Origin of the sequence: Leptolyngbya sp. PCC 6406 (genome assembly GCF_000332095.2) — a bacterium.
GTDB lineage: Bacteria > Cyanobacteriota > Cyanobacteriia > Phormidesmidales > Phormidesmidaceae > PCC-6406.
The window spans coordinates 1-43,320 of the sequence record NZ_KI913949.1 but is presented as its reverse complement, the minus strand read 5'-3'; the positions used below and the strand labels follow the sequence as shown (position 1 = coordinate 43,320).

Annotated in this window: 42 protein-coding genes and 1 riboswitch; of the genes, 23 read left to right on the top strand and 19 right to left on the bottom strand. The window is 57.4% G+C overall.

Annotated elements, in window-relative coordinates; translation table 11 throughout:
- On the top strand, positions 1 to 908 hold a 908-nt coding region (locus LEP6406_RS26015), incomplete at its 5' end, for a WD40 repeat domain-containing protein (RefSeq protein ID WP_036028064.1).
- 135 nt (positions 909 to 1,043) lie between these two features.
- Positions 1,044 to 1,796 carry a chitin deacetylase family protein gene (locus LEP6406_RS0200225; RefSeq protein WP_008310439.1) on the top strand — a complete coding sequence of 251 codons (753 nt, stop codon included), beginning with the start codon at positions 1,044 to 1,046 and terminating at the stop codon, positions 1,794 to 1,796.
- A gap of 31 nt (positions 1,797 to 1,827) precedes the next feature.
- Here the strand turns inward: LEP6406_RS0200225 and era are convergent, their stop codons facing one another.
- Positions 1,828 to 2,766, bottom strand: a complete 939-nt coding sequence (gene era / locus LEP6406_RS0200220; RefSeq protein WP_008310440.1) for a GTPase Era — start codon at positions 2,764 to 2,766, stop codon at positions 1,828 to 1,830.
- A gap of 23 nt (positions 2,767 to 2,789) precedes the next feature.
- Positions 2,790 to 3,269, bottom strand: coding sequence for a secondary thiamine-phosphate synthase enzyme YjbQ (locus tag LEP6406_RS0200215; protein WP_317133804.1), 480 nt, complete (start codon positions 3,267 to 3,269; stop codon positions 2,790 to 2,792).
- 197 nt (positions 3,270 to 3,466) lie between these two features.
- On the opposite strand from LEP6406_RS0200215, the gene LEP6406_RS26010 reads away from it, so the two are divergent.
- A complete protein-coding gene (locus LEP6406_RS26010; protein ID WP_051463581.1) occupies positions 3,467 to 4,513 on the top strand; it encodes a pentapeptide repeat-containing protein in 1,047 nt (348 codons plus the stop codon).
- Here LEP6406_RS26010 and LEP6406_RS0200205 read toward each other — a convergent pair.
- Positions 4,510 to 5,061 carry a 1,2-dihydroxy-3-keto-5-methylthiopentene dioxygenase gene (locus LEP6406_RS0200205; RefSeq protein WP_008310446.1) on the bottom strand — a complete coding sequence of 184 codons (552 nt, stop codon included), beginning with the start codon at positions 5,059 to 5,061 and terminating at the stop codon, positions 4,510 to 4,512. The genes LEP6406_RS26010 and LEP6406_RS0200205 overlap by 4 nt on opposite strands.
- Positions 5,062 to 5,529: 468 nt before the next feature.
- On the opposite strand from LEP6406_RS0200205, the gene LEP6406_RS0200195 reads away from it, so the two are divergent.
- Positions 5,530 to 6,156, top strand: a complete 627-nt coding sequence (locus LEP6406_RS0200195) for a hypothetical protein (protein ID WP_008310448.1) — start codon at positions 5,530 to 5,532, stop codon at positions 6,154 to 6,156.
- Positions 6,157 to 6,496: 340 nt separating this feature from the next.
- Here LEP6406_RS0200195 and LEP6406_RS0200190 read toward each other — a convergent pair whose 3' ends face one another.
- Positions 6,497 to 7,606 carry a 3-deoxy-7-phosphoheptulonate synthase gene (locus LEP6406_RS0200190; RefSeq protein ID WP_008315717.1) on the bottom strand — a complete coding sequence of 370 codons (1,110 nt, stop codon included), beginning with the start codon at positions 7,604 to 7,606 and terminating at the stop codon, positions 6,497 to 6,499.
- 336 nt (positions 7,607 to 7,942) lie between these two features.
- On the opposite strand from LEP6406_RS0200190, the gene LEP6406_RS0200180 reads away from it, so the two are divergent.
- Positions 7,943 to 8,800, top strand: a complete 858-nt coding sequence (locus LEP6406_RS0200180; protein WP_317133803.1) for a phosphatidate cytidylyltransferase — start codon at positions 7,943 to 7,945, stop codon at positions 8,798 to 8,800.
- A gap of 84 nt (positions 8,801 to 8,884) precedes the next feature.
- Here LEP6406_RS0200180 and LEP6406_RS0200175 read toward each other — a convergent pair whose 3' ends face one another.
- Positions 8,885 to 9,790, bottom strand: coding sequence for a transposase family protein (locus LEP6406_RS0200175; protein WP_027268700.1), 906 nt, complete (start codon positions 9,788 to 9,790; stop codon positions 8,885 to 8,887).
- A gap of 314 nt (positions 9,791 to 10,104) precedes the next feature.
- Positions 10,105 to 10,872: an LmeA family phospholipid-binding protein gene (locus tag LEP6406_RS26005; RefSeq protein ID WP_008315947.1), complete on the bottom strand. Its 768-nt coding sequence runs from the start codon at positions 10,870 to 10,872 to the stop codon at positions 10,105 to 10,107.
- Positions 10,873 to 11,045: 173 nt separating this feature from the next.
- Between LEP6406_RS26005 and LEP6406_RS0200165 the strand changes: the two genes are divergently transcribed.
- Both LEP6406_RS0200165 and LEP6406_RS26000 read left to right on the top strand, forming a co-directional pair.
- A complete protein-coding gene (locus LEP6406_RS0200165) occupies positions 11,046 to 11,255 on the top strand; it encodes a hypothetical protein (RefSeq protein ID WP_008315944.1) in 210 nt (69 codons plus the stop codon).
- A 3-nt stretch (positions 11,256 to 11,258) separates the two neighbouring features.
- Complete coding sequence (locus LEP6406_RS26000) at positions 11,259 to 11,465, top strand: helix-turn-helix domain-containing transcriptional regulator (protein WP_008315942.1); 207 nt, start codon at positions 11,259 to 11,261, stop codon at positions 11,463 to 11,465.
- A gap of 28 nt (positions 11,466 to 11,493) precedes the next feature.
- Here the strand turns inward: LEP6406_RS26000 and LEP6406_RS0200155 are convergent, their stop codons facing one another.
- Complete coding sequence (locus tag LEP6406_RS0200155; protein WP_008315941.1) at positions 11,494 to 11,733, bottom strand: ribbon-helix-helix domain-containing protein; 240 nt, start codon at positions 11,731 to 11,733, stop codon at positions 11,494 to 11,496.
- 315 nt (positions 11,734 to 12,048) lie between these two features.
- On the opposite strand from LEP6406_RS0200155, the gene LEP6406_RS0200150 reads away from it, so the two are divergent.
- From LEP6406_RS0200150 to LEP6406_RS0200140, 3 genes are read left to right on the top strand one after another with little or no spacing between them, the layout of a single operon-like run.
- Positions 12,049 to 12,396, top strand: a complete 348-nt coding sequence (locus LEP6406_RS0200150; RefSeq protein WP_027268699.1) for a type II toxin-antitoxin system RelE/ParE family toxin — start codon at positions 12,049 to 12,051, stop codon at positions 12,394 to 12,396.
- Complete coding sequence (locus tag LEP6406_RS0200145; RefSeq protein WP_008315937.1) at positions 12,396 to 12,686, top strand: XRE family transcriptional regulator; 291 nt, start codon at positions 12,396 to 12,398, stop codon at positions 12,684 to 12,686. Before LEP6406_RS0200150 ends, LEP6406_RS0200145 begins: the two co-directional genes overlap by 1 nt.
- A 53-nt stretch (positions 12,687 to 12,739) precedes the next feature.
- The gene (locus LEP6406_RS0200140; RefSeq protein ID WP_027268698.1) at positions 12,740 to 13,012 is read left to right on the top strand and encodes a helix-turn-helix domain-containing transcriptional regulator; all 273 of its coding nucleotides are present in this window, start codon (positions 12,740 to 12,742) and stop codon (positions 13,010 to 13,012) included.
- A gap of 77 nt (positions 13,013 to 13,089) precedes the next feature.
- On the opposite strand, the gene LEP6406_RS0200135 is transcribed toward LEP6406_RS0200140, so the two are convergent.
- A complete protein-coding gene (locus LEP6406_RS0200135; protein WP_027268697.1) occupies positions 13,090 to 13,398 on the bottom strand; it encodes a DUF2442 domain-containing protein in 309 nt (102 codons plus the stop codon).
- Entirely contained in the window at positions 13,379 to 13,564 is a 186-nt protein-coding gene (locus LEP6406_RS0200130) for a DUF4160 domain-containing protein (RefSeq protein WP_225886374.1), read from the bottom strand. Before LEP6406_RS0200130 ends, LEP6406_RS0200135 begins: the two co-directional genes overlap by 20 nt.
- Before the next feature lie 379 nt (positions 13,565 to 13,943).
- Here LEP6406_RS0200130 and LEP6406_RS33945 point away from each other — a divergent pair, with 379 nt between their 5' ends.
- From LEP6406_RS33945 to LEP6406_RS32490, 4 genes are all read left to right on the top strand, one after another.
- Entirely contained in the window at positions 13,944 to 18,146 is a 4,203-nt protein-coding gene (locus LEP6406_RS33945) for a tetratricopeptide repeat protein (protein ID WP_081747994.1), read from the top strand.
- A 514-nt stretch (positions 18,147 to 18,660) separates the two neighbouring features.
- Positions 18,661 to 19,884, top strand: a complete 1,224-nt coding sequence (locus LEP6406_RS0200110; RefSeq protein WP_008312990.1) for a DUF4912 domain-containing protein — start codon at positions 18,661 to 18,663, stop codon at positions 19,882 to 19,884.
- Positions 19,885 to 20,217: 333 nt separating this feature from the next.
- Positions 20,218 to 21,168, top strand: coding sequence for a DUF6208 family protein (locus LEP6406_RS0200105; RefSeq protein WP_036028059.1), 951 nt, complete (start codon positions 20,218 to 20,220; stop codon positions 21,166 to 21,168).
- A 133-nt stretch (positions 21,169 to 21,301) separates the two neighbouring features.
- Complete coding sequence (locus LEP6406_RS32490; protein ID WP_155834595.1) at positions 21,302 to 21,454, top strand: hypothetical protein; 153 nt, start codon at positions 21,302 to 21,304, stop codon at positions 21,452 to 21,454.
- A gap of 377 nt (positions 21,455 to 21,831) precedes the next feature.
- Here the strand turns inward: LEP6406_RS32490 and LEP6406_RS0200100 are convergent, their stop codons facing one another.
- Entirely contained in the window at positions 21,832 to 22,263 is a 432-nt protein-coding gene (locus LEP6406_RS0200100; protein WP_008316379.1) for a DUF29 domain-containing protein, read from the bottom strand.
- 117 nt (positions 22,264 to 22,380) lie between these two features.
- On the opposite strand from LEP6406_RS0200100, the gene LEP6406_RS0200095 reads away from it, so the two are divergent.
- From LEP6406_RS0200095 to LEP6406_RS25990, 3 genes are all read left to right on the top strand, one after another.
- Entirely contained in the window at positions 22,381 to 22,926 is a 546-nt protein-coding gene (locus LEP6406_RS0200095) for a Uma2 family endonuclease (protein ID WP_008316378.1), read from the top strand.
- 22 nt (positions 22,927 to 22,948) lie between these two features.
- On the top strand, positions 22,949 to 23,764 hold the full coding sequence (locus tag LEP6406_RS0200090; RefSeq protein WP_263971104.1) for a carbohydrate ABC transporter permease: 816 nt from the start codon (positions 22,949 to 22,951) through the stop codon (positions 23,762 to 23,764).
- A 160-nt stretch (positions 23,765 to 23,924) separates the two neighbouring features.
- Entirely contained in the window at positions 23,925 to 24,404 is a 480-nt protein-coding gene (locus LEP6406_RS25990) for a Uma2 family endonuclease (protein WP_008316376.1), read from the top strand.
- Positions 24,405 to 24,410: 6 nt separating this feature from the next.
- Here LEP6406_RS25990 and LEP6406_RS0200080 read toward each other — a convergent pair whose 3' ends face one another.
- Positions 24,411 to 24,821, bottom strand: a complete 411-nt coding sequence (locus tag LEP6406_RS0200080; protein WP_008316375.1) for an arginine synthesis PII-interacting regulator PirA — start codon at positions 24,819 to 24,821, stop codon at positions 24,411 to 24,413.
- Positions 24,822 to 24,866: 45 nt separating this feature from the next.
- Positions 24,867 to 24,955, bottom strand: a riboswitch (Glutamine riboswitch).
- 321 nt (positions 24,956 to 25,276) lie between these two features.
- Between LEP6406_RS0200080 and LEP6406_RS0200075 the strand changes: the two genes are divergently transcribed.
- On the top strand, positions 25,277 to 26,143 hold the full coding sequence (locus tag LEP6406_RS0200075) for a 6-carboxytetrahydropterin synthase (RefSeq protein WP_008316374.1): 867 nt from the start codon (positions 25,277 to 25,279) through the stop codon (positions 26,141 to 26,143).
- 516 nt (positions 26,144 to 26,659) lie between these two features.
- Here LEP6406_RS0200075 and LEP6406_RS0200070 read toward each other — a convergent pair.
- The 3 genes from LEP6406_RS0200070 to LEP6406_RS0200060 all read right to left on the bottom strand — a co-directional run bounded on the left by LEP6406_RS0200070 (position 26,660) and on the right by LEP6406_RS0200060 (position 29,983).
- Complete coding sequence (locus LEP6406_RS0200070; RefSeq protein ID WP_008316432.1) at positions 26,660 to 28,144, bottom strand: M16 family metallopeptidase; 1,485 nt, start codon at positions 28,142 to 28,144, stop codon at positions 26,660 to 26,662.
- A 395-nt stretch (positions 28,145 to 28,539) separates the two neighbouring features.
- Positions 28,540 to 29,112, bottom strand: coding sequence for an SMC-Scp complex subunit ScpB (gene scpB, locus LEP6406_RS25985; RefSeq protein ID WP_008316430.1), 573 nt, complete (start codon positions 29,110 to 29,112; stop codon positions 28,540 to 28,542).
- A 19-nt stretch (positions 29,113 to 29,131) separates the two neighbouring features.
- On the bottom strand, positions 29,132 to 29,983 hold the full coding sequence (locus LEP6406_RS0200060; RefSeq protein WP_008316427.1) for a daunorubicin resistance protein DrrA family ABC transporter ATP-binding protein: 852 nt from the start codon (positions 29,981 to 29,983) through the stop codon (positions 29,132 to 29,134).
- Between the two features lie 129 nt (positions 29,984 to 30,112).
- Here LEP6406_RS0200060 and LEP6406_RS0200055 point away from each other — a divergent pair, with 129 nt between their 5' ends.
- From LEP6406_RS0200055 to LEP6406_RS0200045, 3 genes are all read left to right on the top strand, one after another.
- On the top strand, positions 30,113 to 30,424 hold the full coding sequence (locus LEP6406_RS0200055) for a hypothetical protein (protein ID WP_008316425.1): 312 nt from the start codon (positions 30,113 to 30,115) through the stop codon (positions 30,422 to 30,424).
- A gap of 227 nt (positions 30,425 to 30,651) precedes the next feature.
- A complete protein-coding gene (locus LEP6406_RS0200050) occupies positions 30,652 to 31,188 on the top strand; it encodes an Npun_F5560 family protein (RefSeq protein ID WP_008316423.1) in 537 nt (178 codons plus the stop codon).
- A 423-nt stretch (positions 31,189 to 31,611) separates the two neighbouring features.
- On the top strand, positions 31,612 to 32,610 hold the full coding sequence (locus LEP6406_RS0200045) for an IS110 family RNA-guided transposase (RefSeq protein WP_027268693.1): 999 nt from the start codon (positions 31,612 to 31,614) through the stop codon (positions 32,608 to 32,610).
- Between the two features lie 57 nt (positions 32,611 to 32,667).
- On the opposite strand, the gene LEP6406_RS29850 is transcribed toward LEP6406_RS0200045, so the two are convergent.
- Entirely contained in the window at positions 32,668 to 33,729 is a 1,062-nt protein-coding gene (locus tag LEP6406_RS29850; RefSeq protein WP_008308485.1) for an S-layer homology domain-containing protein, read from the bottom strand.
- A gap of 170 nt (positions 33,730 to 33,899) precedes the next feature.
- On the opposite strand from LEP6406_RS29850, the gene LEP6406_RS25975 reads away from it, so the two are divergent.
- Positions 33,900 to 34,604 (top strand): hypothetical protein, encoded by a 705-nt coding sequence (locus LEP6406_RS25975; RefSeq protein WP_008308486.1) that lies wholly within the window; start codon positions 33,900 to 33,902, stop codon positions 34,602 to 34,604.
- Positions 34,605 to 34,875: 271 nt separating this feature from the next.
- A complete protein-coding gene (locus LEP6406_RS0200030) occupies positions 34,876 to 37,083 on the top strand; it encodes a thioredoxin domain-containing protein (RefSeq protein WP_008308489.1) in 2,208 nt (735 codons plus the stop codon).
- Here LEP6406_RS0200030 and LEP6406_RS0200025 read toward each other — a convergent pair.
- From LEP6406_RS0200025 to LEP6406_RS0200010, 4 genes are all read right to left on the bottom strand, one after another.
- Positions 37,055 to 37,618 carry a plasmid pRiA4b ORF-3 family protein gene (locus tag LEP6406_RS0200025; protein WP_008308491.1) on the bottom strand — a complete coding sequence of 188 codons (564 nt, stop codon included), beginning with the start codon at positions 37,616 to 37,618 and terminating at the stop codon, positions 37,055 to 37,057. The two genes, LEP6406_RS0200030 and LEP6406_RS0200025, sit on opposite strands and share 29 nt — an antisense overlap.
- Before the next feature lie 6 nt (positions 37,619 to 37,624).
- Complete coding sequence (locus tag LEP6406_RS25970) at positions 37,625 to 39,034, bottom strand: LCP family protein (RefSeq protein WP_008308493.1); 1,410 nt, start codon at positions 39,032 to 39,034, stop codon at positions 37,625 to 37,627.
- 211 nt (positions 39,035 to 39,245) lie between these two features.
- Positions 39,246 to 41,459, bottom strand: a complete 2,214-nt coding sequence (locus LEP6406_RS0200015) for a hypothetical protein (protein WP_155834594.1) — start codon at positions 41,457 to 41,459, stop codon at positions 39,246 to 39,248.
- 251 nt (positions 41,460 to 41,710) lie between these two features.
- Positions 41,711 to 42,925, bottom strand: a complete 1,215-nt coding sequence (locus LEP6406_RS0200010; protein ID WP_008308499.1) for a glycosyltransferase family 4 protein — start codon at positions 42,923 to 42,925, stop codon at positions 41,711 to 41,713.
- Positions 42,926 to 43,320: the final 395 nt, after the last annotated feature.

The window sequence follows — 43,320 nt, the reverse complement described above, 5'->3', positions numbered from 1 at the left end:
ACTCCCCAATACCCCAATACCCCAATACCCACACCCTCCCCACCCCCGGCATCATCGCCAACGCCCTAGCCATCAGCCCCAACGGACGCACCCTGGCCACAGCAAACCGCGATCGCACCATTCAGCTTTGGGATTTAGCCTCCGGTACCCTGATCCGCAGTTGGCGGAAACGATGGGGTCTGTTGGGTGGGGGCCATGGGGATGAGGTGACTGCGATCGCGTGGTGCCCCGATGGCCAGACCCTCTGGAGCGGTAGTCAAGACAGCACCCTGAAGCAATGGTCGCCGGACCAGACACAACCCCTAACCACACTGTCCAATCCGGGCTGGCGGGTTACGGCCCTGGCACTGACGCCCTCACACCTGATCAGTGCCGCCGCCGATGGCCATATTGCCCTCTGGCCCTGGCCCGATCTCCACCCTGTCATAGCCCTAAGCCGCCATAACACCGGGGTGAATGCCCTAGCCGTGGCCGCCGACAGCCAGTCCTTTGCCAGTGGGGGAGAGGACGGTAAGCTACATTTGCAGCAGTTGCCCTCAGGCCAACTGCTCCACAGTTGGTCCGGGAACGCCCCCTTAGGTGCCCTCGCTTTTCATCCCCTGGCCCCCTGGTTAGTAGTGGGCGATGCCAAGGGAACCGTGACCGTTCATTCCCTGACGGATTTTAGTCACCGCTATCCCCTAGATCACCATCGAGATGGCGTCAGTGCGATCGCCTTTAGCCCCGATGGTCAGTGGCTGGCAACGGGGGCAGCCGATGGAGCCCTGCATCTGTGGGATTTCGCCGCCAAGCGCCGCACGGCTGCCCTACGCCATGATTGGGGTATTATGGCCCTCACCTTTACCCCCGATGGACAAACCCTGATTAGCAGTGGTGGCGATGAAACCCTCCGCCTGTGGCAACTCTAAGATTACCTATCGTTGCTGGCTTTCTCCCTTCGGGAGACGCTGCACGAACGACTCCGCTCAGCCAGCGTCAACGGACTTGGTTCTCTGTAACCTTCCAAGTCGTGACCGAAAACCATTTCTGAATTCTGAATGAGGATGAAACTGGCCTTACTGCTATTCTGCGCGGGCTTAATGGGATTGGGGCTGACCTTAATTCTCTGGACTCAACCGCGTTTTTTGCTCTCCATTCCTGACCATTGGATTCCGGGAGTCCTCTATTTTGCAGAAACCGAAGAAAAGCTGGTAGCCCTCACGATTGATGATGGTCCCGATGCCGTCACCACACCGAAAATCCTGACAGTGTTAGACCGTTATGATGCCCACGCCACCTTTTTTGTCATTAGTGGCCATATTCCAGGCAATGAAGCCCTCGTCGAAACGATGGTTCGAGAGGGTCATGAATTGGGCAATCACCTCACCGAAGATCGGCCCAGTATCCTCCTCTCTCCGGCAGAATTTGAGGCGGCGGTGCTAGAAGCCGATGATCTGATTTCCCAATTTGGGGAATGGCGATGGCTGCGTCCCGCCGCTGGTTGGTACAACAGCGCCATGGTATCCATTGCCCAGCGCCACAACTATCAAGTTGTGCTAGGTGACCTATTCCCCTTTGACACCCATATTGCCTCCAGTAGATTTGCGGCGCGGCATATTTTGCAAAACCTGGCACCGGGTTCCATTGTGGTGTTGCATGATAGGGGCGAGCGGGGGGAGAGAACAGCCGCCACCCTAGAGCAGGTGCTGCCCCAGATTTCGGCCCAGGGGTACCGCGTGGTGACCCTCACAGAACTTTTTAGGGACTCGCAGGAAAGCTCCGCTGATCGGGCTTTCTCCCTTCGGGAGAAAACCTAGCCACTGGGTACACTATTAACCCGCAGATCCCTTACTGATCTCGCTGATACCCCAGTTCCGCTAGGCGGGTGCGGGACTGTCGCCATTTGGGCTGCACTTTGACAAAAAGTTCTAGGTAGACTTTGCCCGTGATTAGCTTTTGCATCTGGAGGCGGGCGCTGCTACCAATGGTTTTGAGCATTGAGCCCCCCTTGCCGATGAGAATGCCCTTTTGGGAATCGCGCTCCACATGGATGGTGGCGAGAACATGGGTGATGGATTTGGCCTCTTCGACGCGATCAATTGCGATCGCAACCGAATGGGGCACTTCTTCCCGTGTGTGGTGGAGAATCTGTTCTCGAATCAACTCCCCCATGATGAAGCGCTCCGGCTGGTCTGTCACCAAGTCGGGGGGATAGTAATAGGGACCGGGCTCTAGCGCCATGATCAACTGCTGTTGGAGGTCCGGCAGACCCGCCGCCGTCGTGGCAGAAAACTGACAAATCGGCCAGGGATGATCCGCCGCTAGGGCTTCATAGCTGGCGATCGTCGCCGCGAGGTCAGCCTCAGGGCAAAGGTCCATTTTGTTCATCCCCAGAAATACCGGGGTCTGGGCTGGAGTCAGCAGCTCGGCAATGAACTGATCCCCTCGGCCCGCCGCCGTAGATCCATCCACGACAAACAGCACCACATCCACCGCACCGATAGCGGTGCGGGCATTGTGGACCAGTACCTTACCCAGTTCGTGGTGGGGCTTGTGGATGCCGGGAGTGTCCACAAAGATGATTTGGGCCTCGTCGGTGGTGAGGATGCCCCGCAGCCGATTGCGTGTTGTCTGGGCCACGGGTGACGTAATGGCAATTTTTTGCCCGATGAGTTGATTCATCAGGGTGGATTTACCCACATTGGGGCGACCCACAATGGCGATAAAGCCGGAGCGAAAGCCCTCTGGAGACGGGGGAATCGTAGAGAAAAGGTCGGCGTCAGTCATAGGTGCAGTTGGGCTCATGGGGGCTAATGGCCAGAGATGTGGACCACCACTTCCCGTCGAGTTCCCCGCTGGCGATGCTCCCACAGATAGAGACCCTGCCAAGTTCCCAGGACGAGACGGCCCTGCATGACGGGAATATTTTCTGAGGTGTGGGTGAGGACGGAGCGAATATGGGCGGGCATGTCATCCGGCCCCTCCGTACTGTGGACATAGCTGCGATCCTCAGGCACCAAGCGAGAGAGAAAGGTCTCCAGATCCACCAGGACATCGGGATCGGCATTTTCTTGAATGATCAAACTGGCGGAGGTGTGGCGAATAAACACCGTACAGAGCCCGGTTTGAATACCAGAAGCCGCCACTACTCCCTGAACTTGGTGGGTGAAGCGCAGCAGGGACTTCCCTCGGGTGGGGATATCCAGCACGTCTTGGTGGTGGCGGGTGGTCGCGATCGCAGTCATGACAAGGACAATTAACGGAGAGGAAATCAGACAAAATGGAGCCAACCTTTAGCAGGCCCAACCTCTAGGGTATCGCCCCCATGACGAATAGGGCAGAAGCCCTAGGGGAAGTAGAGGCAGAATTCGCCCGCGATCGCTTCTATATCTTCAAGGTATTGTGTCCACACTGGAGGGTATTCTTAACACAAATAGGTCTGGGTTGCGTAGGGGCTGCATCTAGCCTGAGAGGATCACACAAGGCCATGTCAAATGCAGAACCACGGGCCTTGTTGGCAAGGGGTGTTGACGCCTGGAATCAATGGCGTCAGGAAGCAGAATCTCGGGCAGAGGCAAGTTGGAAAGCCAGTGATCGCATTAACCTACGGGAAGCACGACTGCGACAGGCCCAACTAAGCCAAATTAACCTATCTTCCGTAGACTGCTGCATGGCCGACCTGCGCCATGCCGACCTGCGCCATAGCAACTTGCGGGAGGCACTCCTCTACACCGCCGACCTCAGCTATGCCGACCTCGGGTCAGCGATTTTGACCGGGGCGGATCTGCGAGAAGCTCTGCTCCACGACGCCAACCTAGAGGGAGCAATTCTGAATGCGGCGGTACTCACCACCGCTGACCTTACCCGCACGGTGTTGCGGGAGGCTAGCCTCTGCCATGCCGATCTGCGCCAGGTCCGTATGGGGCAAGCAGATGCCTGTATGGCCCAGTTTCAGGAGGCTAATCTCTCGGGGACAGATTTGCGCGGGGCGACCCTCTACACCGCCAATTTCAGCAAGGCCAACCTCAAGGAGGCCGTGCTTAACCAAGCAGACCTGCGAGAAGCGAATCTGGCCATGGCCAGCCTGCAAGATGCGCTGCTGCACGGAGCCAATCTCACCGCTGCCGTTTGTAGTGTCACCAATCTGATCGGCACGGCCTTTCACGGGGCAACGCTGGATATTGCCAACCTCAGTCTTGCCAATCTCTGCATGGCTAACCTCACCGGGACTCAAATGCGCGGCACGATACTGATTGGGGCCAATATGATCGGCGCTAATCTCCATCGAGCCGACCTGCGAGGGGCCAATTTAGAAAGCACAGATCTGCGAGAGGCTATTCTCCGGCAAGCGAACCTGCGGCAGGCGAACTTTCGCTACGCCAATATGCGCATGGCCCATCTGGCGGAGGCCGACCTGCGGGGGGCCGACCTGCGGGGGGCCGACCTCACCCATGCCAACCTCTGGGGCACACAACTAGAGGGAGCCTGTCTCGTGGATGCCACCATGCCCAATGGCTCGGTGTATGACGGCTAACTAGTGACAAAGGCAGGACCAAAGCACAGGGGTTGGTACCCTTTTTCCTTACCTGTCTCTGTGTAGTGGGGGGTCCAACCTGCCGGATCTTGGAATAGGCGAATGGCCTGAATTCTGCGATCGCGGCAGAGATCAAACCAGTGGTGCGTTCCCCCAGGCACCACCAGTAAATCCCCCGGCCCCACCTCAATGGCCACCACCGGACCCGACTGAGGATTAATGTGAAATAGCCCATGGCCAGAGATGATGAAGCGCACCTCATCCTCATCATGCCAGTGTTCTTGGTTGAACTTCTTCAGCAACATCTCCAAGTTGGGGGTTTCCGGCGTGATGTTGATGACATCAGCAGTCACATAGCCCCCCGCCGCCTTGAGACGATCGACCTCCCCTTGGTAGGCGGTCAGAATATCCTCGGCGGTAGCCTCCGGAGATAGGGGATGGGCGGGTTCCCACTGTTCATAATCGAGGTCGATACTCTGAAGGTAGGCCCAGATGGCCTCTAGTTCAGTAATCTGACGGTTTTCTTTAGCAATGCTGAGGACAGCCATCGGCGGTAAAGAGAGAGAGAGAACAGGTTTCGTATCGATTTCTCAATTGTAGGCAATTTAGCCCACCCCATGAACGGACGTAAGGTTCCAAAATCCTTTCTCTGCCTTCGTTGTAGTCGTAATTGGAGTGCGCCCTAGGTAATCTTCCCCCAGTTGCACTAGCACCTCAATTGGGAATTTTAAGACTGTAGACCTCGACCCCCCGAGTCACCCTAGGGGCATTGTGGCGTTAGCGTAGTCAGGCCCGCAGGGCTATGAATCCAAAACACCATTTTCCGAAGCTGCGGTGTGTTCCGAAAGGCAATGGCACACTTACCCAACCCTAGACTCTTCTGGGTAACGGGCATCAGTAGAACAGCTTCACCCCCTACGGATGAGGGCCAGTGATGAAGGCCAGTGACGAGGGCCAGATCCTGAATCCGAATCCTGAACTCGACAATCCTAAATCCATCCCTGAAAGGCGACACCATGATATTCGATCGCATCCTTGAAGATAGTCTCAGCTTTATTCGCCGCATGTTGTGGGCTCGTAGCGAAAAGACAGGCACTAGCCGTCCGCCCTTCCAGTCTATGCACACCATTGAAGGCGATAACGGTGTGATCTCTCTGCTAGAAGGTCGGGACACCCCTCGGGCGGTACGCACCTGGATGTATTCCCCCAAGCGACGAGACATGAACTCGGCCCAGATGGTGGCCAGCACCTCATCAATGGATCTCCACATCTACTGTGACTTTCTAGGGCCACTGCCCACGGCCCACACCCCCAAGGCAGAAGAGGAACGGGAAGCGGCCAAAGCCCGCCGCCAACGGGGAGAAATTGTCCCCACCCATCGGCTTCAGATTTTCAAGGCCAGCCATTTTCTCAATAAGGATGGGTTTTATACCTATGAGCTGGTGTTCTGGCAAGACTATGACTTTTTTGTTGCCAATGGTCCTAAACCCGATCAAATGGCCCGAGCAACGGTCGATTACCTTGTTAAGCAGTGTCTACGCCTGGGAGAACCCCTGAAGTATAAAGCTGAGGATTGGGAGCCCATTGTGGAGAAGGTTAGGAACGAGGTCAAAACCGCGATTTTAGCCAAGCAGGCTAGCTAGGTGTTGGGGGGGTGATATGAATTTTGAGTTTTGAGTTTTGAGTTTTGAATTAAATTTCCCGGTAGGGGCGCGGTTTCCGCGCCCAACGCAGGATGTCGCCGTCGGGACGGGGTACCCGTGCCCAATACGGAATTTCCCGGTAGGGGAACGGTTTCCGCGCCCAATGCAGGGGGTGACAGGTTGCAACTTAGCGGAACTATTCCTGCCATCGTCGCGCAAGCGTCCCGATTGCCGCAAGCGGGACAAAATAGGTGCAGGAACCCTTGTGGGGCATGGATTTCCCCTTCTGCCCCTTCTGCCCCTTCTGCCCCTTCTGCCTTCTGCCTTCCGCCTTGCAGTACTAGGTGGTGGACGTCTGGAGGGAGGGTTCTACGGCGGCGGCCAGGGTGCGTAGCATGGTAGCAGTGGTGTCCATATTGACACAGGCATCGGTGATGCTTTGCCCGTAGACCAACTGGCTGAGATTACTGGGAATCGACTGCTTGCCCGCCACCAGATGGCTCTCGACCATCACCCCAAGGATGCTTCGGGAGCCGGACCGCACCTGATCCACGACACTTTCTAGCACCGCAACCTGACGATTGTGGTCCTTGTCAGCATTGGCATGGCTGCAATCCACCATCATCCGGGGATTCAACCCCGCCTTGGTGAGTTCTGCGGTGGCCTGTTGTACATGGGTGCGATCGTAATTGGGGCCATGCTTGCCCCCCCGCAGCACCAGATGGCCATCGGGGTTACCTGTGGTGGTGACAATGCTGGCGAGACCATGGTGGTTGATGCCCAGGAAATGGTGGGGCTGACTGGCGGCCAGCATGGCGTTAGTCGCCGCTTGGAGACTGCCATCGGTGTTGTTTTTGAAGCCAATGGGCATGGATAGACCAGAGGCCATTTCCCGGTGGGTTTGGCTTTCTGTGGTCCGTGCCCCAATGGCGGTCCAGGTGATTATGTCAGCGATGTATTGGGGGGTAATGGGATCTAGCAGCTCCGTCGCGGCGGGGAGCCCCATGGCGGCGAGGTCCAGCAGCAGTTTACGGGCAAGGCGTAGCCCGGTGTTGATGTCGTAGCTGTTGTCTAGGTGGGGGTCATTGATCAACCCTTTCCAGCCGATGCTGGTGCGGGGCTTCTCGAAGTACACCCGCATGACGATCTCTAGCCGATCGGAAAGTTCTTCGCGCAGTTTCACCAGTTGACGGCCATAGTCGCAGGCGGCATCCACGTCATGGACGGAGCAGGGGCCAACAATCACCAACAAGCGCCGATCTTCGTTGTAGAGAATGTTGCGGATGCGATCGCGGGTCTGGGCCACTAAAGCTGTCGCCTGCTCGGTCATGGGGAGTTCGTGGTGCAGCAAGGCAGGGCTCACCAGTGGGCGCGTTTCAACAACGTGGAGATCCTGGGTCTTAAACATGAAGGGAATACAGCTAGCGACAGAGCAAAGGGCCTTTTCCATTGTGGGGCGTTTCTGGTGGATTGGGATGGGAGGTTTGGAAAAAGTGTTGGAAGCGTAAAGAGGGTGGTGGTGGGGTGATTTACGGGGAAAGTCGAGATCCATTGGCGGCGAAGCAACGCCAAACAGGTGAAACTATAGGGATTAAGGGAGGATTAACTTACACGGCAGCGTTGGCATCCCTGGTGGAGATGGCCTGAAGTCGTACCTTGAAATTCTCGCTTGACTATGATTAGCCTGACTTCAGACCCGATGTGACCATGAGGGTCAATTCTCTGGGGTCGATTCCCACTCACCTTATTTATGAAGGACTTCGCCTCAGTGCCTCCCCCCATTCCTATGGCTCGTACTATCAGCGCCGTTGTGGCTATTACCTTGGCGCTGGCGATTGTGGTATTGGGGGGCTGGTATTTCACCCTAGCCTTTGGGGTCATTGTGTTTCTGGGGCAGCGGGAAATCTTTCAACTGGTCCAGGCCAAGGGCATTTTCCCGGCGGCGAAGACTACGTTTGTCGTGAGCCAACTGTTACTACTGGTGGCCCACCTGTCTCCCGCCTTGGCCAATGCGGTGCTGCCGTTGGGGGGAACCTTCATTTGTTTTTATCTGCTGTTTCAGCCTAAGCGGGCCACGATCGCTGATGTAGCAGCCTCGATTCTCGGACTGTTCTATGGGGGATATCTGCCTAGCTACTGGATTCGCCTGCGGGATTTAGGGGCGGCGGGCACCTTGCCCCTTCAGGGGTTTTGGCCTCAGTGGCCCCTCGCGATCGACACCCTCCCCCTGGGGTTGACCCTGACCGTGACTGCCTTTGCCTGTATTTGGGCGGCAGATATTGGCGCGTATCTGGTGGGTCGCTCTTTTGGTCGTACACCCCTGTCGGATATCAGCCCTAAGAAAACAGTAGAAGGGGCGGTATTTGGGGTTATTGGCAGTATTACGGTGGGAGCCCTCAGTTCTGCTGGACTGGGCTGGCCCTATCCCCTGCTTTCGGGGGCGGCTCTGGGGGCCTTGATTGGGGTCTCTAGCTTGCTGGGGGATCTAACGGAATCCTTGATGAAGCGGGATGCAGGGGTTAAGGATTCGGGCCAACTCATTCCCGGCCATGGGGGGATTTTGGACCGGGCCGACAGCTATGTGTTTACGGCTCCGATTGTCTATTACTTTGCGACGCTGCTGCTGCCGATTTTGCCGGGTTAGAGACGTGCGTCTAAATAAAAGACTTGTTGTGAAATAGTGCTCAGTCAAAACCTTCAAGGGCGACTTCCTTCCTCTCTCCCTCGGTTAAGCGGCCATCAGATAAAAGTTCCAGAGTCCTGCCGCTGTGAAGATGGAGCGGTCATCAAAGTTCGCTTTGCGATTGCGATAGACCTGGGCGGCAATCCCATAGCGTTTTAGGCCAGCAAAGGCATGCTCCCCGACGACCCGTTCTCGGGCGAGGGCTTGATTCTCAGCTTTCTGCTCATCGGTGAGTTGTCCGCCCTTAGGTTTCTTGTGTGGAATCTCTACGTTGACATACTCGTTTTGCAGCCCCTGAAAGCCTGAATCACCCTGGATTTTGACGTCATCAGGAATCCACTCGGCCCATCCCTCGCTATTGAGAATGCCTTTGTCGTGCGCCTTACCGGGATAGGCGGTGCTGAATACGAGAATCTGGCGGTCTGGGGCGACACCAGCCAGGTGGGTGCGGGTATGGCGCTTCTTTTTGCCTGAGTAATCTTCCTTCTGTTGGTCCCGGTCTTTGGCCCGCTGAATGGGGCGTTCAGTCCCGTCAAGAATCACCCGTTCCACCTCGGGAAAGGCTTCGATAAATTCTTCAAGACTGGTCAATTTGCGTTTCGGCAACGCCATTTTTTCACCCAGGGCTTCCTCCAGCAGTGGTTGGAGGCGATGCATCCAACGATTCGCCTGAGCGCGATCCAGGTCAAACAGGACACCGGCCAAATCAAAGGTCGGATACACCTTGAAGTAGAACAAGATGAAGAACAGTTTGGTCTCGACCGTTGCTAAATTGGGTTTTCGTCCGGCTCCGGTGGCCCGTTGACGGGGTAAGGGACTCCGACGGGGAACCTCTGCATGGGCCAACACCTGAGCGAAGGTGGATTCCAGTTCCTCAAAGGCTTTCCGGTTCAAACCGGTCAAAGCCCGCAGGAGGCGGTCACTCTTGAGGGCGCGTTGGAGGTTCAGCACGGCACAACCGGGTTAACTAGCTCTAGAGGCTATTATCCCCTATTTCACAACAGGTCTAAAGTACCGGAACCGTTGAGCACTGGTAGGGTGCATTCGCGAAGCCACGCCTTAGCGTTATGCACCCTACGGAACTCAGGGCGGTTAAAACTGCTGCTATACTGCTGCCGATTTTGCCGAGGTGAATCCTGCTGAGATATAGCGGTCCTCACTCGGGTTAGGTCCAGCCAAGGGGCTTGAGCCCCTTGTTCGCCAGTCAGGTTAAGTCCAGGCAAGGGGCTTAAGCCCCTTGTTCGCCGAATAGAGGGGTGCCGTGCCTAGGGCAAGACCTGGAGGCCACCTGCTAGCACCAGTTGGCCGGGGCTGATGGTGCATTCCGAGAGGGCTACTTCGGGGCCGAGGTCTAGGGAAAACCCCTGGAGACCGGGCAATTCCTGACGGTCACTGGACTCTGAGGGGGAGAGCCAGCGCGGCTCTTGCAGGCTCAGATACCGCCCGTCGGTAATGGCAAGGCCCGTCTCAATCGAGATGGCGGGGACAGCTTGTCCGGGTCGAGGGACGAGCTTCAGGACAATAACCCCCTCCCCCAGTGTCGCTTGGGGCTCGTAGTAGGGCTGCACCGTTTTGTCGGAGCAGGCGGCTAGTACCGTTTGTAGATCCCCAGTTTCCGTCTGGGCCGCTGCCAATTGGGTGAGGAAATCGTAGAGTCCTTCCCCCAGGAGTTCGGAGGTGAGGGAAGCGTTCAAATCGGCTTCAGTTAAGCAAACCCGCCCCGTGACAGGGAAAGCCGCCAGCAACTTTAGGGGTTTACCCCGCAGAATTTGCCCCAAATTGACGCGGATTTCTCTGGCCTGAACCGCTATTTGGCTCAGGTGCATCCCTTGGTAAATGGCTTTTTCTGCCGAGAGGGTGACGCCCGGTAGGTAACCGCGTAGAATTTCGCGATCGCGCCCCTGGATGTCAAACACCAGGTTTTCGATGTGCTCTGCCTGGGAATGGAGCCAAAGTCGAACAGCGGCGGGCAGCAGCCGACTAATCCAACGGCTTCCCGTTGCTGAGTCTGGGGTGGGATCAATCTCTGTCACGGCAATACTCCTTGTGATAGCTCCCTCAGGAATCCTCCGTCATTCAACCATGACAGTGCCTAAGACGCGATCTGAATTCAATACCCCCTGCAAATCAGAGCAGCGGCAGTAAATTAGGGCAAGTGTCTACACTGATAGACATTGAGGTCGTTGTACAGAAGCGGTCTGTAAACATGGTTGACACCATCGAAATTCCTCTCGCGCTGACACAGTTTCACCTGCCTGATGCAGTTCAGGCACGCCTTCAATACTTGCTGGATCGTCAAGATCAGGGGCAAGTATTATCGCCACTAGAGCGATCGGAGGCCGAGGGCTTAGTGGAGTTAGCGGAGTTTCTATCCCTACTGAAGTTGCGATCAACTCGGGTTGTGCAACAGGGATAAAAAATGACGATTCCTGAAAATTATGACGACCTGTTAATTGAGGAATTACAGGATGTAGAGGTGGCGGCGGAATATCTCTCGACCGCGATCGCGGGGGGCTCGGTTGAGGAGTTTTTGACGGCACTGCGCTATGTGACGGCTGCCCATGGTGACATTGGGGTACTGGCTGAGATTACCCATCTCAATCTTCGCCATCCAAAATGCTGCTGATATCCTGGGCAGCATAGAGAATCTGAGGTTAAGATTGCTCAACCAGTCGAGCCCGCTTTTGGTCCCACCAATCGTCGGTGGCTTCTACCCCATCGCCACTGTCCAAACCCTCTAGCAGCAGGGCTTCTACCCGTGCTTGCTGAGCAACCCTTGCCTGTTCTCGCAAAATCAATTGACAGATATACTCGCTAGTCGAGCCCATCCCCGCAGATCTAGCTTGCGCTTCGATAAAAGCTTGCAGTTGCTCTGGCAGAGAAATGTTCAACATTCGCAGCTCACTTCACGATATTGGACGACCTAGTCCTAGGGTAGCGAACGGGTAGTAACCCAGCATCCCGCCGCTGTAATGATTCACTCCCCCCGGCTAAACTGCTACAACCCTTGATCTCTCGTTCGACTGATCTCACGGCTTTGCTACAGGAACTCTATGTCCAACCGTCGATTGAAGATGTCAGCGATGATGACATCCTGGCTGAGGTCAATGCAGTTCGACACTAACCCCGATAGTAACCGTCCTCTGCCAGCCAGCGTAGTTCTTGGGATAGTTAGCTAGGTCGAACCAAAAAAGGTACAATGTCCATCAATGGAAGCAAAGCGTTTACCTGCCAGGTTTTATCAGTCAGAGGGAGGAAATGAGCCAGTCAGAGAATGGCTCAAGTCGCTTGAGCCATCTGAACGAAAAGTTGTCGGGGTTGATATTAAAACTGTTGAGTATGGGTGGCCCATTGGGATGCCAATCTGTCGCCCAATGGGCAAAGGGCTTTACGAAGTTCGGTCAAACCTCCCCAATGGCAAAATCGCCCGTGTGCTCTTCTGTATCTATGGAGAAAATATGATTTTGCTACATGGATTTATTAAAAAAACGCAAAAGACCCCAGCCTCAGACTTGAATCTGGCACTGAAGCGCAAAAGCATTCTGGAGGCAAAGTAATGATGAATAGTCCCTGTATTGGCTCTTCTTTAGATGATTGGCTAGAGGAGGAGGGAATCTTGGCAGAGGTAAATGCAATCGCACTCAAGCGCGTTTTGGCATGGCAAATCTTGCAAGAAATGAACCGTAAAGGGTTGAGCAAGTCCCAAATGGCCACTTCCATGAATACCAGTCGTTCTTCTCTAAATCGGTTACTAGATCCTGTCAATACGTCCGTGACACTGAAAACCCTGGAGCGGGCCGCAACTATTTTGGGTAAACGCCTGCAAATAGAATTAGTTGATATTTAGAGCATTTCATAACACCTCAGGATGCTGGAGTGACAATGCCCTAGCCATCAGCAATTGAGGAATTACAGGATGTAGAGGTGGCGGCGGAATATCTCTCGACCGCGATCGCGGGCGGCTCCATTGAGGAGTTTTTGACGGCACTGCGCTATGTGACGGCTGCCCATGGGGGCATTGGGGTACTGGCTGAGATTACCCAACTCAATCGCCAGAGTCTTTACAAGATGTTGTCGGATCAGGGGAACCCGACGCTGGTTAATTTGATGGCTGTGCTGAAGTCGGTGAGGCTGACCCTCACGGTTAAGCCGATTGAGTCGGATGCGGCTTAGGGTGAGGTGGAGCTATAAGGCATGGAAATGATCACACGGCATCACCTTCTGCCAAGTGGCGCAGGGCTTGCTATTTCTCAGTTTGCTGCTTGACGTTGACTCAGCCATCGCTGAAATGATGGTTGGCTCTCTCCTGAGGGCTGACCCAGAATCAGATTTTTGACACTGATGTCTTCATCAAGCTGATTCCAATGAATTCCTGCGCCATGACCAATAAATCGCCAATCCTGGCGCTCTTTGGGAGACCCCTGCAACAGCCGTGGATACCACGCGATCGGCACAGAAATCGTCCAGCCATCTACAAGATCAACGGATAAGGTGTCATCAGTGATCTCGACTGACTGAATGGTGGGAATGTCCTTTAAGTCAACCATTAAAGAAGTCATGCCAGCCCTCCAATAATTGCTCTTGATTCTCTTCGACTTGCTTCTGAATACGGTTGATTTCTTTGCGACTAAACCCCTTATTGCTGTGGAGTCGAACTGGAGTTAGCCAAAACTTGGCCTCCGCTTGGTCACGCTCAGAGGATGTTTGAGAAGTATCCAATGTCATGCTGAATGGAGCGATAGCGTAGTGAAGCATCTCGGTGTAGCGGCCCAAAGCCTAGATTCCTCGTTCCGCTTCGCTACTCTCGGAATGACAAATGTGACTTTTAAAACATCCTCTCAACATGGACGTGGGGGGGTTCGTCACGATCTCCGGCGTAGCAAAAGAACCGATATGGCCCAATGATCAACAGTGTAGGCATTTGGGCAGTGCTGGCAGCGATTCATCCTGAGCATAGCGGGTTTCAGCCCCTTGATCTGCTGGGTCTCACTTCGTTTGACCCAGTCTACGGGGTGGCTGGCGGGAAATCTAAAGAGACGGGTGGTGAATAGGTGGGCGGGGCGGGGAAATAGGTACTTTACGGAGAGGACCTAGGGGGAAACCAATGGCACGACAACGGCAATGGGCGGCATGGATGATGGCAGGTCTGCTGTGGGCACCGGGAGCCGCAGCCCTGCCCCCGCAAGCAGCACCCGTCACCCTAGCCCAGGCCAACCCCACTACCATCACTGGGCAACTGGATGAGAATAGCACCACCCTGGAGAGTGGTCGCCGCGTTAATTACCATACGATTCAGGGCAATGCGGGTGACACCCTCACCATTGAACTCACGACCGATGGCTTCGCGGCGCTGTTGGTGCTTTTTGACCCTGAAACCAGGGAAATTCTGGAGCAGGCGTCAGGAGCTACTGCTCGCCTTCAAGCCACACTTCCCCGCACGGGCAGCTATGCCATTGGTGTTGCAGGGACTGGTACGAATGAGATCAACTCCTATCGCCTCCAGTGGCAGGGCAGTAGCTCTACCACTGAACAAAGTGATGCTCTAGATCGAGCCACCACCCTGAACCAGGGAGCTATTGAACTCTACCGAGCAGGGCGATATATGGAGGCCGAACCCCTCTACCAAGAATCCCTCGACATCCGCCGTGAGCAGTTGGGGGATCGCCATCCCGCTGTGGCCACCAGCCTTAACAACCTGGCCGAGCTGTACCGTGCCCAAGGGCGCTATGGGGAGGTGGAACCCCTCCACCAAGAATCCCTCGACATCCGTCGTGAGCAGTTGGGGGATCGCCATCCCGATGTGGCCACCAGCCTTAACAACCTGGCCTTGCTGTACCTTAACCAAGGGCGCTATGGGGAGGCCGAACCCCTCTTCCAAGAATCCCTGGCCATCCGCCATGAGCAGTTGGGAGAGCGCCATCCCTCTGTGGCCACCAGCCTCAACAACCTAGCGGGGCTGTACCAAGACCAGGGGCGCTATGGGGAGGCCGAACCCCTCTTCCAAGAAGCCCTCGACATATACCGTGAGCAGTTGGGGGATCGCCATCCCGATATGGCCGCCAGCCTCAACAACCTAGCGGGGCTGTACCAAGACCAGGGGCGCTATGGGGAGGCCGAACCCCTCTTCCAAGAAGCCCTCGACATATACCGTGAGCAGTGGGGGAATCGCCATCCCTCTGTGGCCACCAGCCTCATCGGTCTGGCAAACCTGTACCAAGCCCAGGGACGCTATGGGGAGGCCGAACCCCTCTTCCAAGAAGCCCTCGACATATACCGTGAGCAGTTAGGGGATCGCCATCCCAACGTGGCCGCCAGCCTCAACAACCTAGCGGGGCTGTACCAAGCCCAGGGGCGCTATGGGGAGGCCGAACTCCTCTTCCAAGAAGCCCTCGACATCCGCCATGAGCAGTTGGGGAATCGCCATCCCGATGTGGCCACCAGCCTCAACAACCTGGCCTTGCTGTACCAAGACCAGGGGCGCTATGGGGAGGCCGAACTCCTCTTCCAAGAAGCCCTCGACATCCGCCATGAGCAGTTGGGGAATCGCCATCCCGATGTGGCCACCAGCCTCAACAACCTGGCCTTGCTGTACCAAGACCAGGGGCGCTATGGGGAGGTTGAACCCCTCTTCCAAGAATCCCTCGCCATCCTTCGTGAGCAGTGGGGGAATCGCCATCCCGATGTGGCCACCAGCCTCAACAACCTAGCGGGGCTGTACCGTGCCCAGGGACGCTATGGGGAGGCCGAACCCCTCTATCAAGAAGCCCTCGACATCCGCCGTGAGCAGTTGGGAGAGCGCCATCCCAATGTGGCCACCAGCCTCAACAACTTGGCCTCGCTGTACCGTGCCCAGGGACGCTATGGGGAGGCCGAACCCCTCTACCAAGAAGCCCTCGACATATACCGCGAGCAGTGGGGGAATCGCCATCCCGATGTGGCCACCAGCCTCAACAACCTAGCGGGGCTGTACCGTGCCCAGGGACGCTATGGGGAGGCCGAACCCCTCTATCAAGAAGCCCTCGACATCCGCCGTGAGCAGTGGGGGAATCGCCATCCCGATGTGGCCACCAGCCTCAACAACCTAGCCTCGCTGTACCAAGCCCAGGGGCGCTATGGGGAGGCCGAACCCCTCTATCAAGAATCCCTGGCTATCCTTCGTGAGCAATTAGGAGAAAGCCATCCCGATGTAGCCAGCAGCCTCAACAACTTGGCAAGCCTGTACCAAGCCCAGAGGCGCTATGGGGAGGCCGAACCCCTCTACCAAGAATCCCTCGCCATCCGCCGTGAGCAGTTGGGGAATCGCCATCCCGATGTGGCCACCAGCCTCAACAACCTGGCGGGGCTGTACCGTGCCCAGGGGCGCTATGGGGAGGCCGAACCCCTCTACCAAGAATCTCTCGCCACCTTTCGTGAGCAGTTGGGGAATCGCCATCCCGATGTGGCCACCAGCCTCAACAACCTGGCCGCGCTGTACCAAGCCCAGGGTCTCGATGGAGAGGCGGTGATGTTTCTCAGTCAGGGGCTTGACATTGAAGAGTGGCACCTGGATCTGAACCTGACGACGTTGCCCGAGACCCAGCGCCAAGCCTATGTGGCCACGATATCGGGTACTGGCCAGCAACCCATTTCCCTCAACATCCAATCAGCTCCCGACTCCCCCGAAGCAGCAGAACTGGCCCTGACCACCCTGCTACGGCGCAAAGGCCGCATCCTCGATGCCGGTACCGATAGCCTGCAACGGCTGCGGCAAAACCTCACCCCCGATGACCAAGCCACCCTAGCCCAACTCACAGACACCCAGCGACAACTGGCCAATCTCACCTTCAATCCCCCCGAAAACCTCCCCCCTGAGCAATACCGGGCTCGGTTGGCGGAGCTAGAAGCCCAGGCCACCCAACTCGAAGCCACCCTGGCCCGCCGCAGCGCCACCTTCCGCGTCGAAACTACCCCCGTTGATATCGCCGCCGTTCAGGCCCAGATCCCCACCAAAGGCGTTCTCGTGGAGTACGTTCGCTATCGACCCTTTGATGCCACGGCTGCGAACAACAACTTCGGTACAGCCCGTTACGCCGCCTACCTGCTCTTCCCCGATGGCCGCATCCAAGCGGTGGATTTGGGCGACGCTGCCGAGATTGATGCCGCTGTCCTGTCCTTTGTGGGCCTACTGCAAGATACCCGTGCTGATTTTCGGGGGACAGCGGCCATCACTGTACAAGTAAGCCGCGATCGTATTGACACCGTTACCGACACCCTCAAGGCATTGGTCTTTGACCCCATCGCCCCCCACCTCCAGGGGCGAGAGCATTTGCTGATTTCCCCCGATGGCCAACTGAATCTGCTGCCCTTTGAGGCATTGCCCGCGACTGCTCCCTTCGACTCCGCTCCCTTCGACTCCGCTCAGGGCGCGAGCCGGGAACGCTCAGCGACCTACTTAGTTGAGCAATACCAGATCAGCTACCTCAATACAGGCCGCGACCTGGTGCGCTTCGGGGTCGTCCCCCCCAGCCGCAACCCCGCTGTCCTAGTGGGCAATCCCAACTACGACACGGCTGACCCCACCGTGCAGATTGCCAGTAGTCGCGGCGACAACCAGCGGGCCACGGTGCTGGGGCAATTGCGGTTTGGGCCACTGCCGGGGACGGAGGCGGAATTGGCAGCTATTCAGCCTCTCTTCACCAATCCCGTACTTCTGGCAGGTGACCAGGCCACCGAGAACGCCCTGAAGGAGGTGCAGTCCCCCCGCATTCTCCATATTGCGACCCATGGCTTCTTCTTGGAAAACGTAGATCGCACCGCCCTAGAAACCAGTCGTGGCGACATTGCCGTAGTCTCCGCCAGTGGCTCCGGTGGGGGTGGTGTTGCCCCGGCCCAGTTAGCCGCCCAAGTGGAAAATCCCCTACTGCGATCGGGCCTTGCCCTGGCCGGATTCAATACCCGTGCCAGTGGCGGCGAAGATGGGGTACTGACCGCCCTAGAAGCTTCCCAGTTGAACCTATTCGGTACCCAGTTGGTCGTGCTATCCGCCTGTGACACCGGCTTGGGAGATGTGAACAACGGCGAGGGAGTCTATGGTCTGCGGCGGGCTTTTGGGATTGCGGGCGCGGAGACCCAGTTGCTGAGCCTGTGGCAGGTGGATGACTTCGGCACCCAAAGCCTGATGGCCCGGTATTACGAAAAATTACTCAGCGGTATGGGTCGCAGCGAAGCCCTGCGGGCGGTGCAGTTGGAGTTGATTCAGTCCGAGGAATATAGCCATCCCTATTATTGGGCAGCGTTTGTGCTGGCGGGGAATTGGCGACCCCTTTAGGGTCGAAATATTTTAGCGGTATTCATCTCAATCCAGTACGACCACGGTAGGGGCGAACGGCTGTGTGCCCTCAGGGATGTACGCAATTCAACTGCATGTCGCCATGAGAACAGGGTACGGGTTCTTTGTCGGACCTCCAGATGTTCATCCCCACCCCTACGACTGTGGGCGAACAAGTGGCGATCTATGCCGAGATCTATGGCCAGGGTTGAGGATAAATTTCTCTGGAGATCAAAAAGTCCTGTTTTCGTGACATATGCAATTACAACGATCTCCATAAGTCATGAGATCATGACATTGCGATCCCCCAGAGGGACGACGTTTGGTTGATCTGGGCTGAAAGGCCGTATATCAAGCCTTTTCGCCCCTTGATCCCAGAAGGGCTTTCTGGCATAGTAAGGCCAACCTGTGATCCCCAAGGTTGCAGCGTGATCCCCATCCAGGGATGCGCCCCCGGATATTGCCCCGTTTCGACGCCCATTTCAATGACTGTTGCAGTTGAGGAGAGTCCCCAATGTCCGAAACCAGTCTGTCCCCCAATTTGTCCTTAGAAGATATGACCCTCCGGCAACTGCGCCGGATTGCCAGTGACCTAGATGTCTCTCGCTACAGCCGGATGCGCAAGACGGAATTGATTGAATCCATTCAATCGGCTCAGGTTCGCCGCACCACCTCTATCCCTGCCCCCACCTCCGCGATTGAGGGGCAAACCGAGGTGGAGGCAGCTAAGTTTGCCCCCGTGACCGATCCCCTACCTCCGGAAGCGTTGGCTTCTGTGGATGAGGGACTGGGGGAACTGCCCTCTGGCTACGGCGAGAGCCGCGTCGTGCTGATGCCCCGCGACCCGCAATGGGCCTATGCCTACTGGGATATCCCCAACGACCACAAAGAGGAACTGCGTCGCCAGGGGGGTGCCCGTCTGGCCCTGCGGTTCTACGACGTGACCGATATCGACATCAACTCCCAGGCTCCCCACAGCCTGCAACAGTACGAGTGTGATGAGCTGGCACGGGAATGGTATTTGCCTATCCCCGTCAGCGATCGCGACTATGCCGTGGAGATTGGCTATGTGTGTAATGACGGGCGCTGGCTAGTGTTGGCCCGTTCCGCCGTCGTCCATATTCCCCCGGTCTACCCCTCCGACTGGGTAGAAGATGAATTCATCACCGTGGGCTGGGATCAGGATCTGCGCGGTAAGACCCTCATCACCCTGACGCCCCCCAGCCGCAAGGTCACCGCCAGCAACCCCATCTACGAGGAAATCTTTGGCATGGCCCAGGGAGCCGAGGCGCAGCGGGTTGCCGGGTCTCTATTTGGTTCCATGCAGCAGGTTCCCGAGCAGGCGGTCAGCTCCTATGTCTTCCCCTCTGGGGTGGGCATGTGGGCGATTCCCACGGCATCGGGCTTGACGATGTCGGGTGCGGGCCTGGGCTTCTCTGCCTCCGCTGTCCCCATCCGTCCCCGCAAATTCTGGCTAGTGGCCGACGCAGAACTGATCGTATACGGAGCCACGGAACCCGATGCCACCGTTACCATTGGCGGCAAGCCGATCCAGCTCAGCCCCGATGGCACCTTCCGTTTCCAGATGTCCTTCCAGGATGGGCTGATCGACTTCCCCATTCTGGCGGTAGCTGCCGATGGCGAGCAGAACCGGGCCATCCACATGAAGTTCAACCGCGAAACCCCCCACCGCCGGACCAATACCAAGGCGGAAGCGGTGGAAGAGTGGCTGGTGTAGGTTGCTTAACCCGCTAACCTAACCTGACAAAGGCGCGGCTCCGGCTGCGCCTTTTTTGCGTTTCTACCTACCGGGTACGGGCACAACTTGGAAGGTTATGTCTTGAAACGAGCTGAAAAGTTTGCCATGTCGTTGTTTCCATGCAGACATCCAGTTCCCTGAGCGGAGTCGAAGGGAACGGCAGGACCCCGGTGGTGTGGCTGGCTTTCTCCCTTCGGGAGACGCTGCGCGAACGACTCCGCTCAGCCAGCAGTCAACGGGCTCGGTGCTCTGTAACCTTCCAAGTCGTGCACAGGGCTATTCTGGAAAACAGCGCTGACTCACTCTAAAGCCATGATGAAATCCCCACCGCCCCATTCTTCCGTTGATCTAGATGCCCTATGGGAAATGCCCTTGGGGCTCTTGTCCTTTGGTTTCTCTCGGGTGCTGCGGTGGACCTTGACGAACCTCAGCCGCTACTACAGTCCTCTCAATAAGCAGGAAACGCCTCAGTGGCAGGTGGTGTCGGCGGAATTTTTGGCGAAACCCATCAAGCTACTGTGGGCCATGAGTCGCGCCCGGTGGAACCTCCATTCCCTAATTGCGATCGCAGGTCCATTCACCGTTGAAACCTCCCTCAGCCTCAATATCGCCACCATTAGCCGCAGCACCCCCAGTTGGACAGCAGTTTTCTACACCCTCAAGGATTACCAAACCCTCGCCAGCATCAGTTCCCTCAGTGTTTCTGGAGATCAGGAATGGGAAACCGTGGCCCTGCCCCCCGGACGCTACCTGGTGGGGCTGCGCCACTACCACTGGGCCGATCCCGTCACCCTGCCGGAGATTCGGGTTGATGGGGAGGCAGCGTTGGCGGAGAAATCCATAGCGGCTCCTCCCGATGCCAATCGGTTCTACCGCGATCTGATCCACCGCCAAGGGCTGATTCATCGCGGCCTGAATGGCTATGTTTACCCGTTGTTGCGCTATCGGCAGCTTTTGCCGCAGCAATTCGTGCGAGATGTGTTTCTGCCGGTGCCCAACCCAGAAACCCAATTCCACTACGGAGCCCTGAAGCGGGGAGAATCCCTGTCCATCCAGTTCGCCCCGGAACTGGTGGCCACCCACGACATTTTCTTCAGCCTCTATAATCGCTTTTGTTTTCCCCTGGACTGGTATCCCCTGCGGAAGGCTCAGCAGGTAACGAAACCCCTGGATCGCAAAGCAGCCTTCATCATCCGCATCCACCCCAAGCAACCCCACCTGCCCCCCCCCACGGCGGATCAGGTGAGCCTGGAAATTCTCTAGAAATCTTCACGGTTCCCCTCTCTTTCCTGGTTCCCAGGCTCTGCCTGGGAATCCTCACCGAGGCTCTGCCTCGGCGCTAGAAAACCCCAGCCGGGAAAGCTACGGCATCACGCCCCCAGAGCGACGGCAGCAGGTGATCAAGGCCCAGTTACAGACCATCCACGGCACCCTGCGGGCCTATACCATGTATGCCCTGGGGGCGTTCAAGAACTTGGCGGGGGTGGAGGTGGAGGATAAGAATTTTAGCGCCTCGTCACCGTCAACCGCCCCACCGTCAACCTCGTGACCTTAGGGTTGCCAGTACTCTGCGGCGCAAATACCCTAACCGTTCTATCGTGGTACACCTCGGCCCCTCACCCTAGCCCTCTCCCAGGGGGCGAGGGGACCGGAAAATGTTGGGCTGGTGCATCATCAGGTTTGATTTTCAGGGTTTCGTAGGGTGCATAACGCTAAGGCGCGTCTTCGCCCACGCGAAGCAATGCACCGTAACAATGCACCACCTAGGGGAAATGGGCACAGGATTTCCGCCGCCCAGTACTAGTACCGTAGGGCGTAAGTGAAGCACCTATCTGCCAAGGCAAAACCCTTGTATATCCTGGGATCCCTTTCATCCTTCTGACTGCTAAGCACGGGCACAGCCCTACATCCTTCTGCCTTGCAGTACTAGTCTATCGGTGATTCAAAAATCTCTGTCTTAGAGAACTGGCAAGATTGGGGGAGTTGTTCAGGGTCGAGAGGTGTTTCTCGACCTACCAGATCCAGACCGTCTTCATAGCCAGCAACAATAGCTTCGTCTAGGTAGGGTTTCAAGCTCGGGTTTTCCTTCAGGTGGCGCTGAATTTTCCGACGCTGCTCTCTAATCGTGTAAACCCAGCTCTTAGATCGAGCTGCGGGCTGGTACTGCCACTTGAGCAGTTGCCCCAGCAGCACTCCCAATCGGTTGCGCAACTCCTGCCGCTCTTGCCGACCCAAGGATTCAATCTCCTCAATTAAGTTTTCGAGATCAAGTTCCCCTAATTGACCCGCACGCAGTAGTTTAGCCTGGTGCTGAGTCCAGGCATAAAAATCTTGGTCATAGAGCGTGGTGGTTTGCATCGGAGGCACCGCAACGTTCTTAAATTGTACCTACACCGCTCTGTACCCAACTGCATGTCGCTATATCTACAATGGAGCTAGCGTCCTGTCTCATCTTTCCCTTCTGGAGATCACGCCATGACGGTAACCGTTGCCCGTTGGACTCTAGGGGACTACCACGCTTTGGCGATGTCAGGGTTACTCCAGGATCGCCCGGTGGAATTATTGAATGGGCTCATCGTCAATATGCCTCCTGAGGGTCCAGATCATGCCGAGCTGAGTAGCACTACATCAGAGGTGCTAGGTGCGATCGCGGCGGGGCGGTATCGAGTGCGTTCAGGGAAGCCCATTACCCTTCTAGGCAGTGACAGTGAACCTGAGCCTGATGTGGCGTTGGTGGTGAATCAGTCCTATCTGGCTGATCATCCGAGAGCGGATCAGGTGTATTTGGTCATTGAGTTTTCCCGTTCTAGCCTCCTCAAGGATACTAAGGACAAGCGACAGGTCTATGCTGCCGCAGGGATTAGAGACTACTGGGTGGTCAATTTGCGCGATCGCACTCTGACTCAATACCGGGATCCCGTAGATGGCGATTACCAGGTTGCAACGAACCTGACCACCGGGTCTGTTTCACCACTGGCATTTCCCGATATTCAACTCGCTGTTCCGCAATTTTTCTCCTAACCCTATGCCTCGGGCTGATCTAGTGCCGACTCGCAAATTTTGGCTCTGGCTGAATTTGGTGCTACTGCTAATTGGGGCAGCCATTGTCCTGTGGCCCTTAGCCATTGTCGTGACCACCTCCTTCCATCCCCCCGGTGCGGTGGTGGGCAGTGAAGCTGCCCAGGTCTGGACCCTGGATAGCTATGGAGAAGCTTGGCGGCGGGGCCACTTTCCCCTGGCCTTCGCCAACTCCACCTTCGTCGCCCTGATGGTGACCGCGCTGCAAATCTTCACCTCTGCCCTCGCGGGCTATGCCCTAGCGCGGCTGCGATTTCAGGGACGGCAGTTTGTCCTGCTGGCGGTAATTGTCTCCCTGATCATTCCCTTTCAACTGCTGGTGGTGCCGATCTTCCTCGTGCTGAAATGGGGTCATCTGATCAATACCTACGCGGCCTTGATTTTGCCCACCGCCGCCAATGGCTACGGCATTTTCCTGATGCGCCAGTATTTCACCACCATTCCCGTAGAACTGGAGGAGGCAGCGGCCCTAGATGGGGCCAGCCGCTGGCAAATCCTGTGGCAGATTATGCTGCCTTTGGCCCGTCCCGCTCTGATCACCCTGTTTCTCTTCACCTTCATTGGCGAATGGAATGATTTGTTCAAACCCCTTATTTTCACCACCCGCCCCGAGTTGCGAACCGTGCAACTCGCGCTGATGTCCTTCCAGGATCAATTTTCCAATGACTGGCCCCTGCTGATGGCGGCGGTGGTCATTGCCACGGTGCCCGTCGTGCTACTGTTTCTCGTCGGGCAGCGTCAGTTTATCGAGGGCATTGCGACCACAGGGGTCAAGCGGTAAACCGCACCAGGATGGAGCTTGGGTTGCAAAGACCTCCTGGATGGCCACCATGCCTTGCCCCTACCCTAATATCGGTCACCCTAATAGGTCACCATAGATCAGAGCCATAGAATATCAGGCATAGGGCATCGTGACACGCCCTGGAAGTCTAGGGTCTGCCATGGTCCAGCTTAAGCCAAGGTTTCAGAGCTTTGAAGCATATCTGTCCTACGATGACGGGACAGATACCCTCTATGAGCTGTTCAATGGGGAATTGATTGCTGTGGCCCCAGAATCCGGCATGAATGTCGAGATTGCCAACCTGCTGTTTACGCTGTTTCTGCCCTTGGTGGGCCATCGACGATTGCGGGGTCACGGGCTAGAGCTAGAAGTCCGAGGAGAGCCCCGTAATCGATACCCAGATTTGACCATCATCCGCGAAGAGCATATTGCCCTGCTCAAAGCCCGCAACACGATTCGGTTATCGATGGCTCCCCCGCTGCTAGTGACTGACCCCAGCATCTCCCCAAAAAAAGGGGTGTGCGATATCGCACACCCCTCTGCTCCAGCTACAGCACAACGATTAAATTTTGGATCTGCGGGAGGTTCCAGTCTGGTTCCGTGCCGCAGAAGCAGGTCATGTTTCCCCCTTGTGTCTTAGGGGAAATCAGGCAAACTGGTGCAGTTCCTCTTCAAGTTGATGGAGGAGTCCATCATTGCCCTGGGACCGCGCGATCGCCATCCGATGCTCTAGAGAACGACGAATGTTGTCTTGGTGGATGCGGGTCGCTTCCTTCAACAGTTGCCGCCTTGCCTGGGTCATGGAACGATAGGCGGGAGTTGGCGGTACCACTTCGGCCTCGGGCATTTGCGCCAAGGGCTCTAGGCTGCCATGGCTATTGGTCTGGTAGGCATGGCCCCGGAATTTCATCGCCGCAACAGGCTGCGGAAAGGGGATATGCCGCACGTAGGAGAAGTTACAGGGGCGACCCCGATAGCAGCCCAGAACCTCACTCTCCGTTACCTCTAGAACAGGGGGAGTATAGTCGTACTCAACGCCTCTGTAACAAAGTTTCATTTTTCGCCTCCAAGCTTAGCCATTCACTCATGTTCACGACGGAGAGGCGCGTTCCTTCGGGGAGTCCCTACTTCCGTCTCGAAGGCTTTAGCAGACTTGACGATACAAGTGCGTGACCTATCGAGATGAACGATTCTCAGTATTCTGTATTCAATTTTACGATTTTTGGCCTCGTGTCAGCAACTCATGAAAATAAAAGTTATCCAAGCTTTAGAGAGAAAGTGCTACTGGGCAGGGGTTTGATGCACTGGGCCGGGTAATTATGAGAGAAGAATGCAATATTTATTTACTTCTTGTCAATCCCCCCTGCTTCCTGATAGGCGGTGACCCCTTAGGGCGGCTACGTCAATGACCATCGCCCTTCCACCGCTACCGCCCCGGAGACCAGTGGTTTCTACTATGCTGATAACAGAATACGTTACGGAACTTAACTCAGAAACCCTGGGTCTCTCCCCATGCAATGCATCATCAACCGTCGCGCTCAGTTCTCAGCTAGTCATCGCTATTGGCTCCCAGAGTTGAGCCCTGAGGAAAACGTCGCCCGTTTTGGCAAATGTACCCAGGCTCCCGGCCACGGCCATAATTACGTCCTCTACGTTTCTATGGTGGGGGAGCTGGATCAATATGGTATGGTCCTCAACCTCTCCGATGTCAAACACGTCATCCGGCGAGAGGTGACCGGACAGCTCGATTTTTCCTATCTCAATGAGGTGTGGCCCGAATTTCGGGCCACCCTACCCACCACCGAGCACATGGCGCGGGTTTTGTGGCAGCGCCTCAGTTCTCACCTGCCCCTTGTCAAAATTCAACTTTTTGAACACCCTGAACTCTGGGCCGAATACACAGGAAACGGTATGGAAGCGTATCTCACTATCAGCACCCACTTCAGCGCTGCTCACCGCTTAGCGCTGCCCAACCTCAGTTATGAGGACAACCTGGAAATCTACGGCAAGTGCGCCCGCCCCCACGGCCACGGCCACAATTACCACCTAGAGGTCACTGTCAAGGGGGAAATTGATCCCCGCACAGGGATGCTGGCGGATCTGGTGGAGTTGCAAACCGCCATTGAGGATCACGTGGTGGAGCCCTTTGACCACACCTTTTTGAATAAGGACATTCCCTACTTCGCTGAAGTGGTGCCTACTGCTGAAAATATTGCAGTTCACATTCGCGATCTGCTGCGGGAACCCATTCGCACCACTGGGGCGACCCTCTACAAGGTGAAGTTGATCGAGAGCCCCAATAACTCCGCTGAAGTCTATTGCCCTGTGCCGGAGGCACCTGCCCCAGTCCGGCAGCAGGCGGAATTGGCGGCGGTCTGACGGGATCTCATTAGCCCCTAGTTAAGAGGCGGGCCGTTAAAACCGCGCCTATACAGCCAAAACCCGCCTGCGCGGGTTAGGGACACGACTTGGAAGGTTACGGAGAATCGAGCCCGTTGACCGCTGGCTGAGCGGAGTCGTAAGTCTTTCAGACAGGCTACGCCAACGCAAAGCGTCTCCCGAAGGGAGAAAGCCAGCCACACCACCGGGTTCTGGCCGTTCCCTAGCCCCTCTGGGGCGGCAAAGCCAACGACTCCGTTGCTCCCTAGGGGAGCCGCTAACGCGAACAGGGAACTGGATGTCTGTATGGAGACAACGACTTAGCAGGCTTTTCAGCTTGTTTTAAGACATAACCTTCCAAGTCGTGTTAGGGAGTGGGTGCAGGCCGACGATGCGTTACGGCTTTGCCTAACAGCATCCTACAACTCATTTTTCTATGCCCACCTACTTAAGCTCCGGTTCCTGGTTCCCAGGCTCTGCCTGGGAATCCTCACCGAGGCTCTGCCTCGTCGTTACTTAAGCCCCGGTCGTGGGGATGGTGATATCCACGGGGGTTACTGTGCCATCAGGCGTGAGGGTCGAGAGGGGGGGCTGAATTTCGGCTCCGTTCCCTACCACTAGCACGACTAGATCCTCCGGTCGGATCTGGGCCTGGGCGGCTCGCAGGACATCTGCCGTTGTGGTGTCTGACACTGCCTGTCGGAACTGGAAGACAAAGTCTTCTGGGTAGCCGTAGTACTCGTAGCGGATCAAGCGGGAGAGGGTTTGGCTGGGGTTCTGGAAGTTGAAGACAAAACTATTTAGCACTGAATCCTTGGCCCGATCCAGTTCTTCCTGGGTGATGGGGGTGGTGCGAACGGTATTCAGCTCGTCCTTGACCGCCTGGATGAAGGGGACTGTGGCCTGCGATCGCGTTTGTCCGCCACCGATGAACAGCCCTGGATAGTCAAACCGAGCCGACCAGTAGGCATAGACGACATAGGCCAATCCTTGGCGCGATCGCACTTCATTGAACAAGCGTCCCCCAAAGCCATTCAGCACCTCATTCAGCACCGCCATAGCTGGATGGGCAGAGGAATTAAGCTGCCCACCCACATGGCCAATCTGCACATAGCTCTGGGTGAGTTGGGGTTGGTCTACGAAAAAGAGGCCCGTCTGCGCCTGCTGGGCTGTGGGGGTGGGGGGCAAGGTGGGGGTGTTTGCCGGAGACCGCCAGTCGTCAAACACGGTTGCAATCATTGCCTTCATCTGGGCCGGATCAAAGTCCCCGACAATCCCGAGAATAGTCTGATCGGGGCGCACAGAGGCTTGGCAAAACGATGCTATGTCATCCCGACTGATGGCATTCAGGGTGGCATATTCCACGGTGCGGGCGTAGGCGCTATCGGCACCATAGACCAGTTTTCTAAATTCCCGAGAGGCAATCGCGTCAGGGTCATCATTGCGGCGCTCAATGCCCCCCCGATACTGGGTTTTGAGCAGATCAATTTTGTCCTGGGCAAAGGCGGGGTGTTGCAGCACATCAGCAAAGAGGGCAAAGACCTCCCCCATATCCTCTGTCAGGGTGCTGAAGCTGGCGCTGCCCACGTCTGTATCGATGCTGGTCTCTACGGCGGCGGCTCGCTGCTCTAGGCGCTGGTTGAGGTCATCGGCGCTGTAACTGTCGGTGCCCCCCAGACGCATGGCTTGTCCTGTGAGACTGCCTAGCCCGGTGCGATCGCGGTCCACTAGACGCTCCCCAGTGCGGAAGGTGGCGCTGCCGCTCACCAAGGGCAGCTCATGATCCTCCATCAGGTAGACCACTAGGCCATTGTCCAACTCGTAGCGCTCAAAGTCGGGGATCTGGATGTCCCTGAGGGGGGGAAAGGTGAGATCAGTATAGTGACGAGCGGGGACAGCGGCGGCAGGGGACTGCCACCCCAAGACTAGGGTAAGGGCCAGCACGATTGCCCCTAGACAACCCAGGAGAACACGACGGCGGCGGGGAAAGATCAATGACATGGACGAAGAGATGCCTGTACAGCAAGACCAGCTTTTACCATGCTGACTCTAGCGCATCTCCCTGGTTACTTTGTTGGGGGATGGGGAGTGGGGGGTGTAAGGGTATGAGGGTGTTGGGGACCGGAAGTTGTGAGTTTTGAGTTGCTTGGGTAGGGGCGCGGTTTCCGCGCCCAATGCAGAATGTTGCCGTAGGGGCGATCCCTTGCCTTGGCTGTGCTCAAGGAACCTCCGCCTAACATCCCCTCTTGGGAGGGGTGCCCGAAGGGCGGGGTGGGTCACGGGTATGAGGGTGAGGGGACAGGGGACAGGGGACAGGGGACAGGAATTTTGAATTAAATATCCCGTGGGGGCGCGGTGCCCGCGCCCAATGCTCAAAACCTGCCCTGCTGAGTTACTCAAGCTTCGGGGGCATCCGTAGTTGCAGCAGCGTCAGTTTCAGGAGACTCCTTCGCTTCAGGGGTTTCCGGCGGGGCGGGGGGCGTCTTGGGGTCGCGACGGGTGAGGGCGGGAAGTTGGTCGATCTCGAAATGCTGGTGAAACTTATTGGTCACCTGGAGCCAAAAAGAGCGGCCATCGGACTGGCGACGTTTGCTGACAAAGCCCAGTTGCACCAGCTCTTGCACATGCTGATAGACGCCGGACCCCCGTAGATCAACTAGGTCCGTTTGGCTGATCGGTCCCCGCAGCGCGATCGCGGCTAGGGTCCGTAGCGCCCCCACCCCGAGGTCCAGGGGAATGAGGGTATCCACCAGGTGTTTGAACCCTGTCTTGAGCTGGAGGCAGTAGCCCTCCTTGGTTTCGGCCAATTCCAGTGCCCCGTCCCGGTGGGCGTAGTCGTTCATCAGCTCCATTAGCCCTTCTTCTGCCATCTCGCGATCGCACCCGGCATATTCTGCGATGCGGGCGATGGGCAATGGCCGACCCTTCAGGTAGAGAATAGCTTCGATCAAACTCGCCAGTTGCGGCATAGGGACGTTGCAGAAAGACCTAGTCTAGATTGCGACCCGTCAGTTCTACAAAGATATCCTCCAAGTTTGTGGGGCGAGTCATCATGCCAGTTTTATCTGGCTGTTGCTCCAGGTACTGATTGGCCTCTTGCAACGTGGGGAAAAACTTATAGGTCCAGCGATCGCCCTGCTGGGTCATGACCAGTCCCTCCCCGTGCTTGTAGCGGAGTTCTGTCAGCGTCCCAATTTCAATCAATTGGCCTTGATCGAGGATGCCCACCCGATTGCACAGGTACTCTACCTCCTCCATATAGTGGGTAGTCAGCAGTATGGTCATGCCTTGCTGGTTTAGGCTCTGAATAATCTCCCACAACCGTCGCCGGGTTTGGGGATCTAGTCCCACCGTGGGCTCATCCAAAAACAGAATTCGGGGCTCATGGAGCAGAGCACGGGCAATTTGCAGCCGTCGCTTCATCCCCCCCGATAGGGTCTTGACCTTATCTAGCCGGCGATCGCTGAGTTCTACAAAATCTAGCCACTGGGTAATGCGCCGCTGCCGCTGGAGTTTGGGAATGTGGTGCATCCGACCATGGAGCTCCATGTTTTCCCACACCGAGAGGTCGCCATCCACGCTGGTTTGTTGCAGTACGACCCCAATTTCCCGCCGCACCTCTGTGGCTTGGCGCTGAACATCGTATCCGGCGACGACAAGATGCCCTTCGGAAGGAGAGGTTAAGGTCGTTAGCATCCGAATTGTCGTGGACTTCCCAGCTCCATTGGGTCCCAACAGCCCAAAGATTTCCCCCGCCTGGATATTGAGGGAAAGATTATTCACCACCGGAATATTGTCGTAGACCTTGTGGACGTTTTGAATCGAAACTGCCGCTGCCATAGACGCCACTCGTACTTCTCCGGAACTCAGCCGGATCTAGAAAGGCCACACTGCTGATACCCAGAGCATCAAGCCGTGTTTCGATCCTAAACTGAAATCCTGCTATAACCGCCACCTATCGATATCTCCATGCGTTGTCGCCTTGATGCCCCTGTGCTCTTTGTCCACCGGGATGATGTGCCTCCCTATAAAAAAACGGGTTCCACCGTTCGCAACAGCTACTTTTGGGCACTGCGGGCTATTGCTGATGATGCTCGTCGTTATGACGACTGGGCCTTTGATGAGGTGGTGTGGGTAGCCCTGGAGCGAATGCTGACTGCCTTTGCGATGTCGGGCTATCTGGGCTATCGGGAAACCCTGTTGGAGTTTCCGCCCGCCGATAGGATTCCTGAGGCGCTGCGTCCGGTGAGCACTTGGGGCGAGGAGGATGCCTGGGTCTGACCCAGATTCTCACTTAGCAGGGGTTGTTGCGTGGGTTGAGGTCTGAGGGAAAGGGAAGCATAGTTGAAGATTGGGGCGTTTTTCTGGATTTTGCTTACAAATTTACCTATTACAAGTGCCACTTGTGATAGGCGATGCTAAAGTATCACCAGCAAAAGCCTGATCAGGTGTGCACTAGCGAGTTTCAGCCCTGACCCCGCCCTAGTTTTGAACTTTGGAGTAGCGTCGTGACGCAGTTGGCAACCCCGTCCTCATCGGTCACCCAAGCCGAGGTGGCGCGCCTGCAAGAAGAATTGCAGATGCGCGATGAGCTAGTGCAGCAACTTTCCCAGGAACTTTTTCGCTTGGTGAAGGGCAATACCGGCTTTATGCCGACCCCCCAGATGTCGGAGCAGCACCAAGCCGAGGTGCGGGCGCTACGGGAACAACTCCGAGGGGTGGAGCAACAGGTCGCCTTCTATCAAAATCAGCTTGAAGAGCGTAATACTGAAACGGTGCAATTACGGCAGACGGTTCAGGAACTAAGCGATCGCACCCGTATGTTGGAGCAGGTGGTGCAGGAACTCCCCAAGGTCTATCGCCAGAAATTTGCCGAGCGCATGGATACCGTGCGCCAGCGGGTTTCCCATCTTCAGCGAGAAAATCGCCAGCTTCAGTCGGAGTTGCAGAGTGTGAGCTATCGGCTGGCGGTGCGGACTCGCCGCACTCAGCAGCTCGATTTGCCCAGTTTTTCCGATGTCAGCTTGCCTAGCTTCGGCAGCTAAGGGACTTGCCGATCCATCGTGGTACACCTTGGCCCCTCACCCTAGCCCTCTCCCCGTGGGAGAGGGGACCAGAAAATGTTGGGCTGGTGCGGCAGAACAATAAGTCCTCGTAGGTTGGGTGAAACGAAGGATCACCCAACAGCGGTGGGCTATGTTGGGTTCCGCTAGCGCTGCACCCAACCTTGTATGTAAGCGGCCTGCCATCGAGAGTTATTTTGGAAGCAGACCGTCAGGGGAGAACTCCGAACCCAACCCCAAGCCTTCAAGCTTGTTTCGTAGATTCATTGAGCCTCCCCCCTCCCCCAAGGGCATCGCCAATCAGCCTGGACAGTATCATGAGCGGCCCGACTGGGCACCTCGAATTTAGCAAGGATAGTGCGATTGTTGAGCCCCTGCCAACCTCTATTCTCTGGAGCCAGTCCAATGAGTACAGCCCCCATCATCTTCCTCGGTATTGATATCAGCAAAGCCACCTTTGACGTAGCTTTACTGAGTGGTGGTAAGCGTAATGGCAAATCCTCTAAACACGCCAAGTTTGACAACACCCCCAGCGGCTTTGAGCAGTTGAGCCATTGGCTCCAAGGGAATGCTCTCGGGGCAATTCATGCCTGTCTGGAGGCGACCAACATCTATGGCCATGACTTAGCTACCTATCTCCATGAGCAGGGCCACCAGGTCAGTATCGTCAACCCAGCCCGCATCAAGGGGTATGCCAAAAGTCAACTCAGCCGCACCAAGAACGATGCCGCTGATGCCGCCCTGATTGCCCGCTTTTGTCGAGATATCCAGCCCAGTCTGTGGCATCCCACGCCAGCGGCGATCGCCCAGCTCCAGAGCCTCACCCGCCGTCTGAAGGCGCTGGAGCAGATGCTCACCCAAGAGAAAAATCGCCTTGAGCTCTGTCGTGACTCGGAACTGAGAACGGATATTGAGGCCCATATCGAGTTTCTCGAAAAACAGGCTAAGGCTCTCAAGGAGCGCTGCCAGCAGCATATTCAAGGGGAGGAATCGTTGGCGGAGCCCTGCCGCTTGTTGACCTCCATTACTGGCATTGCTGAACATAGCGCTAGCATTATCCTGGCGGAAATTGGCTCGATTAAGGTCTTTGGCTCTGCCGCTCAACTGGCGGCTTTTGCTGGGTTGACTCCCCAGGAGCATCAGTCTGGCTCTTCTATCAATGGCAAGGCGCGGTTGTGCAAAATTGGCAATGCCCATCTGCGCGAAGCTCTTTTTTTCCCAGCGCTGAGTCTGATGCGTCATTGCCCTGAGGTCAGAGCTTTTCGCCAACGGCTCTTGGACAATGGCAAGCACAAGATGGCGGTGGTGGGGGCGGTGATGCACAAGCTCATTCGTGTGATCTATGCGGTCTTGTCCTCTGGACAGGAATTTGACCCCAAAAAGCTAGCGCCTCAGCAGTCTTGACCCTAAGGCGCTAACACAGTATCTACCAATTGAGGCTTGACAGAGCACTAGGCATCATTAATCCAGGGGGGGCACCTCCCCTAGGTAGACCAGGGCTTGGTATAGCATTGCCGCCACCTCAGCCCGAGTGGCGGGACGATTGGGGGCAAGGGGGCGTCCCGGTTCCGGGTTCACCAAGTTAGCCGCGATCGCAGATGCAGCCTGTTGACGTGCCCAAGCCGGAACCTGCTCTTGATCGGGGTGGGCTTGCAAGATGATTTCCGGGCGGCTTTGGACCGGCATCTGGAGTCCCGCCGCGATCGCGGCCATCACCTGGACCCGAGGCACCGTCTCCTCCGGCTGAAAGACACCACCGGGGTAGCCACTCATAAAGCCCTGGGCCACCGTCTGGTTGATGCTGGTTTCCGCCCAATAGTCGGCGGCGAGATCTTGAAAAGACAGGGGTGCCCGCTGGGACGGGAGGGTGTCAAAGGCTTGGGCCAACTGGGCGGCGAACTGGGCTCGGGTCAAGGGCTGGTCGGGGCCATAGGTGCCATCGGGAAATCCCGCCAAAATCCCCCGCGCCGTCAGACCATCGATATAGCCCTTTGCCCAATGGTCCTCCGGCAAATCGGAAAATACCAAGGGGGGCTGAACCGCTCCCATGCCATCTCCAGTGGTTTGAGCCTCAGCGGGCACTGGGATCTCGGGCTGGGGCACCATCAGGGGGGCGACAGCCGCCGTTCCCGCTACCGTTCCAGTCGTTGGGGGAACCAGGGCTGGAAATGCCCGCTGACCCAAGGCGGCACCGGAGCCAATAACAGCCCCATCGGGGGCCGTAGTGGGTCTTCGCAGTACCTGAAAGCGGGATAAACCACTGACGAAGGGCTGATCGGCTTCAGCTTCAACCCTAGTTTCCACCCTTGGCTGGTTTCTGCTTTCCCCGGAATCGGATTGTTCTCGACGCTCTGACAGAGCAGCAGGAGCATCCCCCGCCCCAGTTCCCATCCAGAGACGAGATGGGGGAGACTTCACCAATACCCAGGCGGTGAGGCTGCCGAGGATGCCTAGGGCCAAGACCACAGCAATCCATTCATCATCGCGATTGGGACTGGGTGGGGGAGAGGGGGAAAAAGACACGGGAAATAGGGGCTAAGAGAGCTAGAGATGAGTCGTTGACGACATTTTTACAGATTATGGGGGCGCTAGACTGTTACTCGTTCCCCCAGTACGGTCGCCAAACAGCAGGTTTTTCTGCTTTGATGGCCATTGCGGGAAATGTGACTCACCTGTAGATGCCCCAATTCCCTATGAGACGTAATCACTGGATTAGTGCGATCGCGCTGACGGCAGGGCTACTAGCGAGCTTCGGCGTAGTGAGTAGTCGGCCCGAGGGTCATCGCCTTCGCAGTGGCACTCCTGAGGCCACGGCCCGCACCCCTATGCGGTACACCCTACAACTGCTGCGGATTGCTGCCGAACCTCTGGCCTATCTACCTGTGATGGAGCAGGCAGTGGCCGCTACCCTGCCCACGATACTGGCGGACGGCTCTCTGCTAGAGGAAGCTGAGGTCACCCTTACCCGCCTCGGTCCCCTGCGGATTGGCATGACGGTGGAGGAAGGGGCCGATGCCCTAGGTTTACCCCTGGTGCCCTTGGGGGCCAATGCCGGGGGGGATTGCGCCTACTACCAGCCCAATGTCAGGAATGCCGCGATTGGCTTAATGGTGGTGGATAACCGGATTATTCGCATTGATCTGTGGGAAGGTAGCCCCATCACTACCGCCAGCGGCCTCAAAATCGGCTCCACTGAGGCGGAGGTGTTAGAGCTCTATCCCAATCAAATAGAGATCACGCCCAATCCCTACACCGAGGGTCACGTCTTGACCTTTACCCCCGTGGATGCGGATCTCAAACTCTATCGCTTTGTGTTTGAAACCGATGGGTCGGGAAAGGTGATCCAGTACCGGGCGGGACAGTTTCCAGCGGTGACTTGGCCGGATGGTTGCGCCTAAACGCTAAAGGCTGTGGACAATCAAAGCCAGGTTCCTGAGAACCGAATTCTTTTGTAGGATGTGTATAGCCTGCGGCATGGCTGCGCTAAAGCGACAGCGTAACGCATCGACTTCAAGGGTTATGATGCGTTACGGCTACCGCCTAACACATCCTACAAAAGCCAATCTTATTTAATTCTCATTTCTTAAGCCCCTTGTTCGTTCCAGGCTTTGAAACGTCCTAACGATAGTCTAAATGTGACCTGCCTTCTGCCTTTCGATACTAGTTCCCATGGCGAATCACCTTGCTGACTCCCGCAGCCTCTACCTGCGGAAACATGCGGAAAATCCCATCGACTGGTGGCCCTGGTGTGACGAGGCCATCACCTTGGCCCGCCGGGAGCAACGGCCCATTTTCCTTTCCGTAGGCTACTCTAGCTGCCACTGGTGCACGGTGATGGAGGGGGAGGCGTTTTCCGATGCCGCGATCGCGGCCTACATGAACGCCCAGTTTGTCCCCATCAAAGTAGACCGGGAAGAACGCCCCGATCTGGACAGCATCTACATGCAGGCGCTCCAGATGATGACGGGCCACGGCGGCTGGCCCCTAAATATTTTCCTCGCCCCCGATGACCTTGTACCCTTCTACGGCGGCACCTACTTTCCGGTGGAGCCCAAATATGGCCGTCCCGGTTTTCTGCAAGTCCTCCAAGCCCTGCGGCGGTTCTACGACACGGAACCGGAAAAAGTGGGGGCAGTGAAAGGGGAAATTCTAGAGACCCTGCACCAGGGCACTGTGCTGGGGACAACGGGGCTGCTGACTTCGGAACTGCTCCTGCGGGGGCTAGAGGAAAGTGCCCGTATCCTGATTCCTCGCGATCAGGGGACCTGCTTTCCCATGATTCCCTACGCCAGCACCGCCCTGCGGAGCCTTCGTTTTGCTCCCACGGCGGATGGCCTCAGAGATGTTTCTGCCCTCTGTCAGCAGCGAGGCTTGGCCCTGGCCCTGGGGGGCATCTTTGACCAGGTGGCCGGGGGCTTTCATCGCTACACCGTGGATCCCACCTGGACCGTGCCCCATTTCGAGAAAATGCTCTACGACAATGGGCAGATTGTGGAGTACCTAGCGGATCTCTGGAGCGCGGGCTATCGGGAACCCGCCTTTGACCGGGCGATCCACCAGACAGTGCAGTGGCTCCAGCGGGAGATGACCGCCCCCGCTGGATATTTCTACGCCGCCCAGGATGCCGACAGCTTCACCACCGCCACGGAGGCGGAACCGGAGGAGGGGGCGTTTTATGTCTGGACCTATGGGGAACTGGCGGCGGCACTGACACCGGCGGAACTGGTGGCCCTGACGGAGCAGTTTACGGTGACGCCAGCGGGGAACTTTGAGGGCAAAATCGTCCTGCAACGGCGTATCCCTGGGGTTTTAAATGCAGCGCTAGAGGGAACTTTGGCAAAGCTCTTTGCAATCCGCTATGGTCAACCCCCGGATACCCTGGAGACCTTCCCCCCCGCTCGCAATAATGGGGAGGCCAAGGGGCAATCCTGGCCAGGACGGATCCCTGCTGTCACCGACACGAAGCTGATCGTGGCCTGGAATAGTCTGATGATTTCCGGACTGGCACGGGCAGCGGCGGTGATGGGTCAGCAGGACGATGGCCAGCAAGATTATGGTCAGCAGGATTATGGTGAGATGGTTGGCGTAACCAGCCCCAGGGGGCTAGACCAGCCTCCATGGGTCATCGCGGTTCGCGCCGCTGAGTTTATCCTCCAGCATCAATGGCGGGGCGGGCCAGATCAGGGCGGTCCAGGACAAGATAGGCAATTCCAGCGCCTCAACTACGATGGCGAACCCGCCGTCCCCGCTCAGTCAGAGGATTACGCCCTATTTATCAAAGCCTTGCTGGATCTGCATCAGGCGGCTTTGGCATGGCCGGGGGGGGCGTTGGGCCGTGCTGCTGACTGGCTCGCCCAAGCCCAACGCTTGCAAGCGGAATTTGACCAAGCCCTGTGGGCTCCGGCGGGGGGCTATTACAACACCGTTGCCAGGGGAGATCTACTGGTGCAGGAGCGCAGCTACCAGGACAATGCCACGCCAGCGGCAAATGGAATTGCGATCGCAAATCTAGTGCGCCTATCCCTGCTGACAGCGGACCTGACCTACCGCGATCGCGCCGACCAAGCCCTGCAAGCCTTTAGCAGCATCATGGAGCAGATGCCCCGTGCCTGCCCCAGTCTCTTTGCCGCCCTGGATTGGTTTCACCACGGCACCCTCGTTCGCACCAGAGCCGACCAGATCCCCGTTCTGCTCCAGCAGTACTGTCCCACCGCCGTCTTTCAACTCGACCCCGACCTGCCCCCCGACACCGTGGGCCTCGTCTGTGAGGGGTTGTTCTGTAAAGAACCCGCCCGCAGTTGGGAGCAACTTCAGGCCCAGCTTCAGGTTAGCCAACGCCGAGGAATGCCTACCCCACCGCCCCCAGGCGCTGATTAGCCCCAGAACGATCGAACTTATCCGGGTCGAAATCCAACCCAATCCAGTTCAACAACATCTCGTACTCTGGATCTTCGGGGTCAGCGAGGCGCTCCAGAAGCTCTCCATAGCCCCATACCCCACCACTGCCCTCGGGTGGACAAGCCATTTCCCCCTCCAAGCAGTGGGCGACAATAGGCTGATCCCTCCCCTCTGTCACCGCCTCCAAGCGCAACACATGGAGCCAGCCACTCTGGAAATCGTAGGTGTAGGTGAGATCATCCGGCGGGGCGAGGCCCAGATCGGCAAGGGTGACCTGGGTGACATCCTGTGGGGTTGCAGCGGTGGCTCTAGCGGGCGCAACCCCCGGCAATGCATAGGTCTGTCGGCGATATTGGAACCGATAGGCGTGACAGTCTTGCCACCCCATCACCGCCTGAATCACCCCATGAAATTGGGCCAGAGTGACGGAACTGCTGACCTGAAACCGTCGCCAGATCGGCGGTTCACTGTCCGCCACCGTAATGTGCCAATGCCAAAGTTGGTTAGAAGTCATTGGGCCTTACAAGCCCTGGAAACTAGAGCGGGTTCCGTACTCATCTAGCCAGTCTCGTCCCAGTTGAATCGTGATATCCGAGGCCAGTACCCCGGTGCTTTCCACCCGCACTTCTCCCACCCCGAGAAACCGCTGTAGGGTTTCGGCACTGGCCTGATCACCGCTCTGGGCCACGATGCGGGTAATGGGGAGATCCTGATCCCACTCCCGATCCACATAGACGTTGTAGTAGCCGCTCTCCTCTAGGGTGGTGAGGAGATTGTCGAGGGCAGCGGGGTCTCCGGTGCTGTCCTGGATGGCTACCCGCAGATAGGCTGGGTCTTCAGACGCAGCCACCTGCTGGGTGCCATAGCTAAAGTGGCGAGCCACCATGGCATCAATGGCTCGGAGGTTGGGTAACCAGTAGCTCAGCTCAAACTGGGTGGGGTCGCTAAAATCCCCTGGTAGCATCAACATCTGCACATTGGAGCCGCTGGTCTGGGCTGCAAAGCCCGTCAGGGCCAGCAACTCCTCCACATTCAGGTTGGTGTCCACATGGGACTGGATCACGGACAGAATTTTCGGCAGGCGGCTAATGGTGGCGGGGTTGAGGCTCTGCTCAATGATGGCCCGCATCAACATTTGCTGGCGTTGGACGCGGCCAATGTCTCCCTTGGCGTCATAGCGAAACCGGAGGAATTGGAGGGCTTGATCGCCATCGAGTTTTTGCTCCCCTGCCTTGAGGTTGATGTAGAGGCGCTGACTGTCATCCTGGTAGCGCATGTCTTGAGGGACATTCACCGTAACGCCCCCGAGGGCATCCACTAGCGTCTCTACCCCTTGGACATTAATGCGTACATAGCGATCGATGGCCACCCCATTCAGCAACTCGCTAACGGATCGTGCTGCTAGGGCTGGCCCCCCGTAGGCATTGGCCTCATTCAACTTGGTGAGTTCTCCGGAAACCCAGGTGCGGGTATCGCGGGGTAGGGACAGAACCACGAGCTGATTATTGTGGGGGTTAAACCGTACCAGGAGCATCGTGTCCGATAGCCCCTCGAAGGAGTTGACAAGGGCGTGGTAGCGCAGATTACGCACCTCAGGGGGCGGATCGTTGACATCGGTGCTCAATACCTTCAGTCCCAGCACCAAAATATTGACGGGACGGGTCAGGCGCGGTACCCGCAGATTGCCCCCGGCGGTAATGGGATCGCTGTTGTTGAAGGCTCCCTCATCCTCCTGGGAGAGTTGGGATTGCATCAGGGGGGTGCTGCCCAGGGAGACCGCGAGGAAGGCTCCTCCCGCCGCTGAAGCACTGGCCACCCCCACTAGGGCTACCCCTATCCCCAACCAGCGAGGAACGCGAAATCGCCGAGTCGGCTTGCTGCTGGTGGGGCGGAGGGGCTCTGGGGACTGGGGATGACGGGAACTAGACACGGGTGACCTCAGGACAGATTCGGGCGGGAGGTGGCGCGAATAGGCGCGGTGTAGGTGGGCGCTGAAAGCGTGTTGTTAGCACCATCCAGGGCCAGTGGGTGATGTCCGGGAGGAATCCTGGGGATAAACACGTGTATTGATTGTATTGACGAATTTCAAGATTGCCAGAAATTTCCCAGACAATTTCTGACATTACTCAAAACTCAAATCGCTACTCAAATCGCTGTTGTGGGATAGACCAGGCTCGGAATCCCGGCGGGCTACCGGATTCTACCAGGAGGACGCTGGAACCGCCGCTGATCCAGCCCGTTAGGGGGCGATCGGGAGAACCCTGGTATAGGATCTGACCCTCGGCGGTGAGAATGGCGGTGCCCTGTCCCGGCAGGGTCACGATCCGCTCTGGGGTGCCGTCTCCGGTGAGATCCGCCTGTCGCACTACACCATTGCCCCAGGGGGCGCGGTCTAGCTTTTCGTCAGGACTATTCGCCGCTAGTTGCCAGGTCGCTGCCAAGGGAATCAGCCAGGAACTGGTGGTTGCCCAGTCTAGGGTGGAGTCCCCTAGGGATTGCCCGCTGACGGCGGTGAGGGGCTGGAACTGTCCGCCTGCCAGGGCTAGCCATGGCCCGTTACCGACGGGGGGGCCGGTGGCTAGCAGGAGAAGCTGATTTCCCTGCCACTGGGCTGCCTGCACCGTCACGATCGTGCTGCTACCGTTACCTGTGACGGGCAGCAGTTCCAAGGACTGGGCTGGACCTAGCCGCTGCCACAGCGCCCCGAGGGTGGTGGGACTCGGGGCGGTGGTGGGGATGGCTACGGGTTGCCATTGTGGTGCGAGCAACTGGTGCTGAAGTTGAATCTGATACCAGCGCTGGCCTATGGGCAAGTTGGTTCCCGCTGTTTCGGGGAAGGGATGCCACTGATCTAGGGTTAGAGCGCTGAGTTCTTGGGCGGTGCCTGCCCAGGCGGTGGGGACTAGAGCGGTCGGGGTGTTCGCTGGATCCCTCTGGCTTGGGGTGGCCAAGCTCGCACGTCCTGGGTCATCAGAGGTCGGGGTGGCAAAACGGGCCGCGATCGCGCTGAACCGATCCTTCAGGGGCTTCCCATTGGCTGCTTGGGCCAACCACTGCTCCGCCGTGGCCTTATCCTCCTTGGCCAGTAGCAACAGCGCCCCCCAGAGACGGGCTGCATCCCGACGATGATCGACCCGCAGAGCAGCGGTCACCCGCCGCCACAGCCGCCCCGACTTGTCCCCCGCTAGCAGCGGCAGAATGCTCGTTCTCAGGCTTTCGCTGGGCTCCTGCAATTCCTGGAGAGCCTGCTCCCAGCGGCCATCGATGAGCAACGCCAAGAGCTTCTGGCTGGGTTGAGACCAGTTCCCCGTCGCTTGGGCCTGGGTGACACGGGCATGGAGGGCAACCAGTTGCAACTGCCGTTCCGTCTCGATGGACCATTGCTCTGGTCTACGCTTTTTGATGGCCTCCAGACGCTCTTGGGCCAGAGACCAGAGGCCATTTTGGGCCAGGTAGAGGGCGGTGTCGTAGTTTTGCCCCTCGGCTCCCTCTAGGGAGGACTCCAGTAGACTAATGCCGACCAATCGCTGGGAAATCAGGGCGGTACCGCCCCCGGCTAGGGCATAAACCCGGAACCCCGGCTCTAGTCCCACACTCTGATCCACCACCAGTTCTGGGGGACCAGAGTGGTCTAGGTTGATCCACAGGGGCCGTTGCCGATGGGGACTACTCCAAGTCAGTAGCGATCGCGCCCCCAACAGGCGGGGATCAATATGGACAACTTGACCGTAGAGGACGGGCTGCCCCCCCTGTTGCCAGCGTCCGGTCAGGGTCAGCCAGAGGCCAGGGAGATCCGGCTGGTCAAAGGGCTGGAGGTCCAGTAGCGGCAGTTCTCCCTGGGTGGGGGGCACTTCCACATCCGCCTGCACCAAGGGCGCAAGGACCGTTGCCAGGGTGGGGCTTTGGAGGACGAGCCGATCGAGTTGCTGAAATTCTCGCCCCTCGGGGGTCTGACGGTATTGGCCGTAGAGGCGCAATTCCACCAAGACTTCGCAGTCCCTCTGGCAGGGCGATCGCACGGTCCACACGGGCAGCAGCCACAGCCCCTGGAGGTAGGGATCGGGGCTCCAGGTGGTGAGGTCAATCCAGTCCCCTACTTGGTACCCCTGGGCTTCGATGTCTTGGTGAATCTGGGTCTGGATCTGGGGCTCAATCTCGCCCCAACTGGCTGCCGTTTGGGGTAAATAGCGGCCCAGCCAAGACGGGGGCTGGGGGCGCAGCAGCAGCACCAGGCTCAGCCAGAGCAGACTACTGACGGCTGAGATCGCAGCCGTCAGCCCCATACTCACCAGCAGAAATCGCACCAGTGCCCACCACCAAGCCTCTTGGGGACGGGTCTGTACCCACAGGCTCACCCCTCCTGGTGCCAGGCGTTGGGGCCGCGACGGCCCCTTGGGGCCAGCCCCGGACCATCGCAATCCCTTTAGAAATTTGAGGCTCTGGGGCATAGGAGCGGGAAGCGTCAAGAGGGTCGGTCGCTAGGGGCTGGGGACAATCCAAGCCAGATTCCTGGTTATGGGGCGGTTACAGCCCCTAGCTTGATTCAGTAGGGCGGGCGTGGTCATGCCTACCCCGCAAGGGTTTCCCCGTGAATTATCCCCACGCCCTAGCCAGTCAGCACCCGGTTATAGCAGTCACCTGCACGATCCCAGGTGAAATCGGTCTCAATCATAGTGCGCCCTTGGTGAGATAGGGCCGATCGCAGGGCTTCATCTTCAAACAAACGGCTAATGGCTGCCTCGTAGTCCGTTACCCTATTGGCCCGCAGCGCCCGCAGGGGCACATCAGGTCCGTCTACCGTCAGCCCCTCCAAACCGCGATCGCTGGCCACTACTGGAGCCCCCGCCGCCAGTGCCTCCAGGGTTTTGTTCTTAATGCCGTAGCCCGTCCGCATGGGAATCACCACCACCGTCGCCCGATGCAGGTAGTCCACCATGGAGGGCACCCGCCCGGTGACCGTGACCCCAGGGATCTCTGCCAATGCCTGTACCGCTGGCGTCGGTCGCGATCCCACCAGATCCAAGGTGGCTTGGGGATACCGGGCCTGCACCAGGGAAAAAATCTCCCGGCTCAGGAATGTCACCGCGTCAATGTTGGGAAGGTTGTCCATGGCCCCAATGAATACTAGGCGGTGGCCCCCTGGATCCTTCGGTCGCAGGGGGAACATCTCCAAATCCACCCCATTGGTGACGATGTGGACCGGACGATCGGGCCGTAGCGCTTGCATCTGCTGCTGATCCTCTGGTGTCGTCACCACTAAGTCGGTGAACTTGCCGCAGTACTGGGTTTCGTAGCGCTTCAGCAGGGACAGATTAATGCGATCGCGCCCCGGTCGCTCCGCTGTCCCTGTAGCAATCTGCTGGCGACAGGTGCCATAGACCGAACTGTGGATATTCACCACCCGCCGAGGGACTTGAGATCGCACCGCTGGTGTCACGTAGCGTTCATTCACAGCATGTTCGCAGGTAAGGGCCTCAAACCGCCCCGTGGCCACCTCCGCCTCAATCCAGTCCTGCATTTCCGGGGAATAGCTCGCCATCACACTGGGGGGCGTCCCGTCCAGCAAGAATCGGGCAAACCGCCCCCCCTTCCCCAGAAGCCCCCCTTCCCCAGCCCCCGTCGGCTTGGGAAACACCCGCAACTCCGCCACCCAATCCCCCAGAGCCTGGATCTGCTCCTCCGTGACATCCCCTTCCCGCTGGGTCACCAGGGTAATGGCATGGTCTTTCCGTAACGCCTTCAGCAGATTGAAGGTCCGCACCTGAGTTCCCCCACGACTGGGGGGATAGGGAAACGTCACCGACAGCATCAAGATCTTCATAGACTATTTATTCATGACCGCGTTCTGCACCTGGAAAGCTGTAAGCCAAACCGTTGGGCTAGTGGTCTGTCAAGTTTAAATTTGTAGGTTGGGTGCAGCGCTAGCGAAACCCAACATGGCCGACCGCTGTTGGGTTTCACTTCGTTCCACCCAACCTTGTATGTAAGCGGCCTGCCATCGAGAGTTATTTTGGAAGCAGACCGTCAGGGGAGAACTCCGAACCCAACCCCAAGCCTTCAAGCTTGTTTCGTAGATTCATTGAGCCTCCCCCCTCCCCCAAGGGCATCGCCAATCAGCCTGGACAGTATCATGAGCGGCCCGACTGGGCACCTCGAATTTAGCAAGGATAGTGCGATTGTTGAGCCCCTGCCAACCTCTATTCTCTGGAGCCAGTC

What these genes read in the sequence shown, in the direction of transcription:
- LEP6406_RS0200225 (WP_008310439.1), top strand. Translation starts at nt 1,044, where the DNA reads ATGAAACTGGCCTTACTGCTATTCTGCGCGGGCTTAATGGGATTGGGG.
- era (WP_008310440.1), bottom strand. Translation starts at nt 2,766, where the DNA reads ATGACTGACGCCGACCTTTTCTCTACGATTCCCCCGTCTCCAGAGGGC.
- LEP6406_RS26010 (WP_051463581.1), top strand. Translation starts at nt 3,467, where the DNA reads ATGTCAAATGCAGAACCACGGGCCTTGTTGGCAAGGGGTGTTGACGCC.
- LEP6406_RS0200205 (WP_008310446.1), bottom strand. Translation starts at nt 5,061, where the DNA reads ATGGCTGTCCTCAGCATTGCTAAAGAAAACCGTCAGATTACTGAACTA.
- LEP6406_RS0200195 (WP_008310448.1), top strand. Translation starts at nt 5,530, where the DNA reads ATGATATTCGATCGCATCCTTGAAGATAGTCTCAGCTTTATTCGCCGC.
- LEP6406_RS0200190 (WP_008315717.1), bottom strand. Translation starts at nt 7,606, where the DNA reads ATGGAAAAGGCCCTTTGCTCTGTCGCTAGCTGTATTCCCTTCATGTTT.
- LEP6406_RS0200180 (WP_317133803.1), top strand. Translation starts at nt 7,943, where the DNA reads ATGGCTCGTACTATCAGCGCCGTTGTGGCTATTACCTTGGCGCTGGCG.
- LEP6406_RS0200165 (WP_008315944.1), top strand. Translation starts at nt 11,046, where the DNA reads ATGGTTGACACCATCGAAATTCCTCTCGCGCTGACACAGTTTCACCTG.
- LEP6406_RS26000 (WP_008315942.1), top strand. Translation starts at nt 11,259, where the DNA reads ATGACGATTCCTGAAAATTATGACGACCTGTTAATTGAGGAATTACAG.
- LEP6406_RS0200155 (WP_008315941.1), bottom strand. Translation starts at nt 11,733, where the DNA reads ATGTTGAACATTTCTCTGCCAGAGCAACTGCAAGCTTTTATCGAAGCG.
- LEP6406_RS0200150 (WP_027268699.1), top strand. Translation starts at nt 12,049, where the DNA reads ATGGAAGCAAAGCGTTTACCTGCCAGGTTTTATCAGTCAGAGGGAGGA.
- LEP6406_RS0200145 (WP_008315937.1), top strand. Translation starts at nt 12,396, where the DNA reads ATGATGAATAGTCCCTGTATTGGCTCTTCTTTAGATGATTGGCTAGAG.
- LEP6406_RS0200135 (WP_027268697.1), bottom strand. Translation starts at nt 13,398, where the DNA reads ATGACTTCTTTAATGGTTGACTTAAAGGACATTCCCACCATTCAGTCA.
- LEP6406_RS0200130 (WP_225886374.1), bottom strand. Translation starts at nt 13,564, where the DNA reads ATGACATTGGATACTTCTCAAACATCCTCTGAGCGTGACCAAGCGGAG.
- LEP6406_RS33945 (WP_081747994.1), top strand. Translation starts at nt 13,944, where the DNA reads ATGGCACGACAACGGCAATGGGCGGCATGGATGATGGCAGGTCTGCTG.
- LEP6406_RS0200110 (WP_008312990.1), top strand. Translation starts at nt 18,661, where the DNA reads ATGTCCGAAACCAGTCTGTCCCCCAATTTGTCCTTAGAAGATATGACC.
- LEP6406_RS0200105 (WP_036028059.1), top strand. Translation starts at nt 20,218, where the DNA reads ATGATGAAATCCCCACCGCCCCATTCTTCCGTTGATCTAGATGCCCTA.
- LEP6406_RS0200100 (WP_008316379.1), bottom strand. Translation starts at nt 22,263, where the DNA reads ATGCAAACCACCACGCTCTATGACCAAGATTTTTATGCCTGGACTCAG.
- LEP6406_RS0200095 (WP_008316378.1), top strand. Translation starts at nt 22,381, where the DNA reads ATGACGGTAACCGTTGCCCGTTGGACTCTAGGGGACTACCACGCTTTG.
- LEP6406_RS25990 (WP_008316376.1), top strand. Translation starts at nt 23,925, where the DNA reads ATGGTCCAGCTTAAGCCAAGGTTTCAGAGCTTTGAAGCATATCTGTCC.
- LEP6406_RS0200080 (WP_008316375.1), bottom strand. Translation starts at nt 24,821, where the DNA reads ATGAAACTTTGTTACAGAGGCGTTGAGTACGACTATACTCCCCCTGTT.
- LEP6406_RS0200075 (WP_008316374.1), top strand. Translation starts at nt 25,277, where the DNA reads ATGCAATGCATCATCAACCGTCGCGCTCAGTTCTCAGCTAGTCATCGC.
- LEP6406_RS0200070 (WP_008316432.1), bottom strand. Translation starts at nt 28,144, where the DNA reads ATGTCATTGATCTTTCCCCGCCGCCGTCGTGTTCTCCTGGGTTGTCTA.
- scpB (WP_008316430.1), bottom strand. Translation starts at nt 29,112, where the DNA reads ATGCCGCAACTGGCGAGTTTGATCGAAGCTATTCTCTACCTGAAGGGT.
- LEP6406_RS0200060 (WP_008316427.1), bottom strand. Translation starts at nt 29,983, where the DNA reads ATGGCAGCGGCAGTTTCGATTCAAAACGTCCACAAGGTCTACGACAAT.
- LEP6406_RS0200055 (WP_008316425.1), top strand. Translation starts at nt 30,113, where the DNA reads ATGCGTTGTCGCCTTGATGCCCCTGTGCTCTTTGTCCACCGGGATGAT.
- LEP6406_RS0200045 (WP_027268693.1), top strand. Translation starts at nt 31,612, where the DNA reads ATGAGTACAGCCCCCATCATCTTCCTCGGTATTGATATCAGCAAAGCC.
- LEP6406_RS25975 (WP_008308486.1), top strand. Translation starts at nt 33,900, where the DNA reads ATGAGACGTAATCACTGGATTAGTGCGATCGCGCTGACGGCAGGGCTA.
- LEP6406_RS0200030 (WP_008308489.1), top strand. Translation starts at nt 34,876, where the DNA reads ATGGCGAATCACCTTGCTGACTCCCGCAGCCTCTACCTGCGGAAACAT.
- LEP6406_RS0200025 (WP_008308491.1), bottom strand. Translation starts at nt 37,618, where the DNA reads ATGACTTCTAACCAACTTTGGCATTGGCACATTACGGTGGCGGACAGT.
- LEP6406_RS0200010 (WP_008308499.1), bottom strand. Translation starts at nt 42,925, where the DNA reads ATGAAGATCTTGATGCTGTCGGTGACGTTTCCCTATCCCCCCAGTCGT.